Genomic DNA, 57,550 nt, shown 5'->3' on the forward strand with positions numbered 1-57,550 from the left:
TACCGCGCCGGCAAACTGGCTATCAAACACCCAAAGAGCTTTTCTCTGCTGCTTCCGCCGGTTAAGTTAAATCCATAAAATATGAATATTAATGAAAATACTGATTTAATAGGATTTATCGTGTGGCTAATTTGTTCTTGCAATTTGGGTTATTTTTAGAATATAGCAGTGACTTGTGTTGTGATAATCACTCACACCTGATTTCATTGAACGATCATGACCCAAAACCAAACGCGGAGGTGGTTACCATGCAACGTTATGATCGACAAATGCGCGTCAAGCAAATTGGTGCCGCCGGCCAAGCCAAAATTAGTGCTAGCACGATTTTGATCGTCGGCTGTGGCGCATTAGGAACTTACGCCGCTGAACAATTGGTACGTGCGGGTGTCGGCACCCTTTATTTGGTTGATCCCGATACGGTCAGTGAAACTAATTTGCAACGGCAAAGTTTATTCACTGAAGCTGACGCCGCTAATGAACTATTTAAAGTCGACGCCGCGGCGGCCAAATTACGCCAGATCAATCATGAAGTTCATATTGACGTCTTTCCTGTGGAACTGCGGCCCGAGCTACTCGCCCAAATGGATCCATTAACATTGGTACTGGATTGTAGCGATAATTTTAGTGTCCGCGACCTACTGAACCGGCTAGCGCTTAATCGACGTTTTCCCTTTATTTTTGCAGCTTGTGCCGGCGTTTCTGGGCAACTAATGCTCCTGAACCCCAGTCAGGGACCGTGCCTTAATTGCGTCTTTCCCGAATTAACTAAATTAAAAGAGCGCGACTGCGACATTCTTGGTGTGGCAACGCCATTGATTCCGCTAGTCTCCAGCCTACAAGTGTCCCTGGCTATGCGCTACATTGTTAGCGCTGCTGGCGCGTTGGACCAATTAACTACGGTCAGTTGCTGGCCGCCAGCGCAACAAAACTTTAAAGTCAAAAAGCGACCAGATTGTCCCGTTTGTCAGCATGAGCAAGTGTCAATTACGCTAGATGCTAAAACTATTCTCCGGCGCTTATGCGGCAGTGACGCTTGGTCAGTTTATTTGCCGCAAACGCGGAGTATTACTGAGGTAACCGCAATTCTTGACGCTAACCGAGTTGCTTATCAGGTTGCACCAAGTATGGTGACGTTCAATTGGCATCATGCGTCGGCCAGTTATTTTAAAACTGGTAAAGTTCAACTTTATCAACTTGATGAGCACCAAGCCCAACAACATTTCCGGGCACTGTGGCAATTATTCAAAGCACCGATCCAGAAAGAAGGTCAACCGCAATGACGACGGCAGCAATTTTAACTATTAGCGATACGCGTAACTTAGATAACGACAAAAGTGGCCAAACGATTGCCACTGCGCTAGCTACCGCCGACGTTGACGTCAGCCAGCGACTAGTTGTACCGGACGACATTGTGGCGATCCAAAGCGCCTTTCTCAAGCTCGAACAAACTGCGCCGGACTTGATCATCACCAATGGTGGAACGGGTATTGCCCGCCGTGATGTGACGTTCACCGCGTTAGAACCACTATTACCAGTGACGATCCCTGGCTTTGGCGAACAATTTCGGCAAATCAGCTTTACGGAAATTGGTACCCACGCTTTAGCATCACGCGCGCTGGCTGGCTTTAATGTTCGCGAACAACTTTGTTTCGTACTTCCTGGCTCGACCAACGCCTGTCAGACTGCCTTGCAACAACTGATTTTACCCGAACTAAATCATCTATTATTTGAAAGACGAAAGTAGGCCCTTTTTATGTTAGAACGGCGTAAACCGATCACCATTGAAGAAGCGCAAGCTAAATTAGCTGCGCTAGATATCCCGCAACAAATCGAAACGATTTCACTCACTGCCGCTAACCATCGCATTTTGGCAGTAGATGCTTTAGCCGCATATGACTATCCTAATTTTCGGCGTTCTGGCTACGACGGCTACGCTATTCGTGACGCTGATGACCATGATTTTCCAAAAGAATTTCACGTGGTCGGCGAAATTCAAGCCGGCGCTACCTTCGACCATGAATTAGGCGAAAATGAAACGGCACGGATCATGACTGGCGCCTTTGTTCCTGATAATGCCGCTAAAGTGATCATGTTGGAGCAAACCCGCAGCGTTCCCGACCAGCCAGAACAAGTTAAAATCATGGTCAGCGCTAATCGTGACAACATCACACCGGCTGGCGCTGAATTTAAAACTGGCGATTTATTGATCGCCGCCGGTACCGAATTAAACCCTGGTGGCCTTGGCCTGTTAACGGCCTTTGGCGCAACTGAAGTCCAAGTTTATCGGCAACCACGCGTCGCGATCATCACCACTGGCACTGAATTATTGCACCCTGGCGATACACCACAACCAGGGAAAATTTTCAATAGTAATGGCCCGTTGATCGCCAACTTAGTGGCTGAAAATGGCGCTATTGTCACTGAAACCGTTCAATTAGTGGATGATTACCAATTACTGCAAGCTAATCTGGAGCGTTTAAAGGCAACTAACGATTTAGTCATTACTGACGGCGGCGTTTCGGTGGGCGACTTCGATTATTTAGCCACCACGGCACGCGATTCCGATCAACTATTATTTAACAAGCTGAAAATGCGGCCCGGCAGTGTGACCACTGCTTTTGTCGATCAAGGTACGCTGATCATCGCCTTGTCCGGTAACCCTGGTGCATGCTACACTGGTTTTTATCTCTTTGCCGAACCAATTTTGCGTCGCTTCGTTGGTCAAACATCGCGCTGCCAAAAAGTTAACGCAACTTTGACCCGCATTTACCCTAAAACTAACGGCTACGATAAAATTCTACGTGGCACCTATCAACTTATCGACGGCCAATATCAAGTTCAACTGAATGGTAGCGACGTTTCTGGCGATCTAGGCAATTTGCAATCGACAACTTGCTTATTCAAGATTCCGCACAGCCATGATCCGTTGCCATTAAACGCCGAGGTGGAAACATGGTTGCTCCCTTACAAGTAGTCGGCTTTAAAAAAAGTGGTAAAACCACGACGATCAATGATTTTCTAACGATTTTAAAGCAATTAAACGTCCCCGTTTGCGTTTTAAAACATGATGCGCACCGAGCCCAAATGGATCAGCCGGGTACCGATACGGCGACATTTGCCACCAGCGGCGCTCAAACCGTTTTATTAGCCACCAATCAAGCCGTTATGGTGCGCCAGCAAGTGCCACAGCTACCTAATGCGGCGCAGCTGATCGCAACCTATGCTAAGCCAGAACAATTTTGCTTGCTGGAAGGCTTTAAAACCGCCGCTTATCCAAAACTAGTGCTGGTTCATTCCGGCGAACGGCCTAGTAATTTTGCCAAGCTCACTCAAGTTGTGGCCTACGCCAGTCTGACCCCGCCAGAATTCAGCGGTTGCTTGGACTTCAGTACTGCCGCACTACGTCAAGCTTGGTTCACAGCTTATTTACAGAAAGCAGGGATCTAATGGCTGAACTAACTCATTTTAATGACCAAAATCGTGCAAAAATGGTGGATGTGACCGCCAAAGAAGTTACCGCACGTACTGCGAAAGCAACGGGCCAGATCACAATGCACCCCGAAACACTGACCCGGATCCATGCTGGCACTATGAAAAAAGGTGACGTATTGGCAGTTGCCCAAGTTGCTGGTATTATGGCGGCTAAACAAACCAGTAATCTCATTCCGATGTGCCATTTGATTCCGCTGACTGGCGTCGATATTCACTTTAGCGACAATGATCACGACACGATCACCGCCGTGGTCACCGTTAAAACTAAGCACGTCACCGGTGTGGAGATCGAAGCGCTGACTGCTTGCCAAATTAGCCTGTTGACGATCTACGATATGTGCAAAGCGATCGATCGGGGCATGGTGATCAACGCTGTTCATTTATTGGAAAAAGATGGCGGTAAAAGCGGCCACTTCACCTATAATGCCGCAGAATAAGCCACTAGGTATTGTGTTAGCTGGTGGCCGTTCACGGCGCTTTGGCCATGATAAAGCCTTGACAATCTTACCGCAGCAAACACAACCCAACGTTGTCTTAGCCGTCCAAAAATTATTGCCGCTGACCGCTAAAGTCTTTATCGCCGCTAACCGTGATAATGTAAATGCACTGCGCAAATTATTTGCTGAAACGCCACAAGTTCAAGTGTGTGTCGATCAACCAGAATTTCTTGATTGCGGTCCGTTAGGTGGCTTATTTGCAGTCACCGCGCAGCATCCAATGTGCCGGAGTTATTTGATGTTAGCAACTGATTATCCTTACTTGCCGGTGGCGGTGCTCGAACAGTTAGCCGAAAAAACACGCCGCTTTATTCAAACGCCGGTTCAGGCGCATTATACATTGGCCCATTTTTACATTGACCACGCCACCGTGCGCCACTTTTTAACGAGTGGCCAACGACGCTTACAAACTTTTATCATTAACCAAGCCGATTGCCAACCCTTACTGGTTCCCGATAGCGCCGGCCTGATAAATTTAAATCAAAATCCAGAACAATAATTGTCACCTATTTTTGACGCCATAAGTGACCAGTAATGCCATTTTATGAAATAGAGGAAATGAACCCATGCTTAGTAAAGACGATATGTCGCCAGCTGATTTTCAAAAACTGCTTAACATTGCATTGATGGATCTACGGATTCACCGGACCCTTTTAGAAAATGAAATCGCCAGTCAACGCGCGGATCTCCGGACGCTGGAACAGGATGAAGCAATTGAAGAACTAGAACAACAAATTCAGCCTGTCCGCGAAGATTACGACCATTACAAACAATTTTTAGAAACTGAAAAATAACATATTTTATAAATTTAAACCGTCTTTTTCAACATCTATGTGATTAAAATCTAATTCTAGCGTAAAAACACGACCTGATTATGCTATACTCAGAGAGGAGTGACACTGATATGGGTGACGAAAAGCTCGCCAAAAATATCGCTTATCATGATTTAGTGCGGATGATCTATCAGCAAGAAGATTTCGATTTTGTTGGCGTTGCGTTGCAGGATGACACTAGTTGGCGTAAAATCCATTGGCGTTATGCCGCAGGTAACACGAGCCAGCGCTTTCGCAAAATAATTTTGCGTAGCGGAATCGGTATCGCCGGCCTAGTAATTCGTACCGGCGAGCCTTTTGCTGAAAATGATTTAGCCCACCATCAATACGCCGGTTATATGTCACAACCGATCACCATGATCGAACATTTAACCAGTGCAGTTGCGATTCCGATTTTTGATCAAAATCAGCTTGTCATTGGGGTTTTACTTGCCGGTTATCGGCACCAACAAACCATCACTGCTCACTCCGGTCACGTGTTGCAGGAATATTTACAACGATTCCAGTAAATCACGATTCATCACGTGACAAGGATTTCCTTGTCACTTTTTTTGTACAATTTTATCTGTATATTTAATTAGGCTCAGGTTGAAATACCTGAAAGCGCTTCTTAATTCTGCTATTATAGTAACTAATAAAGTTTATTAGCGCATTAGACTAATAAACGACCTTATTTGTGAAGTAGAGGTGATCACCCTTGTTAGAATCTGTTAGTTGGGTCGAAAAAAATTTTAATGAAACGCCAGATGCGATTTTCATTTTTCGCGATGATCAGCTACTAGTAAGCAACCACGCAGCCCAAACGCTGCAAGCCGACTACGAACTGAGTACCGCTTATATTACTAAATTAATGAACAGTGTCGTTAGGCAGCAACATTCCGATACTAACGATTGTTTTAATTGTGTCGTTTTAGACATGGCCAAAACGGCAATACCGTTCACTTTACCAGTCAAAAATGGGCACCCGTTATCATTTTTCCTAGTTTATTCTGAGTTGGATACGGCACAAAATGTTTACTCGTTAACTTTGAAAAGCAACGATTTAATGCAACGAGTCGATCAGTTAGCCCAACAACGCAAGCTCGTCCAATACGTCAACCGTGCCCATGAGGAAGAACGTAAACGTCTGTCCCAAGATTTGCACGATAGCATTGCCCAAGGTGTTTATTCATCGATCATGGGTGTTCGCCATTTGGAAACAACAGTTAGCCAAGCTGATCCAGAAGCCTTTGCCCGGCAAACTAAATTGATCGAAAGCCAGCTTTACGCCACCTTGCAAGAAATCAAAGGTATGGCGCTGGATATCCGACCATCGGTACTCGATAGTTTTGGCCTGTCAGCAGCGCTAAAAGCGTTAGCCAAGCGGCTAGAGGAAAATACTGGTATTGATATTACGGTAGTCGCCCGCGATACGGCGGAGCTTAAATTATCCGAAGATGTGCAGACCGTGCTTTACCGAATCGCGCAAGAAGCGATGACTAACGCAATCAAACATGCCGAAGCTAATGAAATCAATTTATTCCTAGTGGCACATGAACATGAGATCAGCCTAGAAGTGATCGACGATGGTAGTGGCTTTGACGTTAAGCAGCACGTCAGCTTCAATGGCCATTCATTGGGCTTGCTGAATATGAATGAACGCGTTAAATCCCTACATGGCACCTTCCAAATCAAATCAGAAAAAGGCAGCGGCACCACTGTCACTGCCACCTTTCCGATTGCTTAACTCATTACAAATTATTGAACGGATGTCCAACTTTCGCGTAATCAGCCTGATAGAAAGTCGCATCCGTCAGGGAAAATAGCAGTTTCAACCTTGAAACTGTACCTTATTATTGAACAGGAGGGACCGCGCTTGTATAAAGTATTGATCGCCGATGATCATGCCATCGTGCGCAGTGGCCTGTCATTTCTCATCAACCAGCAACCAAATTTTCAAGTCGTTGCTCAAGCAGCTAGTGGTAATGAAGCTTACTTGGAAGTAGAACGTGCTGGAGTTGATTTGATCGTACTTGATTTAAATATGCCACCAGGCGAAAATGGTTTGATCACCACACAACGGATCCATGATCGTTTTCCAAAAGTCAGGATCGTCATTCTTTCAATGCACGAAGAACAAGATTACATTGATCGCGCCATGCAAAATGGTGCTGATTCTTATGTGCTGAAAAGTTCACCGGACACTGAACTATTGAGTGCGTTAAAAGCCGTTGTCAATCACCAAACTTATGTTGATCAAAATATCATTTTAACCAAAACTGATGTAGCAGAAATTAATTCCAAAGACAACGACGTCAACCTTAAAATTGAGGGATATTCAGACCTTTCTAGCCGTGAGCGTGAAGTTTTGCCTTTGATCGCGTTAGGCTATTCAAATAAAGAGATTGCAAAAAAATTATATATTTCAATTAAAACCGTCGAGGCGCATAAAGCCAGCATCAACCGCAAGCTTGGCTTCAAAAATCGTGTCGATCTAGTTCATTATGCGTTACATCATGGCTTGATCGACTTCTAGCTGATTTTTTGGGTAAAACCCTAATGGCATCTAACCACCAGAATTATTATGATAGAAGTTATTGACTATATGCTGCGGTATATAGATTTTTACATAATTTAGGCGCTCTACCAAAATGTAAAGTGCAAGGAGGAAATAGTTACTGTGAAAGTTTTAGGGATCTTAGGTGCGCATAAAAAAGACGGCCTGACTGCACAATATTTAGCCGCCACCGCCAAGGGTCTACCGCAAGCCGCCGAATATGAGTTGCTTTACTTAGCTGATTATACGATCAAACCAGATACCGGCCAGCCCAATCCTGTTTTAGATCAATTAGAAAAGAAACTACAAGAAAATGACATCTGGATCATCGCTGCACCAACTTATTGGGGTAGCCTATCTGGAGTTATGAAGAATTTCTTAGATTGTATGCGTCCACGTATGGTCCGCATGACTAAAGCGGCTGATACCCTCCCAGCACAATTCAAAGATAAGCATTATTTGTCGATCACGACTTGTTTTCAATCGAGTTTAGAAAACTTTTTTGTTGGTATCACTGATGATACGTTCAAAATAATTGATCGCGCAATGACCGGCGCTGGACTAATTAAAGTCACCGAAATTGTTGGTACTGGAACTTGGAAACAAAAACAGCCTGATCCAAACAAGCTCGCTCTTTGTGAACATTGGGGTGCCAAACTCGCAACTAAACAAAAAAAGGATGACAATACTGTGAAACGATACATACAATTATTCTGCATGATCGCCGTAATGGCACTAGTAACAATGGGATTACAGCAATTGATTTTTGGCGTATTTGCCGGCGGACAATTCTGGATCATCTACGCTACCTTTGTTCTGATTTTCTATATTCTACTTGCCAGTTTGCTGCACTTCTTCACTTTCCTACGCCACCGTCGCCGTTGATCAAAAAAATCGCTAATTATAGAAAGTAGGTCCCTTTATGGCTCATAATGTCAGTCGCACCGAAGAATTGATCGGTATTTTAACCGATGTCTCGCACCACCGTTTTCGCGAAGCCCGCAGTATCAACCCGGAATCAATGCTTTATCAAACGACGCATTATGCGGTACAAGAAAAACTATTGGCGGATGCTTTCGTTGAGGATAGTACTAATAAGCCCGTTGCCAGTATTGATCTACGTAACGCCAGTTTAACCGCTGCCGGTGAAGAATTTTTGACGGCGCACCAATCGCAAGCGTAAAATAATCTAAGTTGCTGACCAGCGCATTGGTTGGTAACCTACAGAAGGACTGATCAGATGGATATTCAAGCAAAATTAAACGCAAAATATGAAAATACACCGATTTACACTTCAGGCTTTTATGCTGATCCAGAAGACCCATTGAAAAATCGTTCAACCTTATTAACGACTTTGAAATCATTCACGCAAAATCAAGATGCAGCCACACCTTTTGCTTTGCAAATGATGGCGACTAATTCCGAATTAACCGTTGCACCACTTGGTTTGCTCGATCTACAAGAATTACGCGACTACACCGCAAAGCAGCGACAAACTGAGGGCGTAATTGCAGGTGATGATACCTTTGCGCTACCATTAGTGGTACAATTTGAAGCGCACACCGAAAAAGCAACTGTTGAACGCGAGCTAGTCACCACAACGGATGAGCTTTTCAATGATTTTACCGGCGCATTTGATAAGATCTGGGCGCAGGTTAAGATTTATTTGGCTAAAAATCAAGCGCTACTAGAAGAAATGGTTGCCGACTTGATCACCGATAGCCAGAAAATCGCGCCTAAGTTCGTCGGTCAATTAACTGAAATGTCAGCCGCAGAGCGCGAAAAAACAGTCGGTTTCAAGTTGCCGGATGCTGAATTAGAACAATTTAGTCGTTATTTATCCGACAATCATGAAGTAAAAGCCGTGATTTCTTCGGCTGCAGCTTTTGCTACTAACGAGATCGTTGGTGAGCAATTATTCGGTCAAGTCATGAATGATCGTATTTTACGGAATACTTTCTTCTGGGATCTGGACAACACTTTCCACGAGATTTTCTATTATTTTCTGCGTAAATATACGACAGACGGTTCAAAACTAGCCAAACATTTAAATCACATTAAAGGTGGCTTATTAGCAACGATGCGCAAGGACGCTTGGGAAAAATCCGGCGAACTAGCCACCGATACTAAAACCACCCAAAAAGATCTCGAGCGGATGTTCAGCGCGGTTTTCATGCCGCTAGCTGAGCAATTCACTGGCGAGATCGCCAAATTCAATCACTAGAACAAGAGGTAGCCTATGACGCTTCATATTTGGGATGACTTCCCCCACATTCAAGAAAAACTAACTCCGCTGACGCCTTATTTACTTGAGGCTGCCCAAATCAAGCAACCCGCCGTTAATCAGCGTGTGCAGGCTTTGATTCAAAATGGGGGTAAATTAGTCCGCGCTGGGCTTTTTTATCTGTTTAGCGAATTTGGTGCAACACCCGATCCAGCACGCTTAAAAGCTGGCGCGGCAGCCATTGAGCTCTTACATCTCGCCACATTGATCCATGATGATGTGATCGATCAAGCAACTGAACGCCGCCATACGCCAACTTTACAAACTGGCCTTGGCAATCGCAACGCCGTTTATGCTGGCGACTTGCTGTTTACGCTCTATTTTGACCAAGTCTTGCGTTCAGCAGAAAGCTTCGAAGATATCGACACTAACGTTAAAGCAATGCACGGTATTTTATCTGGCGAACTTGATCAGTATAATCTGAATTATCAGCTAAATGAAACCGTCGCTCAGTATTTGCAGGAAATCGAAGGTAAAACCGCTAAATTATTCGCCTTAGCTTGTGCACAAGGTGCTAAATTAGCTCACGCCGACGAAATCATCGTTGAAACCGGTGAACAAATTGGTCGCTCGCTCGGTTTAGCTTACCAAATCTTGGATGATATTTTGGATTACACCGGCACTCAAGATGCCATTCGTAAACCAATTTTACAGGATATTCAGCAAGGTATTTATACACTACCGCTATTATTCACGCTAGAAACACAACCCAAAGCCGCTAAAGCCTTCCTCAGTAAGCAGGAGCGCTTGACTGCCGCCGAATTGCAGGAGCTGCAACAATTAGTCGTCGATAGCGGCGGCGTCGCTCAAGCGCAAACTATGGCCAATGAGCTCACTGACCAAGCACTATTAGATATTCAAACTTTACCTGATACACGCGCCCGTGTTGATTTGGAAAAATTAACGCGCCGATTACTTAAACGACAAAAATAAAGCTGTTCGCAATAAAATGGTTCTTTCCGAAGCATGGCTGTCATATTAACTCGTAAACAGATTTAGTTTAGTGCCATTCCGGCGCTGGCGTATGGAACGCGTGCGACTTGAACTTGGCGGTTTCCGCCTTAGTTCAATCGACAACGGGAAGCAGGCTCTATTTAGTGAATAAGTACTAGTTCTGATACTTGTTAATTTAGTTGTTAGAAATGGGCGACAGTGATACGCCAGCGCCTCCATTTCACCTTGGCAATGTTAGAACACTATTTAATTGTCTTAGCTAGTTCAATTAGGATTAATCGGCAGTGATTAGTGATTCGAAGTTTTAAAGTAGGTTATATGTGCATAAAAATGCCGGCAAAACAGCCTTTAAACTGTTTTGCCGGCATTTTACGTTCTAACTGCCACTAAACTTTGCTGCTTAAATAATCAATAACCGAACGTTCAACCATTGCCTGCTGGAATGGAGGCGCCAGTGGACCAGATGTGTCGATAGTTCTTGATGGCGATTTGTGCCATTTAGAACTATGCGTGGCTGGCGAGATCCATTTTTCCATCCGCTTTTGGTTTTATCCAGGAAAAATTAGCTCGCCAACACGCCACTCGTTCCGTCCACTGGCGACGGAATGGAAGCTAACTAGCTCTGCTTATAGTCAGACTTTAGAAAGAACCAATAAAATGCGAACAGCTTTTTTTGATTACAATCGTTTTTCATCCGTTAATTGCTGAATTTCAGTGATATCTTGTGAAACCTCTAAACAGCCTAAGTATTCACCTTTCGGACTGCGCACAGCAAAATAACGAATATAAACTTTTTTAGTTCCGTGCAGATTGATCCAGAAATCGGCGTGATCTTGCGCACCACTACGGAAATCGTCCAGAATAACTTGGACCTTACCCATACTCTTCGGTGGATGGCAATTGACTACGGCGCGGCCAATAACTGCACGCGTCCGTGGGAAAATACGATCGCCATTATCGGAGAACCAACGGACAATATCGTTAGCATCGACAAAGGTAATATCGACTGGTAAAACGCCAAACAGTGCGGTTAATTGACTTAAATCTAAATCACCGGTTGGCATCACGATCGTGGCGTGATTATCCGCCCCAATTTCTAAATGCGATTCGGTGATTCGTGGCCGCCGTTGATGAGCTGGTTTAGCGGCTTCATCAGCTAACATTTGCTTAACAAATTCAGGCATTTCTTTTTTCTCTGCTGGTGGCTGGCTAATATTAACGTTGATCTGCGCTCGCGCATCTTCTTTAGCCGGCTTTTCTGCCTTGACTTGACCCATTTCTGCTCGTAAGTGCAACGGTAACGCAGCTAATGCAGCAGGATCGTCCTGCTTAGCCTTAAGATCATCGGGGATCAGCGATTCAGCATCTTCCGTAGCAGTGGCTGGTGTTGTCGGCCGTGCCCGCGCCTTTAAATCTTGTTCATCAGCCATCGATTGCGCCATTGCATTTAACTCCTGCGCCATTTTAGATGGTTTACGTTTAGCCGCTTCTGCATAATCACGTTCAGAAGGCTGCCATGGTAATGGCTCCGGAATCAGCGTGTACCCAATATCAGCACTTTCGCTTTGGATCAACGCCCAATCATCGGGGGTGAAGACTTCTGCCACCATAGGCAACAAAATCTGTTCTTCCTTGAAAATCATTTCTTCGATATCTTTTTTGGCCTTCTCAATGGCGGTTTCAATATCATATTTAGCCGGGGTCGGTTCTGCATTCACTAAACGAATAGCATCCTTGATCCAGCCACGAATATCATCATCCACGCCCCACATAACCTTAGGCGGTGCGGTGATCCCGTAACGATCCATAATTGGGAACAACAGATTTTCTTTACGGGCATAATGCTTATCGATGGTCCGCAAATCAGCCAGTGCCGTTTTCATTCGCTGCAAATATTCTTGATCACGCGGTGATGGTGTCGCGTCATCACTAGATTGTTGCCACTTCTTCAAGACTGGCACCAATTCGTCATCTAGTAATGATGTGATGACCGTATTTTCTAGCTTGATCACGGCAACTGGATGCCCAGGGACTTCCTCGACGCTGTCGCCAGAACCAGGATTGATTGAACCTTTAAACACCGCAGCATGGACATTACAAAGCCGTTGAATTTCCATTGGGTTCAAGCCGCTCCCAATTAATTCACGCTCAGCCGAAGTGATCTCAGAAACATCCACACTGGAAAATGTGCTGTCAAAAATCTGCTTAGCTTCATCAAAGCTACCACCAGCATGTAACATTTTCAAAATTTCGACAATTTTTTTCTGACGATAAACGCTATTATGTTCATTATCCGGCATCATTGATCACCTCAAATCCTCTAGCTTCCAACTTGGCCACGATTTGCGCCAATGGGACTTTTTTCATCGCTGCCCCTTTGGGGATCGTCATAAAGCGGCCCATCGTGTTGAGGATCGCTGGATTCTGAATATCTTTCAAACCAATTTCATATAAAACCTCGGCCACTTCTGGGTGTGCCGTTACTAATTCGTAAACTGTTTGTTGCAAATCAAGTGTCGCCATGGTCAAGCTCCCTTCACAAACATCAAAATTAGCTTTATTATACCAGTTAAAGTAGCCATTGAGAACGGTTCTCAATAATAATTAGGGTCAGCCCTAAGTAAGCTCTGACCGAAAAAAAGGCGTTGTTTAAATGTGATCCGTTACTTTCCAAAATCTGCCTTGAACCCCCAAAACTTTTTGCCTTTGAACGTTTGTTGCTTTAAAGATCCAGTGGCAGTATACGTCTTGCCGTACTTACTGGTGGCATTAAAGGAGATCACATCGCCATGCAGCAAGCTGCGGATCTCTTCTGCACTAAATTTATGGCCACTCCAGGTTGAATTAAATTCAACGGTCGAACCGTCTTGATATTGTCCTTGCGCTTTGGGTTTAGGCTTATATTTTTTAGTGGTGCGCGCCGCTGACTGCTTGCCCACAAACTGTGCAAGTTTCTGGCTGTTATTTAAGATCAGCGGTAAATCGTGTGCAATTACTTTAGTTGCTGAATCGATCACGACCGCTGGCGCTTCATTTAACTTACCAACCGCATCCATGTGATCAAAAAGCTGTTTGGTGATGCTAGGCGAGCCGATCCAAGTATTCCGGACGAGCACCGCCGCAATCGTACCTGGTTGCGTTAATGTATAAAAGCCACGTTTTTCATTGATAAAGGCATTTTTGCCGCTGATCAACTGCGCTTGCACGCTAAGTCGCGTGGCCCCAGTCCCGATATTATGCTTTTCTAAGAACTTACCGATCCAATCAGCACTTGGCCGCGTCGGTTTAGGGTTGGCCCCTTGATACATAAACGGTGCAGCATCGGGCCCAACAACTGCACTAGGTGATTTAACTTCGGTTGCTACCTGCTCAGTATCATCAAAAATAGCTCGATAATTCAATTTAACCGGCACATTAAAGCCCGTTTTAAAATCAGGATATAATTGTAGTTCAGCGGTAATTCGATCAAATTCATAGTCTTCACCTAAAATTGCTAAATAATTCGCCGCTAACGTTTTGTAGATGGCTTGGGCGCTAGGACCATATTTAGCTAGTTCGGCCATCGATTTGGGGACTTTGATGCCTGGTCGGTTGGCACCATGGGCCGCCGAACTAGCGCGGTGCTTGCTGCGTAACACGCGGTGCGTCAACAACTGCGGATCGACCCCAACAACAGTGGCGATCGTATCCACCACTGGCAAAAGTTCATTGTACTGCTCTTGAGTAATTTTGCGGTCTTCGGTCCGCGGATAGGAAACAATTTCCGCCTCGTACATTTTTTGATAAGTCGCCAGCACTTCTTTAGAATTAAAGCCTTGTTGCGCTAAAAGTGAGCCTAACTTAGCTAGATCAAGTAATGCTCCCGGTGCCTGCGTTTTGTGTTCCCGTTTGATATTGGTCACTGGACTTTTTGTGTACTGTGCCACATCAGCCTGGCCACTTGTTTCGTCGGCAAAGCGGGCCGCTTGTTTTTGCGCATCATCCTTAAGCTTACGCGCAAAAATATGGCCCGCCGGATCTTTAAATTTAGCTTCAAAATAAGGGGTTTTAATATAATTATCGATCAATTGTTGCTGCTGCCAGATTTTCAAAACAATGACTGATTTCAAGCGGCCTTGATTGATCACTTTGACCCGGTAACCGGCTTGGCGTGCGGCATAGGTTGAAATACGCGTCAGTTGCATCGACAAAAAATCCCACTTGCTGCGGGCATCCGATTTGAGATATTCGCCTTGCTTAAATTGATCCGTGATCTCAACCATCTGCTGCATGGCCTTATTCAGCGATTTAGGGGTTTCATCAGCAAAGCGAATGCGGTAAACTGGCTTTTGCCACTTGATTGCGTTAACAATTTCCCAGCCCAGCAAATCACCTTCACCAGAAGGATCATTATCAGTAGCAATTAAAATCGCCTGCGCATTAGCCGCTTCTGCTTTGATCGCGGCAACATCTGCTCGGGTCGACTTTGATTTTTTTGTGTAAGCATTGTAAGCCTTCGTATAGGTTTTAGCCCAGGAAAAATCAGCTTGGTTCCAAGGCATCGTCTGCATATCCGTCCATGAACTGTAACGCTGTTTATCCGCTTCCGTGGCCACCATTTTTTCAGGTTCTTTAAATTCCATTAAGTGACCGTGAGCGTGCACAATTTTATACGTCTTGCCGCCAACGTTGCCGGTCGTGCCCCCAAACGCTTTAGCCATATGCTTGGCGGCGCTGGCTTTTTCAGCTAAAATCAACATATCGATCATTGGGTTACCATCCTTTATATCCACTATTCGATCATATTTTCCATTATCTGATTCAATTAATTCTATACCACTTGCGCCAATAAAAAAACATCAAGACAATAGGCACGATTTCCATTGTTGTTACGTTACCAACAACGAAAAGTGCTTATCTTGATGTAAAGTTCAGCTCGCGCAGGAACTTATCTATTGAACAATATGTGAGCCACCGCGAATAAATTCACGCCACAGGATATACCAACAAATAACCGCGAAAACGGCCAAAAGCCAGAAGCCCCAAGTGTAGCTACCAGTCATTTGTTTTAAGCTACCCAACAGAATTGGTGGGAAGAAACCGCCAAGTCCGCCGATGGCACCAACAAAACCAGTAACAGCGCCGGTATTGCCTTTAGAAACGTAGGGTACCATTTTGAAAATGATCCCGTTACCTAAACCAGCGATCACACCGATCAGTACCAAACCAATAACAAACGGTGACATCCCGCTTAAGGTCAGGCCCATTTCGATTGCAAAAATACCGATGCCGATCAAAACCCACTGCAATAATTGCATTGGCCGTAAATGATCAGACAAAACACCACCAACTGGGCGTACAACGGTACACAAGGCACCAAATGCAGCGGCCCACATCCCAGCGTTAACTGGATTCATATGGAATAAACCATCCAACAAGGTTGGGGTTAAGTTACTAAACGACATGAAAAGCCCAAATGTTAACGCGTAGAACAAGGATAAGTACCAGGTATTAGGATCTTTTGCCACCGCCAAAGAATCCTTCAGCGATTTCGTCTTATCGACTGGCATTTCCTTACATAACACAATGAACAACACAATCAGCACTAGTAAAACGCCGATCAGGACATTGTATACCATTGAGAAATCCCATTTAGCAGCGATCCGTGGTAAAGTCAGTGCGGCAATTGCGTTACCGATATTACCAAGACTGGCAACACCCAAGACTAAGCCTTGCCGTTCTGGTGGAAACCAGACGGACACGTAGGAGATCCCAACGGCAAACGAAGTCCCGCTCATGCCTAATAATAAAGCGACAAATAATAGCATGCCAAACGAATGCACCCGTGGTACTAGAAATAGCGGAATCAAGACAAAGATCATCAAGGCAATGTAAACTTTTTTACCGCCGTAACGATCACTTAAGATACCGACAGGAATGCGCATGATCGAACCTAAGAGCACAGGTGTCGCTAACAATAATGTCCGTTGTGACACGGATAACCCAAAGGTCTCTGTGATCTGTGCTGCTAATGGTGCAAAGCTTGACCAGGCCATGAAACAGCCAGCCATCGCTAGCGTCCCCATGACCAAAGCGATCACGGCGCTAGATTTGGAACTTGCTTCTTTCTGCATAGCTTTTAACCTCCAATTTGACTCATGTGACGCCATGTTGGGGCCTTGTTGACAACCTTATCAGCGTCCGCCATTGCCATTTCGTGGTTTAGCGGTTTGCTATCCAATACTTTCTGGATCAAACGCTGAAATTCCTCCTTATCCGGAATAGCTTGGCGAATATTGATTTCTTCGTCCCAGTATAGGCAAGCTTTTAAATAACCATCCGGCGTGATCCGCAGCCGATTGCAGGTCTCGCAAAATTTATTACTAATAGGGTGAATCAAACCAAAACTCCCTACAGCGTCCTTAATTTTGAAGTTCTCTGACGGACCGTTACCCGTCAAGTCAATTGGATCATAAGCCAACCCATTTTCAGCACAAACATCGAACACGCTCTTTAAGCCAACGTATTCCTTTTGCCACGTCTTTAATGGGTTGCCAATTGGCATGAACTCGATGAAACGAATATTAACGTTATGCGTGCGGGTATAATTCAAAAAATCGAGGATCTCGTCATCATTTTGGCCTTTAATAACGACCACATTTAACTTGATCATGAAACCGAGGTCACTGGCAATTTGAATCCCTTTCAGCACTTGCTTAATGTTACCACCGCGGGTGATTTTTTTGTAGCGTTCCGCATCGAAGGTATCCAAACTAATGTTAAGCCGCTGCAAACCAGCCTCCTTCAAGGCTGCTGCTTTGCGCGGTAAATACAAACCATTAGTGGTGGCGGAAATATCGTCGATCCCAGGAATCTCGTGCACACGCTGCACAATTTCAGCCACATCACTACGCAACAGTGGTTCGCCACCAGTAAAGCGGACTTTAGAAACGCCCATTTCAGCAAAATTTTCCACCATTTGGACGATCTCATCCTGCGACAAAACACGTTCACTTGGGAAAAAAGGTAAACCTTCCTTAGGCATACAATAAACGCAACGTAGCGGACAGCGATCAGTAATCGAGATCCGAACATAATTATGCAAGCGATCATAGCGATCGTATAATTGTTTCATGAAAAAGCCTCCTAAATCAGTTGACGTACTCACGCGTGTTTAAACCAATGCTTTTCAAACACGTTCCGACATTTATGTTAACCACCACTTACCGGTGGAATTAGAGCGATCTCAGTAACTTCGCTAGGGGCAAACTGCTCCTCGCTGACAAACGTTTGGTTGATTGCAACTAGACAGTCGGCTAAAACACTGGCAGTTTGCGGATATTGCGCCCGCAATGCTGTCTTAACTGCGGCGGCCGTAATTGGTGCGGTAAGCGTCAATTGAACTTCGCTATGGCCAATTTGTTCAGCTAAAATAGCGAATAGCTTAACGTTAAACATCATTCAAGCCTCCCCAACGAATCTTGTCGGTGTCAAATTCTTTCTTCCAAATCGGCACTTGTTTTTTGACCGTATCGATCAGGTATTCACACCACTTAAAGGCTTCACCACGGTGTGCGGCAGCAACGCCTACAAAAACGGCCTCGTCGGTTAGCTCAAGCTGGCCGACGCGATGAACGATCACCACGTTGGCCCCTTTTGCTTCAATTGCGACAGCTAACTTAGTCATTTCTTTCAGCGCCATTTCGGTGTACGCCGTATATTCAAGTGACTGGGTTTCGATTTCATCAGTCCATTGACGAACGGTTCCCACAAAGGTAACGATTCCGCCAAATTCTGGCGCTTTTAGTTTTTCATACAGCGCTTGGACATCTAGTGGTTGCGCTGCGATGGCAACATAATGCACGGCGTTTACCTCACTTTTACCATTCAAACAAGAATGTGCAGATTTTATCATTTGATATTGTCAGTATGGCAGAGGTTGTGCGCGATTTAAATTAGTCAATTCCCTAATAAGCATCGAGTTTTTTAACTGTTACACTTAGTTTAAGGTAAATTTATAAGAAAAGAAGGTCAAAATTATTCAAAAAAAAGCGCTAAAAATTAATCAGCATTTATTAGGCCTGAGCATCATGCTATTAATTTTTGTCGCGCTGGCCGCATTAGGTGTTGGGCGCTACCCAGTTGCACCCAGCACTATTCTGCAATTTGTGCTGCATCCACTACATTTAGCTGCCGCAGTCGATCCAACCGATCAGCAAGTTTTACTTGAATTACGCTTGCCGCGGATCATTGCCGCCGCCATCATTGGGGCCGCGTTAGCAATTTCTGGGACTGCCTTTCAGGCTATTTTTCATAACCCACTAGTTTCGCCTGATCTGTTAGGCGTTTCTAATGGCGCTGCAGCTGGGGCCGCATTCGCAATTATTTTAGGTTATCACTCAGCGGGCATTCAAGTCAGTGCGTTTATCGGCGGCTTATTGGCAGTGAGCGCCGCCATCACGATCCAACACCTGCTCCACACTCGTGGTAGTCTGACCCTTGTTCTGGCCGGCATTATTATCAGTGGTTTTATGCAAGCAATCATTGGCCTATTGAAATACCTGGCTGATCCCGACCAGCAGCTACCGAGCATTACTTATTGGCAATTAGGCAGTCTAGAAAAAGTTACCCTCACAAATCTAGGTTTAAACTTACCTACCTTATTAATTGCTGGGATCGTCCTCTATGCTTTACGCTGGCGGCTTAATTTACTTAGCTTGAACCAATTAGAAGCCACTACCCTAGGCGCTAACCTGCGTTTAGAACAAGGTGTTGTTATTTTATGCGCCACGGTGCTGACAGCCAGCGCGGTCTGCCTCAGCGGCACGATCGGCTGGATCGGCTTAGTGATTCCCCACGCTGCCCGCCTAGTAAACGGTCAGAATAATGCTAAATCATTACCCTTAGCCGCCGTGTTCGGTGCAATTTTCTTGTTGCTACTAGATAGTCTTGCGCGAACCGTCAGCGCCGGCGAAATTCCATTAGGGATCTTAACTGGCTTTATCGGCACGCCGCTGTTTGTCTGGTTATTATTGAAGAAACGGGTGACCTTATCATGACCGAGCTAACTGCTAAAGGACTAAGTTTTGGATATGCAAAAACACCGCTATTTAGCGATATTGATTTCCAATTACATAGCGGTCAAATCCATTGCATCCTCGGTCCCAATGGCGTCGGTAAATCGACCTTATTGAATTGTTTAGCCGGTGTTTATCGGCCAACAAGTGGCGCCATCATGCTCGATGATCAACCGTTAGCCAAAGTCACCCCCGCTGCTCGGGCCCGTAAAATTGCCTACGTCCCGCAAATGAGTAGCGAACGCACGCCAGTCTCCTTTAGCTTGCGCGACTATGTTTTATTAGGCCGTGCGCCTTATCTGGGCTTGTTAGCCGCACCTAGTCAGCGTGATATTGCTCAAGCCGATAAGTTGCTACAGCGCTTTGGCTTAGCCGCACGGGCTGAAAATAGTTATTCAGCCGTTAGCGGTGGTCAGCAGCAACTGGCCAGTATTGTCCGTGCCTTGCTACAGGAACCAGCACTGATTATTTTTGATGAGCCAACTTCTGCTTTAGATGTGGCCAATCAGGTGCGCGTCTTGCAATTGATCCGCCAGTTAGCGCACGATGGTTATGGGATCGTACTAACCACGCACGATCCCAACCAAGCCCTTCTACTAAATGATCAGGTCAGTACGTTAGCCCAAGACGGCCGATGGCATAGTGGTGCCGCCGCAAATATCTTGACCAGTGAAAATCTCAGTCAAGTTTACCAGCTGCCCCTGCAAGTCATCGAACTGCCTGATAGTCATCAAAAGACTTGTATCGTTGATCAAGCCGCATTTAGGAGCCTGCAGGGTGACTAGATTTGGTTTGATCTGCTTTTTTAGTACGTTTAGTGCTACACCACTCTAAGCTAAGCAAAGGAGATCCGCATGAAAATTTGGAAAAAATACGCCGTCGTTATTGGTTTACTTTTAACAACGACGCTGGCAACGGCTGCACCGGCTCAAGCGGCCAGCACGCACAGCGTCACTGACCTCACCGGCACCGCGATCAAGCTCCCCAAAAACGTCGATCGAGTAGCCGATCTATGGCACGCCAATAATCAAGTCGTTTTATTGTTAAATGGTCAAAAAAAGTTGGTGGCAACCACTGATACAATCAAAAAAATGCCTTGGTTCACCAAAGTCTTTCCCGCCATCAAAAGCGTCACTTCCCCTTTCAGCGGCGATGATCTACAAACTGAGGAATTATTGAAGTTAAAACCTGACGTTGTCCTAACTGCTGATGCCGCCCAAGCAGAACAAGCCACTAAAGCTGGCATCCCGGCGGTGAACCTAATGTATCAAGATTTCGCTGGACTTAAGAAGTCAGTTAAAGTCACGGCGCAAGTCCTTGGTGGTACGGCGCCAAGTATCGCTAAAACTTATACTAAGGAATTAAATGGCAATATTAGTTATGTTGCTCAGCAACTCAAAAATAGCACGACCAAGCCTAAAGTCTTGCACATTGTCAATTCGCAAGATTTATTAAAAGTCGATGGTCGTGATACGATCGTTGATGAATGGATCAAGTTAAGCGGTGGCCGAAACGCCTTGACCACTAAAGGTAATATGATCGAAGTGACAGCCGAACAAGTTGTCGCCGCTAATCCTGATGTGATCATTATCGGCAGCACAACCAGTAAAGCTGCCCTGAAAACATTGCGCGCTGATTCTCGTTTTGCTAGCTTAAAAGCAGTCAAAGCCGGGCACGTTTATGGCAATCCACAAGGAACATTTGCTTGGGATCGCTATAGCGCTGAAGAATCCCTGCAAGTTTTGTGGGCGGCTAAAAAGTTGCACCCCGCACAATTCAAGCAACTTGATATGACTGAAAAGACGCAACAATTCTATCAAAAGTATTATCACTACAATTTAAGTCAAGCCGATGCCAAGCGCATCTTAGCTGGCGAGAATCCAACAGCAAAATAAAAAGCCATGCTTAAGTTAGTTTTTCCCCTAACTTAAGCATGGTTTTTTTAATGGATTTTCACAAAATCATCGATCAAATGTGCAATTGCTAATTGGCCGGCATCATTCGGATGGAGCGTATCTAAACTGTACCGTTCCGCCAAAGATGGTGTCGCAAAATTCAGCCAGCTGTGATACAAACTTAAATGTGGTACCGCATAGGCCGCCGTTACTTGTGCGATCGCCTGCTCGTAATCGGCTTGCTGAAGTCCAAACTGATTGGTGGCTGGAAAAAAATCAGTACCGATCCGCACATGGGAAATGAAATAAACAGCAGTTTGCGGATGCTCCCGCGATATACTCCGTAATAGCTGATCGAGCGCACCATAAAATGTCGTGTTCAAAGTGTCACCAAAACGCCCCAGCGGCTGGCTACGGCCAAAGTCATTGATGCCACCATAAATCGTTAGCAGATCACAATCATCTGGAATCATGCGACTGCGCGCTGCCATTGAATCAAATTCTGCGCAGACCGTTGAACCAGAAACTGCCAACAAACTTGTTTTAGCTGGTTGCCACCATTCGACAAGCCAATCCTGATACCATTTACTCACTAACTGATTACGTCGATCGGTGATACTGTCACCTAATGCGCAATAATGTTGAATCTGCACCAAACTCACCTCCAATCAAAAAAAAGGCGCTAGCACTAGGCTAACGGCTTCAATCGTTACTTACAGTTCGCCTTCACCGATCTGATCTAAAACTGTTTTTGATGGGACAAAGAACAACGCTCCAGTAATTGGCGTGCTGAAGTCCAGTAGTCGATCACTATTGGTTAGCATGCTGGTCAGCATCCGCTTAGTAATTGCCCATTCACGCGCGTAAGCAATAAAATAAGTTCCGGTGACGCCTTGGTCCGAATAAGGAACGTTCATGCGCACAATTTTATGCTCAACGCCATTTTCATTATCTTGGGAAACCACATTATGGGCATTTTTAGCTTTTTCATCATCGGCTAATTCTAAATCAGAATATTTTTTACGGCCGATCGCTTTTTCTTGCTCTTCGGTTTTTAAAGCCTTCCAAGCTTCCATATTGTGGATATATTTTTGCGCAAAAGCGTATGAACCATTGATGAATTCAGGATCTTCATCGCCGATCAGTGCATAATCTGCGCCTTCAACTTCTGCTGGATTTTCAGTGCCGTCAACGAAACCAATGATCGCGCGGCCTTCAAAATAACGGAAACCGTGCGTTTCATCAAGGACGGTCGTTGCCGCCTGAATGAAGCTGCCAAATTGATCCATCACTTCATAAGTAATTGCTTCATTATGTGCGCGGACATGAAAGAAAAGATCGCCGCCAGTTGCCGGCGCCGTATATTTCGGCCCTTCGATCGTTGTGAATTCTTCCAGTTCTTTTGGTCGTGGCGCATTGGGGAATAAGTAAGTCCACGCTGCAGCGCTTAAGCCAAAGGTTACACTTAAACGGCCTTCGGGGTACCGAATATTCATACTATTGATCACAGACTGCATATTAGTAGCTAAAGCTTGCACTGCCGCTAATTCTTGCGCCTGATCGGCACGTTTCAACAGTAATGTTTCAAAAATAATACTTTCGCCAACATCTTTATAAACTGCTTGGGCATCACGAACGTTAATTGGCATTGATGATCCTTCTTCCTGTCAATAATTATTATCTAATTAGATTGATTCTAATATGGATTATACGCAATTTTGCCTAATTTGTAAAAAAATTGTACCAAAAAAGTTGTGCCAGCCATTTTGACCAGCACAACTTTTTTAGCGATCCATAATTAGCGCGGCGGTTTCTTCCACCGAACGCTCAGTCGTGTCGATCGGCGTAATTTGTAACTGTGCAAAAATCTCCGTCGCATAAGCGAGCTCTTTTTCAATCGCAGCCACATCTGTATAGTAGTTATCCGCGCTTAATCCTAGCGCAGTCATACGCGTCTGACGGACTTTTTGCAGCCGCTGCGGACTAATGATCAAGCCGACTAACTTTTCCTTAGGCAATTGATAAACTGCTGGATCTAACGGATTATTCGGCAATAACGGAATATTAGCTACCTTCAAGCGCTGTTCCGCCAGGTAGAGACTGACCGGCGTTTTAGACGTCCGTGAAACGCCGAGGATCACTAAATCGGCCTTGGCTAACGTTTGTAATCCTTGACCATCATCATGAGCCACCGCAAAGTCCAACGCAGCGACCTTTTTGAAATAATCCGTATTGATCGTATGCAGCATCCCTGGCTGCGCCAATGGTGCCATGTTCGTTTGTGCTGTGAGCACTTGCATCAAAGGCGACATATAATCGATCAATGGCAAGTCATGCGCAGTGGTAAACTTTTGGGCTGCGGCTGCTAATTCAGGCGCAACAAAAGTAATGGCTACAACAGCTTGTTCAGCCGCCGCATCTTGCATAATTGGCGTCAACTCAGCCTCTGTGGTCACAAACGAATAGGTTCGAATCACTGGCTTAAGTTGCGGATATTGTAATAAAGTCGCCTGCACAATACGCTGAGCTGTTTCCCCAACTGCATCCGAAATAATATAAATAATCACGACGTCACTTCCTACTTCATAAATATGGTTGCTCATTGGCCCCAGCCATTAATAAACGTAGCTGATACAACGCTTGGTCAGGTGTATAAACACAAGCCCATTTCAACATTCAGCGACACTTTCAAGACACTTAGATTCGCTCTTGTTCGATGGCTAGGCCCTGTTCAACAAAATACGCCATCAATCGTGTTTTAGTGATTTTTCCAACCACTTTTTGCGTGTCTGCGGCTAACACCGGTAATGAATCGACCTGGTGCTCCTTTAATAAATAGCCGGCATCTAAAATGCGCACGTTAGGCGTGGTGGTCACAACATTTGGCATCCGGGTCATGATCAATGACGCATAATTTTGCTGCAAATCACCGCCGCTGACCGTGCTACGCAATAAGTCCTTACGCGAGATCACGCCTAGCAATTGTTGTTGCTCATCAGCCACATACAGCGACCCAACATCATTCATGAACAAACTCGTAATGGCGTCTTGCACTGTAGTTGTTGGCTTGATCAGCACTGGCGCTAACATGATTGTCGCGACTGGTGCGGCGTACAACACTTCAAACGATAAATTAGTCACATGCTGACCAGCGTAGAAATAGCCAACTTTGGGTTTCGCATCCAGCATGCCAGTCATGGTTAAAATCGACAGATCATTACGTAAAGTCGGCCGCGTTAAATTTAAGTGAGCTGCAATATTAGCCCCACTGATTGGTTGTTCGCGTTTAACGATCGCAATAATTTCTCGTTGTCGCTTAGTAAATTCCACGGCCAGCGCCATCCTTCACATTAATAATTAGCGTGCGGTTTAACCAACATACACGAGTCAGTTTATTCCACAGACACTGCTTAGTATAGCTGATTTTTATGATGGTTGCACGGCGACTTTACTAGCTTGGTAATCACGTTTTATCGCCGCTTGGGCGCAAGCCAATATAGCGCTAGGCACACGGAATGGCGAAACCGAAACATAATCGATGCCGATTTCAGCAAAATACTGAATTGAAGCAGGATCACCACCTAATTCGCCGCAGACACCGATCGGCAACGAACGCCGCTGGTAACGGCCCTTATCGACAGCCATTTTCATCAACTTACCAACACCTTCAACATCCAGTGTCTTAAACGGATCCTCTTTTAAAATACCTTGTTCTAAATAAGTCGGTAAGAAACTACCGATATCATCGCGTGAGTAGCCGAAGGTCAACTGGGTCAAATCATTAGTCCCAAAGCTAAAGAAATCAGCTTCAGTCGCTAATTCATCGGCAACCATGCATGCCCGTGGCATTTCCACCATGATCCCAATTTGATAATGTAATGACGTCCGTGCATGCGCCAACAAATCATTTATTTTAGCCACTAAACGTGCTTTTACCCATTGTAATTCTGGTAACGTATCGATCAGTGGTAACATAATATGCGGTTTAACCGGCACACCAGCCTGCTTCAAACGCAGAGCTGCATTGATGATCGCCGTCACCTGCATTTCGTAAATATCAGGGTAAGTGACTGCCAGCCGGCTTCCACGATGGCCGAGCATTGGGTTAGCTTCATGCAACACCGCGACCCGCTTTTCCAGCGCGCTAACTGACATATTAAGCGCGCTAGCCACTTGTGCAAGTTCTTTAGCATCGTGGGGCAAAAATTCATTTAACGGTGGATCCAGTAAACGAATCGTTACTGTTTTACCCTGCGCCAAGCTGTAAAGCTGGTAAAAGTCTTCTGTTTGTAATTCTTCTAATTCAGCTAATGGGGCAACTCGGTCCGATACCGTCCCGGCAATGATCAGGCGGCGCATTTTCAATAGCCGGTCCGCCTTAAAAAACATGTGCTCCGTCCGCGTCAAGCCGATTCCGTTAGCGCCAAAATCCAGCGCTTGAGCAAAGTCGCTTGGTGTGTCAGCGTTAGCGTAAACGTCCATTTGACCAACGGCTTGGGCCCAGCTCAATATGGTTTGTAAATTTTCATCTTGTGTTGCTTGCGTTGCTTCTAACAGACCTTGATAGATTTGTCCTGAAGCGCCGTCGACTGATAATTCACTGCCTTCAGGAAAAACGGTGCCGTTAATGGTAACTTGCTGTTTTTCTTGATCAACAACTAAATGGGCACAACCAACAACACCACATTTGCCCATCCCCCGTGCGACCACTGCGGCGTGGGAAGTCATACCGCCACGTGAAGTGACGATGGCTTCACTCACCACCATACCCGCAATATCTTCGGGTGAGGTATCTTGTCGGACCAAAATAACTTTTTCGCCGGCTTCATGGGCTGCTTTTGCGCTAGCCGCAGTGAAATAAATCTTACCACTAGCCGCACCAGGACTAGCTGGTAAGCCTTTCGTGAGTGGTGTCTGCGCTGCTAAAGTTGCTGCCGCAAATTCTGGGTGCAATAAATTACTGATCTGTTCAGGATCGACGCGCAATAAAGCGGCGTTGCGTTCGATCAAGCCTTCATTAACTTGATCGACTGCGATCTTAACTGCGGCCTTAGCGGTACGCTTACCACTACGCGTTTGTAAGAAATAAAGCTTGCCGTGCTCTAAAGTAAATTCTACATCTTGCATATCATGGTAATGCTGTTCCAACTTAGCGACAGCAGTCAAAAACTGTTGGTAGGCCTGTGGTGACATTGCTTCCATCGCTGACAATCCTTGCGGCGTCCGCACACCGGAAACCACATCTTCACCTTGGGCGTTCTGCAAAAATTCACCAAAGACTTTCTTTTCACCAGTTACTGGATCACGGGTGAAGGCCACACCAGTCCCACTATCAGCGCCACTATTGCCGAAAACCATCGCCTGGACGTTGACTGCCGTGCCGATGTTGCCGTCAATATGATGCAACTGACGATAAACTTTTGCCCGCGAATTCTGCCATGAGGTAAAGACTGCCGCTACCGCTAAGCTCAGTTGTTCTTCCGGCGCTTGTGGAAAGGCGCCATGTTCAGATTCTAAATATAATTCTTGAAAACGACCAACGATCGCTTTTAAGTCGGCCGCAGTTAAGTCCAAATCGGTGCGGTAACCATTGCGGCGTTTAAAATCTGCTAATACGCTTTCAAAATTTTGCTCAGGCATTCCATAAACCACGTTACCAAACATTTGCAACAGCCGCCGGTAACAATCCCAGGCGAAACGTTCATTGTGCGTTTGCTCAGCTAATCCGATCACTGTTTGATCATTTAAGCCTAGATTTAAAATAGTATCCATCATCCCAGGCATTGAAATGGCTGCCCCACTACGAACAGAGACCAATAACGGCGTCTGGACCGAATTAAATTTTTTATCTGTGATTGCTTCTAAACGTTCTAATGATTGAACAATTTCCGCCTGTAATGCAGTCGGCAATTGATTTTGATTTTTCTCGTATTCGTGACATGCAACTGTCGAAATCGTAAATCCTTGCGGTACTGGTAAGCCTAAATGCGTCATTTCAGCTAAATTGGCCCCTTTACTGCCAAGCAATGAACGCATATCCCGCCGACCTTCGTTGAAGAAATAAATTTGTTGCATACTGATAGCCACCTTTTTTATTTATTAGTACGTCATTAAATATATATGACATACTAATAAAATGCAAGCCTTTTCTTAAATTGTTAAGGTGCCGTTTATCATTTATACTTGGACAAGCTTCTAAAACTAAGCTAGTATAAATGTGCAAAAAAGCGTTCATTCTATATACCTACATTTTTGTGCACACGAAAAAATCGGAGGTCGATTCAATTTATGCAACCTTACTTCAATAAAATGACGCAAAATGGTTACGACCAGATCAGCACCGAAATCGAGCAACTGCAACAAGAAAAACCGCAGCGGATCAAAGTCTTACAGGCCGCCCGCGCATTAGGCGATTTATCAGAAAATGCCGAGTATAGTTCGGCCAAACGCGACTTGCGCCACTTAGAAAGTCGCTTGCGCTATTTGAACAAACAACTCCAATACGCACAAATAATAACGCCCAAAACCGATGGCAGCGTGGATATCGGCAATACAGTAACACTGGAATTTCTCGATGATCACGAACAAGTCACCTATCAGCTTGTCGGCAAGGAAGAAGTCGACGTCGGTGCCGGTAAAATTTCTACCGCTTCACCTTTAGGCCAAGCGATCCGCGGTCAACGTACGCCGGCAGTGATCACCGTCACTGCGCCAGCAGCCACCTACCAAGTTAAACTTTTACAAGTTAAATAGAACTTGGCAGCATTGATCTCAGATCAACTGCGAGTTAGAAATTCAAATTCAATCATAAAAAAGTTATGCCGCTAAATCAGCGTGCTCAAACGTATATATAAAGGAACAAATAAGGTTAAAGGCTGTTCTGTCGGTGTTTATATGCGCATATAATCTACTTAAAACTACAAGTCTCTAACAACTGCCGGTTAATCCTAATTGAACCAGCTAAGACGATTAACCTAACTAATTAAATAGTGTTCTAAAACTGCCAAGGTGAAATGGAGGCGCCGGAATGGCACCAAATTAACTCTGCCTACGAGTTAATCCAGCCAAAGTTCAGAAAGAACCAAAAGATCATCAAAAACTTTTTTGATAAACTTGTTAAAACTTGACCTTTGTCAATTCGCACACTTAGCTTAGCGCTTATAGTTAAGTCATCAAGTTGAGTGATATGGAACAAGAGCTGATTCGACTCACTGCTACAGTACGGAAGGAGCCGCGCGTCACTTTAGTAAAATACACTCAACCACATCGAAAAGGAGTGCGGAAAAATGAAATTTCAAAATTGGATCCAGACACACAACAATCAAATCACGTTACTAACCGCTATTTTAATCGTCCTCGGCTATGCAGGTAAATTCGCCGGTAGCTTGCTAACTTACAACATTGTGTTGGCGTTAGCATCGATCATTGCCGCGATCCCGATCATGCTTCACGCCTTTCAAGCCTTACGCGTTAAGGTGATCAGTATTGAGTTGTTAGTCAGCATCGCCGTTATCGGGGCGTTCATTATTGGTGAATATAATGAATCAGCGATCGTCACTTTCTTGTTCTTATTCGGGAGTTATTTAGAAGAACGGACCTTATCCAAAACACGTCAGTCGATCAAGTCCCTAACCGAAATGGCGCCAACAACGGCCACTTTGGTCCATGATGACGACACTACAGAAGAAGTCGATGTTGATGACGTTGAAGAAGACGATATCGTCCTAGTTAAAACTGGTGCGGCGATCCCCGTTGACGGTGTGATCGTTGACGGTCATGGTTATACCGACGAGTCAGCAGTCACTGGTGAATCACGTGAGATCACCAAACAAGTTGACGATGATGTTTTCTCAGGCACTATGCTTAGTGATGGCTATTTGAAAGTTCGCGCCACTAAAGTCGGTGACGATACGACTTTCGCCAAGATCATTGAATTAGTTGAAGATGCGCAGGACACCAAGTCTCACGCGGAAAAATTTATCGATCGTTTCGCCCAATATTACACGCCAGCCGTTTTGATCATCGCGCTATTGGTCTTCATTTTCTCCCGTGATTTCAAACTGGCGATCACGGTCTTAGTGCTCGGTTGCCCTGGTGCCTTGGTTATCGGCGCCCCTGTTTCTAACGTGGCCGGCATCGGTAACGGCGCCAAACGTGGTATCTTGATCAAAGGCGGCGACGCCATGGATACTTTCGCCAAAGTTGATACCTTCGTCTTCGACAAAACCGGCACTCTGACTAAAGGTAATACCTCCGTTGCTAAAGTCAACAGCTATGAGCTACCACTAGAACAAGCTTTTGCTTTAACTGCGAAAATCGAAAGTTTATCCGATCATCCTTTAGGCCGCGCTGTGGTTAATTACGCTGAACAAAAAGATTACAGTTATCAAGCACTAAACATTACCGCCAATCAAACCATTAAAGGGCAAGGCTTGTCGGCTACCATCGACGGTCATGCGGTTTTAGCCGGTAATCATAAGTTGCTTGCCACTAACGGTGTTCATTTAAGCGCCAGCCAACAAGAAGACTTAGCCAACTTGAAAACGACTGGCAGCTCGATCGTCCTAGTCGCCGTTGACAGTAAATTAGTCTTGATGCTGGGTATCGCCGATATCATTCGGCCTGAAGTCGCCGCTGAATTACAGCAGTTACGGGAAAAAGGCGCTAAGCATCTGGTTATGCTGACTGGTGACAACCAAGCTACCGCTGATTACGTCGCTAAAGAAGTCGGCATCGACGAAGTTCACGCCGAATTAATGCCCGAGCAAAAAGTTGAATTCGTTAAACAGTTCCAGCAAGATGGCCGCATCGTAGCCTTTGTTGGTGATGGTATCAACGATAGCCCATCTCTAGCTACAGCTGACATTGGTATCGCCATGGGTAGCGGCACCGACGTCGCCATTGAAACTTCCGACGTAGTCTTGATGCAATCCAGCTTTCACGCTTTAGTCCATGCTTACGGCCTAGCCAAGAAAACCGTACTCAATACTAAAGAAAACATCGCCATCGCCATTGGTGTCGTAGCTTTCTTACTGATCGGTTTAGTCGCCGGCTTTATCTACATGGCCAGTGGGATGTTCGTCCACGAAGCCAGCATTCTAGTCGTGATCTTCAACGCAATGCGCTTGATCAACTACGGCCATGAAAAAGCCGAGCCAGCTGCGGAATTAAGGACTGCTAAATAAGCTAAATAAACCATTTAAAATAACACTGACCAACTAATTTAATTCAGTAAAACTTGACCGATATCAATTTCCAACTGCCACCACGGCGGTATACTATAGTCATCAAGTAAGGATAAACAAAGCGGCCCGCCCGACTTGCCAGCTTAACTGGCGGAGCAAAGAAAGCTAGCCCGCTTGAAAATCCAACTATTAATTCAAAAGGAGTTGCATTCGATATGACAAAAAAAGCAGTATTACAATTAGGCGCACTAACTTGCCCATCATGCATGCAGAAAATCGAAAATGCCGTTAAAAACCACAACGGTGTTGAAAATGTTAAAGTTCTATTCAACGCCGCAAAAGTTAAAGCCGACTTCAACGACGAAGAAACTAGTGCCGAAGATTTAGCCGACGTAGTGACCAAATTAGGTTACACGGTTGAGAAAATCAAAGTTAAAGCTTAAATAATAAATAGCAGATAATGTTGAATTTAGAACACATTTGGAAATCATTGGAGGAACAAAACATGAGCGAAGAAGCAATCGAAGCACGTTATCAAGCCGAAGTAAAACAAGCAGACACCGATCACCACACACCAACTGCCGGCGCCATGACTGGTCATATTTTGGCCAATCTTCAGGTCAACAATGTTAAATTACACCAGGCAAGTTGGTTCCTTGATGGTTTTGCTGCTGAAGCACTCCAACCACTTTACACCGAATTGATCAGTGCTGGTCGCAAGAACTTCGACGCTTTAGCCAAAGTCTTGCTCGACGAAAATGAATTACCACCCTCAACTTCAGCTGAATACGGCAGCTACGCTATGTTAGAGGAAGATGGTCGTAATAAATATCGCGGCAACACCGAATTAGTCGATATCACAGCTCATGACTACGCAACACAGAATATGTTCATCGATCGCGCCATCGCATTAGCCGATAAAGAAAATCGTCCGGCAATGGCTGCCTTTCTGACTGATCTCCGTGGACAAAACAACCAAGCTATTCGCCGCCTACAAGCTGTTCTAGGCAAAACGGCTTGGGAAGGTTTAGTCGAAGAAGACGATGATGATGACGAAGACTAGCATGTAGCCTTAATAGTAATTAAAAAAGTTTAACTGGCACATGCCAGTTAAACTTTTTTTGCGTTAAATTAAATTATAATGCTGCAAGCCCTTAACGATACCGTTATCCATATTACTAGCCGTGACCCAAGCCGCTTTAGCTTTCATTTCAGGGACCGCGTTACCCATGGCGATCGGCGTTTTGACCACCTCGAACATCGGTAGATCATTGTAGAAGTCGCCGAAACCATATGTGGGTAAAGCTTCTAGATCCATGTGGTTCAACAAATACTCGATCCCTGAACGCTTCGACACGCCTGCTTTGACCACATCTAGACCGCGCATATTATTGCGATAAAAACTAAATGTACCTTTGTAGCGCTCGCGATAAACATCATCTTGCTTATCCGTTTCCTGACTAAAGACAAACAACATGTTGACCTTAGTCGTCAGATAAGCTTCCGGCGCGACTGTCACCCGCTCCTGTAACTCTTGGTAGTTTGCGCGCACCAATTTATTTTCATGACTGACCACAAATCCATTAGAATTATAGTAAGAAACGGCTAAATCATTTTGCTGTGCGTATTCGGTAATGGCCGTGATATCGGCTGTTTTTAAGTACTCGGTTTTCAATGCTCGGCCAGCGACTTGAATATAGCTGCCATCCGCGCAGACACAAGAATCAATTCCGGCCTGTTCTAGCGTACCCGTGATTTCAAACAGGCTGCGACCAGTGGCGATCACCGGTAATATATTGTTCGCCTTGAGTTGCGCAATCGCCTTAACACTAGCGGCAGTCACCTGCTTGTCATTATCAAATAAAGTCCCATCTAAATCGAAAAAAACGACAGCTTTATACATTCAAAAGTCCCTTCCCTTACAAAATAAAAGTGTGCTCAAAACGATACTAATACTAAATTAAGTATCTATTTTCATTATACTACACGACTTTGGGAATGCATTAATTCTGCAATAAAGCCGCTAATTTCAACGTCGTATTGCGATTTCGGATCGTGACCGCCGGATACAAGTCTAGCGGCAATAACTTTGCGTACAGGCTACGCGAATAATTTTGCTTAGCGGGGGCAGTCCAAAATAGCGCGTGCTGCCCGTAATGAATTTGGTCGTAAATTAATTCTTGCTGCCGCAACGGCACTAACATTTCTGGCGTAAACGTTGGCAGGAAAAATAATGTATTGTGGCGCAGATCGCCTTCAGCACCCCACCAATCTGGTGCTTGCGCTAGTTCCGCCAAATAGACGTCTTTTTCGATCACCAGCGCTGCTACCGGAAAATCGTATTGCGTCGCCAACAGCGTGGTCACCACGGCTTGAGCTTCAACTAAGGGTAACGAACTATCAATTATCAAATTACCACTATTGATGTACGAGCGCACTTGATCAAATCCCAGTTCCGTCAGCTGCTGGCGTAACTCGGCCATGACCACTCGATGATTGCCACCAACATTAACGCCGCGCAGTAAAATTAAATAACGCATCTTCTGCTCACCTTTCCATAACGGTCGCAATGACCTAAATAACTTTGCTTTAATTCTACCAAATTAATTGGAAAAATTCGCTGATCAGTTTTACCGCGTACAAAATAATGATCACGCCACAAATACGATTCAGTAGTAGCAAAAATTTAGTCGTGAAACGATCACGCAGCCAAGAAATCAGTAACGTTAGCCCAGTGAACCACACCACTGAAGCCGTCATAACGCCAACAATAAAAAAGTTAGCGGCTAACGGTGCCAATGAAGCCCGAAACGCACCTAATAATAGCGTGCCATCCAAAAGCGCCTGCGAATTCAGCCAAGCGATCGCAAAAGCGGCCATCGTCGCCCGCCAATAACTAAACTGCGTCGGCGCACTTTTTTGCAATTGTGGTGCTTGGGCGCGCATTAAACTGATGCCGATATAAAGTACGATCAAGCTACCAACGCCGAGTACGACTAACTTTAGCCATGGTAGCCAGGTCAATAATTTACCGACGCCGTAAAAAGTTGCCAGCGCCAAGCTAATATCAAAAAACGTTACGATTGCGGCCACCCGTAGTGCACGTCGCCGCGGTTGCGCCAGTGCCGTGTTGATCACAAATAAATTCTGTAAACCAATCGGGGCAATATAGGCGATGCCAAATAATAAACCTTGTAAATAATGAGTCATCCCAACCAACCTTCTCTAGTCATTCTTTTATTTTCGCTGTTAATTGGTTATTATAGAGATAAATTTAGCGGCTGCACCCAACCAAATCTAAAATATTGACCCAACCATTGCAAAGGAGCCATCATGGAAATTACCTGGCAGCCTGATCCACAATCGACAGTCCCATTATATCAACAAATCAGCGCCTATTGTCGCCAACAAATTCAACAAGGTAACTGGTTGGTTGGCGACAAGTTACCGGCTCAACGACTGCTGGCACAGCAATTTGGTGTTAATCTCAGCACCATCATCACGGCATTAAACAATTTACAAGCGGACGGTATTTTGACCAGTGCTTACGGTGACGGAACCCGCGTTGCCAGCAATACTTGGTCGTTAGCGTTAGACTGGCAGCCCTATTTAGATGGCCAATTTAACGCCAACTTACCGACGATCCAAACCATTAATCGATTGGAAAACAAGCATTATTTACGCCTTAGTACCGGCGAATTAGCGCCAGAATTATTTCCACGGCGGTTAGTTCAAACAACATTACAAACGATCACCCCACAAGTCACCCAACTGAATTATTTAGAGCCACTTGGCGCGCTGAACTTACGGCAAGCGCTGGCCAAGCGACTACAATGCTGGCAGATCAACGCGCAACCAGAAAACATTTTGATCACCTCTGGCTCATTGCAAGCGCTGGAGCTTATTTCCGTGGCGCTGCTCAAACCCGGCGCGACCATTTATACTGAAGCGGCTACCTACCTAAACTCACTGCAGGTGTTCCAATCAGCCGCAGCTACCTTGAAAGGGGTTGCCCAAGATGATGCCGGCTTGTGCTACTGGCAGATTCCGCCAAGCGCGACCACGCAGCAATTACTTTACACAATCCCCAGTTTTCAAAACCCTACTGGAAGTGTGATGACGCGCCAACGACGCCAACAATTATTACAATTTGCGCAAAAGCATCAATTACCGATCATCGAAGATACCGCCTATCAAGATTTATGGTTGGAAACCCCGCCACCCCTGCCACTAAAAGCGCTCGATCAGGCCAACAACGTTCTATATTTAGGTACGATCTCGAAAACATTGGCCCCTGGCTTACGCCTAGGTTGGATCGTCGGCCCAACTGCCGTTATTCGCCGGCTAAGTGATGTGAAAATGCAAACCGATTATGGCGCAAGTTCACTGGCGCAACAACTGTTGGCGACGTTACTGGCTGATTCTGCTTACGACAGCTATCTAACTGAATTACGCCAACAACTGCGGCAACGACGTGATGCCGCGCTAGCTAGTTTGACCAACCATTTAGCCGCCGTAGCCACTTGGCAAGTACCGCGTGGTGGCTTTTATATTTGGCTAAAATTAAATCCAGTAATCAATATTGAGCGGTTATTTCAAGCGGCGCTTAAACAACATATTCTGTTTAACCCCGGCAGTATTTATGGTGAGCAGCAGGCGATTCGCCTGTCTTTTGCCTATATAACACCGGCCGAATTTGAACGTGGTATTAAGGAACTTGCGCAACTGATCAAGCGCGCTTGAACGCAAAAAAGACATCTGTAAGATGTCTTTTTTAGTCCGCTTAATTCTTAAATGAATGAATTGGCGCTGGAATGTGCCCACCGCGAGCGATTAAAGCGGCGGAAGAGGCGGTGTTCACCGGCATTACTGGTGAACGGCCCAGTAAACCGCCAAACTCAACACTATCACCGACTTTGGCGCCCACCGCTGGTATTACCCGCACAGCTGTCGTTTTGTTATTGATCATGCCGATGGCAGCTTCATCGGCGATCATGGCTGCAATCGTGGTGGCTGGCGTATCGCCGGGAATGGCGATCATATCCAAGCCCACTGAACAAACTGCCGTCATAGCTTCTAATTTCTCTAAATTCAGCGCGCCACTGGTAGCCGCAGCAATCATTCCCTCATCTTCAGAAACAGGAATAAAGGCGCCGGATAAGCCACCAACTTGATTACACGCCATAACGCCACCTTTTTTAACGGCGTCATTTAACATGGCTAGCGCGGCAGTAGTCCCATGTGTGCCGACGGTTTCTAAGCCGATTTCTTCGAGGATCCGCGCTACCGAGTCCCCAACTTTTGGCGTTGGTGCCAGTGATAAATCAACGATCCCAAATGGCACGTCCAATCGTTCCGCTGCAATATGGCCGACTAATTGACCGACGCGCGTGATTTTGAAGGCCGTTTTCTTGATGGTTTCCGCCACCACGTCAAAGGGTTGGCCTTTAACCTTTTCCAGTGCCCGCTTAACGACGCCAGGGCCACTAACGCCAACGTTGATCACAACATCAGCTTCGCCGACACCATGGAAAGCGCCGGCCATAAATGGATTATCCTCAACAGCATTAGCGAAGACGACTAACTTTGCTGGTGCTAGTGGCGAAAGCGCGGCGGCAGCCTTCACAACCTCACCCATATCGCGAACAGCATCCATATTGATACCCGACTTGCTGGAACCAACATTGACTGAGCCACAAACAAATTCGGTTTGGCTCAAAGCTTTGGGAATTGAGTGAATTAAAATCTCATCACCTTTTTGGTAACCTTTTTGAACTAACGCAGAAAAACCACCGATAAAGTTTACGCCAACTTTTTTTGCGGCACGATCCAAAGCTTGAGCAAAGGGCAGATAGTCCGTTGCGCTTGTGGCTGCGCCAATAATGCTGATCGGCGTTACCGCAATTCGTTTATGAATGATTGGGACACCATATTCAGCTTCAATAGCAGCCGCAACTTCAACTAAATGCGCTGCCTTGGTCGTGATTTTTTGATAAATTTTATCGCAAGCACGTTCAATATCGGGATCGATACAATCAAGTAGCGAAATACCCATGGTGATCGTACGAATGTCCAGATTTTCCTCATCGATCATGCGAATAGTCTCTAATATTTGGCTAGTTTCCAATCTGCGGCACCTCCGTTAAATTTTGTGCATTGCGTCAAAAATTTCTTCTCGCTGAATACGAATTTGCACACCTAAGCGACTGCCGAGCTCATTCAAGCGCGCGCGAACTTGTTCAAAGTCCACCTTGTTTTGCGGCATTTCACACATTAACATCATCGTAAAATTCTGTTGCATAATGGTTTGGCTCATGTCAACGATATTAAAATTTAATTCCGCCAACGTCGCACTTACACCAGCCACGATTCCTACTTTGTCTTGTCCAATTACGGTTAATACTGCACGCATAAAATGACCACCTCTTTATATTTGATAGACTTAATTCTAATCTTTAACTCATTAAATTGCCATTTTATTTCAAAATAAAAAAGCAGCAAGCCAAAAATTTGGCTTACTACCTTAATTAATCTTCATTTTCATCGGCAATTGTATGAAATAGTTCATCGATCGGTTGATCGTTGTGGATCAATTTAATTGCCTGACCGATCAATTCGCCAACAGAGACAACCGCTAACTTAGCAAATTGTTTTTCCGGTGGAATCGCAATTGAATCGGTGACCACCACTTGCTCCACCGCAGAGGCCTGCAATTTAGCCGTTGCGTTGTCAGAGAAAACAGCGTGCGTGCCGGTAGCGTAAACTTTAGTTGCGCCGGCTCGCTTCAAAGCATCCACCGAACTAATAATACGGTGGCCAGTATCGATCATATCATCGACCACGATCGCCTTTTTACCAGCAACGTCACCGATAATACTTAAGTTTTCACCAGATGTCGCTGTTTGACGGCGGTCAATAATGGCGATTGGCGCGCCACCTAGTAAGGTAGCCATTTGCCGTGAACGTGCGACACTACTGTGATCAGGTGAAACCACCACCACGTCAGTTAAACCGCAGGCCTTAAAGTAATTAGCCAATAATGGTGCGGCCTGTAAATGATCAACGGGAATATCGAAGAAACCTTGGAGCTGTGCTGCATGTAGATCTAAGGCAATCACACGAGTTGCGCCATCCATTTGCAATAGATTAGCGATCAACTTCGCTGTAATGGGTTCCCGTGAGCGCGCTTTGCGATCTTGCCGCGAATAACCGTAATAAGGAATGACCACGTTAATAAATTTAGCACTAGCGCGGCGTAGCGCATCGATCATGATCATGAGTTCCATCAAACTTTGGTTGATCGGATCAGAAATTGCCTGAATGACGAACACTTCATCGCCCCGAATACTTTCTTCAAGGTTGATCTGAATCTCACCATCACTAAATTGTTTAACCGATGTCTTCGCCAGCTGCACACCAGCCGCCGCGGCAATCTTATCCGCTAATGGCCGATTAGCGTTTAGTGCGATCAGCCTGAGCTGCGGGTCCAAATTATGTTCTGCCATGCTTGCCCTCCGTTTTTAAGGAATTACCTATCAAGAAAATAGTAGCATTTTACCCACTAAAAGCAAGTGGTTTTGGTAATATTTGATTGTAAAAAAGGCGCCTTAGCAACCCTATTCTTCTATTATGTCGGGGTAAAAACAGTTTTGCAAGTCTAGCTCAACTATTTTACGATTCATTTTAAACTAAAATAAAGACTACCAACAAAAATTCTGTCAGTAGTCCACTTGATATTTATTTAGCTGGCTTCAAATAAATCACTGATGAGTTTGGTACTCGAATCAGTGTGAAACGCATGGCTGTGCGGCCAGCGCGTAACCCTAATCCGTTGATCACCGTTGATTTATAGGTGGCGTGCATGGTCGCCGCATAAGTTTGTTCATACTTCTTATCCTGCTGCGCCAATTCTTTACGTGACCATGGATAATTGGTGGCGGTAACGTTGAGCGGTTTTGGCCCCGCCACAACCGTTGCATTGCTGCTGGTTATCTGGTAGCGTGCGCCCTTTACCCAGTAAGTGTAATGCTGCAGCGGCTGCTTGCCATTACCATTTTCAACCTTAACATCATAAAATTTACCGCCGATCGGTGTCATGACTAGCGGCTCATAGTCGTATTTTAGTGCGACCGCTGAGTTATCTTCCAAATCGACATCACGGAAAAAGGTTAAATAACTGGCGATTCCCAGTAATAAAACCGCGATGAGCACTAATACCGTGGATATGGTGAAGTCTTTACCGCTAAATTGATGTTGTTTTTTGACTAAACGCCGCAGACGACGGCTACGAATATTGTGCAACGTAAACCAGATCACGCCCAACACGACTAGCCATAAGACAATACCAAATATATTCACTAATGCCACGTTGTTCCCCCCTATGCTGTAGATCATCTAACTTCGCTACTGCTTGCTTCAATTTTACAACATTCGCTTCGTTTTACCAACTAAAGTCGTATTGATTTTAAGCAGTAGCTGTCCCTTTGATTATACCGGCAGATGTGGGGAATGACCACCAGAAATATTGCGCAGCGAAAACTAATGACAGTACTATTCATGTAGTTCCAGTGGCAAGCCATCTGGATCAAAGAAAAAGGTCATCGCAGCACCATTTTCAGTGTCATAACGAATGGGCTCGGTGGCGATACCAAGTTGCTGTAATTCAGCGACCGTTGCGGCCACATCAGCAACTTTAAAGGCCACGTGGCGCAGGCCTTGTGCTTCGGGATAACTGACGCGTTGCGGTGCGTTGGCTTTAATAAACAGCTCTAATTGCAGCGCGCCATTACTAACATCAAGTTTAATATCTGCTTGTTCAGCGCGCTTAACTTCATGTAGCGGCTGAAAACCAAGTAAATCGCAGTAGAAATGTTTGCTTGCCGTGTAATCGGAACAAATGATTGCGATGTGGTGTAACTGATTTAATTGCATAAAGTAGCCGCCTTTTTTGCTTTTATTTTACCATAGCTACTTATGATGATGCTGCAGTCGTGCCATTTGCCCTTTAAATTCAGCGCGATAGTTGCGAAAATCACGATCATTTTTGACCAAATAATCCACGCTTTCGCCGTGTTCACCCTGATCCAAACCTAGATCTTCTTCGGCGGCAGCGACTCGCATCGGCACCACTAACCGTAACAGGCTGATCAAAACAACACACATCACGGCAACAAAAATAATTGTTAGCACCGTGCCCAATAGCTGCATTCCAAGTAATTTGAAACCACCGCCATAAAACAGCCCATTTTCGGGAATTTTAGCGTTAACTGATTTAGTGGCAAAAAGCCCCGTAACGATGCTGCCCATAATACCACTAACGCCGTGACAGCCAAAAGCGTCTAAAGCGTCGTCCACACCAATGCGCGGCTTCAATACTGTAATAAAGGTATAGCTGGCGGCGACGGCTAAAATACCGATCCAAAAAGCCCCGGTCAGCGTTACGTAGCCCGCCGCAGGAGTAATGCCGACCAAACCACACAGCGTGCCTGTGCAGACGCCAACCAAAGTGGGTCTACCTAACATAAAAATATCCACGGTCATCCAGGCGATCATCCCAGTAGCGGTAGCAACTGTAGTGGTCAGCGCCGCCTGCAGCGCCACTGAATTAATTGCCAGCGCGCTACCAGCATTAAACCCATACCAACCGATCCACAAAATCGTCGTCCCTAGTAGCACCCACGGCAAATTATAATGCTGGATCGCTTGCCCATAATTATGACGGCGGCCTAAAAAGGCTGACAAAACAAATGCCGTGATCCCAGCATTGATATGCACCACCGTCCCGCCAGCAAAATCAATGATACCTAAATTTGCCAGTAACCCGTTGGCACTCCACACCATGTGGACCATGGGATAATAAACCAAGATCGACCACAAAATAATGAACCATAGCAAGAATTTAAAGCGAATTCGACCCACTACAGCACCAACGAACAACGCTGGTGTAATGATGGCAAACATCATCTGAAACAACAGATAAACACCAGTGGGTAAGCCGTTCGCCAGTGTTTTATCCAACTTCACCTGAGCCAAGAAAAAGTGCTGCACCGTACCAATAAAGCCGCCGATATCGCTATGAAAGGATAGCTCGTAACCGACTGCGACCCACATTAAAATGGCGATCCCGCAGATGAAGAACACCGACAACATCGTATTGACTACGTTACGCCGCGAAACCAAGCCGCCGTAGAAAAAAGCTAATCCTGGCGTCATAAATAAGACTAAAATACTCGCTATCAGAATAAAAGCTGTGTTTGCTGTGTTCATCGAACCACGCCTTTCAACATTAACTTAATGTTAGAAATTATAACAGTAAATTTAGTCTTAAAACGTGTTTTTCTAATTTCAGAACAAATTTTTATGTGGAAACGTTTTTTTGATGTCGGCTAATTTATCCGTAATTGCCTACAGCTGCTTGAAATCACCGGTTTAGTCTAGTCCCAGCTAAATGTTATATTTAGTCACGCAAAAAAAGAATCGCACTTAATTACAGTACGATTCTTATGAATCATCAGTTATAATGCCACGTCGTTATGGCCTAAGCGCATCACATCGCGGGCAATCATCAATTCTTCATTAGTCGGTATCAATAAGGCGGTCACCTTTGAATCGGTGGTACTGATTTGACATTCTTTACCGCGAACATGATTCTGTTCAGGATCTAGTTCGACACCGAAATAATGCAGCTGTGCCACAATATTTTCGCGTAGTTCAATGCCATTTTCACCACTGCCCGCCGTAAATACTAACGCGTCCAAGCCGTTCATCGTTGCTGCATAGGAACCGATGTATTTAACAACACGGTTAACGAAAATATCCAAGGCTTGTTGCGCTAGCTTATTTTCCGGCGCAGCATCTTCTAGATCGCGCTGATCTGGCGATAATTGAGACAAGCCCAGCAAGCCGGATTTATTGTTTAAAATGTCGATCATCGCCGCCATATCAGTGATGTGCAATTTACGCATCAAATACGGTAACAATGAAACGTCAATGTCACCTGCACGTGTCGCCATGGTGATCCCTGCCAGCGGCGTGAATCCCATTGAGGTATCAACGGCGCGACCCCGATCAAAAGCAGTGATCGATGAACCACTGCCTAAATGTAACGTGATCAATTTCAACTCACTTAGTGGCTTGCCTAACAATTCAGCGGCACGGGCGGCCACGTAGCGGTGGCTAGTACCGTGCGCACCATATTTGCGGGCACCATATTTTTGATAATATTCGTACGGAATGCTGTACAAGAAATTTTCCTGCGGCATTTCGGTAAATAGTGAAGTGTCAAAAACGGCGACTTGGATCACCCGCGGCAATAGTTTTTGGAACACCCGAATGTAGTAGGCCTGCGTTGGATTATGTAGCGGTGCATATTCGGCCAGCGCTTCGATTCGGCCCAGCGTTTGTTCCGTAATGACCACTGAATCCTTGAAGTCTTCGCCACCAGCCACCACGCGATGGCCGATCCCAGTGATTTCTTCAAAATGGTCAATGATGCCTAAATCTTTTAATTCTTCTAATAATAAGGTGGCAGCTAGATCATGGGTTTTGATATCGCGGGTCACTTTAAATTTCTTCCCGTCGCCATATTTAGCGGTAAAAATTGAATCCGCCAACCCTAATCGATCGATCAGCCCTTCAGCCACAACTGTTTCAGCCGGCATATCAAATAACTTCCACTTAAGTGTTGAGCTGCCGGCGTTGATTGCCAATACTTTTGCCATACGAATTTCCTCCGTCTTTGTTAACTTACCACGCGCGTGTCTGCGCGAACTATACGCCTAATTCTAATCGAGTTCCAGCTATTTTTCAAGCGCTTACAAATATGCGCGTAAAAAAACTAGCTAGACGCTTGCAGGTCTAGCTAGCTCGGTAACTTTTTACAAGTTCTTATCGATATTAAAAGTCAGCTTGGACAAATCTAAACCGTCGATAATTAATTCGCCGATGAAGTCCATCGTCCGCTGGCGCATGTCAGCGACCATCGCGTAATTTTGCTTCGTTAAATAATCGGTCAAGGCGTCACCGCTTAATTTAGCAGCTGCAGCGTCAGTTGCATCGATCAAGCGCCGTTGTTGTTCACGAGCATCCTTCATGTATGCATTATTGGCTTCGATAAACTTGCTGTGATGGCTTTCAACCAAGACAGAAGTTGCCCGATACATCCAATAAGCACTCTTGAAATCAAATTTCAGCGGTGTTTCGCTGTAACTTGGATCAGTGTCGGTGCTGTTACCATAAAACGGCACGTACGGTGTGAACGCCGGATAACCAAAGGACATCCACATGATTGCTGCCTGCTCGATCGGCACGTCGTTGCGAATTTGCAAGACGTGAGAATTTTGCGTGCGGTTCAAACCAATTGGGCGGTAACGGTATTTATCAGCATCGCTACCATGGCCCAATGGATCAAATTCCGTTTCATTGTAATGTGATCCAAGAATATATTCAATATCTTCAACACTAATTTTATGTTCAGTATGGCAGATAAATGGTAATTCTGAGCTTTCAGGCGTTTGTTCGATTTCTGGATTAAAGAAACGTTGGGCAAACCAAACCCGTGGTGTGTTGTAATGGCGATCTTTTTCCGTATCGGTACCGAAAATATGGCGGAAATTCCAGCCAGTTTTATCAGGATTCAAATGATGCGTTTCGACAAACTCTTGAATGCCGTCAGCCCACATAAAGTTAGCTGGATCATTGAAATCGACTTGTTGGATCGCGACTTGGTTAGCAGCAACTGCATAAGCATCATCCGGGATCCGTTGGGCGACCCATAAATGACCAGTGACGATCTCCATGTACCAGACGTCATTTTTATCGCTAAAGAGCACGCTGTTGCCTGCTGGTGAGCCGTATTGCTTGATCAATTCGCCTAAACGCTTAACGCCGTCAATTGCGGAATCAATGTATGGCAAGACCATGGTCTGCATCGTATCTTCGTCCATACCATCGACTTCCAATGGATCGTAAGCCAATGTCCGTTCGTTACCGTAAGTACTTTCAGTTGCACTCATAGCGACGTTCTTTTCGTTAAAGCCGTTTTCGTCGTACACGCCTTCTTTTTCCAAGTCAACGTTAGGTACGGCCTGGTAGCGATAAGCGTCAGCTGGTAATTCAGCCTTGAAACCATTTAAATAAGAAGTTAGCGTCTTTTTTTGACCCTTAACTGCAGGACGGACCAAGAAACGTTGCGGTGTGTTTGGCAAAAAAGTATCGTCGTTACGCGCGATCAGTGTCGAGCCATCCAAGCTAGCGTTCTTACCAACTAAAATCGAGGTACACGCCCGTTCATGTCGTTCCATTTAAATTATCCCCCATCTATATTGTGTTAACATTTACATCTTAACGCTTTTAGTCAGGGGTATCAAAGTGGACTCGATGAGAAATTGGTGAGTGTCGCATACAAAAAAGTCCCTTATTCAAGGGACTTTATCTGTATTTCATGGTGCCTGTGCTTGTGGTTCATTTTGCTGCCGAATGGTTTTTGAAATATCTTCCTGCAAAATATATTGCCGGATGATATTAACGATCTGCTGATTTTCGGGCAAATCAGAATGATTCGTATTCGCGCCAGTCACAATGATCTCTGTGTAACTGGCAACTTGATCTTGAAAAATATATTTACCACTATCAACACTGATAAAAGGAACAATTCCGTCATCCTCATAATTTTCGGTGCCAGCAATTGAATACACGCGCATTTTTTTCGGCAAGCTCGACTTGTGGGCAATCAAATCTTTCAGCAATGCTGTTCTTTTGGTCGTCTCTTTTTCCAAATTAAATGGTGAGGCAATGGCCATTAACCGATCGATCGTATTATTTTTAGGCAAATATTTCTCCGCAAAAATGGTTAAGACTAGGCCACCGTTGGAATGCCCTAATGCCGAAAAATGGTTGAAATGATAGGTTTTAGCCAATTTAGCATACGCGATGCTAAACCACTTTGCTTGGCGTTTAATATTGGCATAGCCATCCTGATTATTCTCAAAGCCAACCACGATCAGCGGATGCTTATCCCCCGGCTTGAGATGGCCACTAAATTTCAAACTATCATCAGTTTGAACTGTTACTTTTAAAAGACTGCGTTTCAAACTGCTTTTATTTAACAAGGTCACCAGTGAGTCAAACCGATTTTGATTCGCCGAGCTGCCAGGAATTAAGAAAATTGGATCCATTGGTGAACGGAATTGCATTTGCTGTAAATCGATTGATCGTTTTTGCCATTGGTAGCCTGACCAGCCAAGGATCACCGTTAATAATAAAATGAGTGCACTAAGCCAAAACTTTTTTTTATTCATCAGCGTTCGCCAGCTTTACTAACTAAGTTATATTGATCATTTAACGTTACAAATGGCAAATATATCAGGGTGGCCAGCCCCAGATTAAGCACGCTGACCAATAAGGCGACCCAATTGCCGCCAGTTGCTAAAAAGCCTTTCAGAATTCCCGGCGTTGTTACCGGTACCGGATAAACTGCGGTTGGCATCCAGTGTAAACTAACGAATAGCCAGGCTACTAAACAGGCTACAAGCGGCGCCACCACAAATGGGATCACTAGTAATGGATTGAATAAAACCGGCATACCAATCAAAATCGGTGAATTCAAATTGAAAAAAGTCGGTAAAAAACTAATTGCGGCAGTATGCTGCGTGTGTTGATCGTGAGTACGCCACAAAATCGCAATTAACAACGCTAGTAACATCCCGCTGCCGCCAACAAACGCATACGTATCATAGAGTGCATGCAGATTAACTGGATAAGGAACGTTGGCTAAATGATGGTGCTGCAGCGCATAATTTAAATTCTGCAACGAAAAAATTGCATCATTACTGCCATCAGCCAGATTAAGCGATCCGGGAATACCAAGGATCAGCAAGAAATTACTGATCAAACCGAGCACTAGCAGCAGCACAATATTTTTACCCCAGTTAGCCGTCACTTGAGCAAACCACGCCACCAGCACCCCCACCAAGCTATTCGGGCTAAATGTCTGCAATCCTGCGGCAATAGCAGCTACTACTAAAATTAGTAGCGTTATGGTTAGTAGCTGATGTCGGGTATAGCGGCCTAAAAACCAACTAACGCAGAATCCCAGCACAATCGCTTCAAAAATACCGTGGATCGTCAAACCATTAAAACTCAGCGTTAGTTGCAGCATGCCGTTCTTGAGTGGTTCAGTGAACAGTGATTGATTACATAGCCATAAAAGTGTACTGCTGACAATACCAGCAAGCCAGGCGTTTTGCCGCTTCGACTTAGCAGTATTAGCGGCCACTAAAAAAGTCAGCCACACAACGACTAAATTATTGAGCAAAACGGACACACTGGCCCAAAAATTACCAACTTGCATATAAAACGGCAACCATTTGCTAACGTGGTAAAGCTGCTCAAAAAAACCAGTTGGTATAAAAATTGTTTTATCGATCAACGCAGCAAACGCACCGACAGCAGCAATAGGAAAAACGGCTGTCAATGACGTTAGCATGATTTGGTAAAATTTGCGGTTGTTTAATTGCCGACTAACAGCAACTAAATTATTTTCCAAATGCTGTTTTAATTGTGTCAAATTAGCCTCCTATAACGCGTTTTTTATGCCGCTTTAATTAAACAATAGATAATCGAACTTCTGCGCCAAACTTTTGGTTTTAAACAGTGGCGCTTGATAGTTGCTGAGGAGAATTAGCGCATCCTTACCATTAGGACTGATGTGGATAGATGATTCAAAGCCATAGCCAGCGCCATTAGCTGATTTAACATTAGGTTGCACGTAGAAACCAGCTGCGTATTTGGAATATGAAGCATCTTGATAAAGTTGTTTCAGTGCCGCTAGCGGAACAACTTTACCAGCTAAAATTGCGCTTTCGACGTGGTAAAGATCACCCGCACTCATATACACCTGGCCGCTACCTAATTCATTTCGTTCCAGTGCTTGATTTCTTGTGCTGGGCTTAGTGTAAATCGCATCTTTAGGGGTCGTGATCAGCCCAGTATAGCCAGTAGCATTTGCGACACTAGTTGGTAACGTATAAGCAAACTCCGTGTACTTCAAATGTAGCTTTTGAATAATTTGGGTCGTGAATAGTTGCTGATAGCTTTGCTGCGTTATTTTTTCCAAAATGCCGCATAACAAATTAAAATTAACTCCTTGATAATTCCAGTGACCATGCATGATCGCCAAATAATGAACTCGTGAAATATCACTTTGAATGATTTGAGTGTCGGATTCAGCTATCGGCGGACCAACTGGACCAGTTAGTACCAAACCAGAAGTCATGTTCAACATTTGTCGAATGGTAATGTCTTTACTGCCAGGGACACTAGGATAAAACTGGCTTAAATGGTCGGTTAACGCTAACTTATGCTGCGCCACTTGCTGCATCACTAGTACAGCCGTGATCGATTTTTGAATCGAATCGATCTCATACATTGTATTGCGCTGATTTTTATTGTCGCTTAGGTAGTCAGCGTAGCCAGCATAATAGCTAGCGACCAGCCGACCATTCTTGTACATCATGGCGGTGCCAGAATAATTATCGTTATTTAATATTTGCACCAGTTTATTTTGAAATTTAGGATCGGCACCATTCTTAACTGCAACAACTTTAGGTGGCGCAACTGCCTGATCCTGCTGATTAGTAATGTGTTTTAGTAAGGCTCCGCCCAACACAATAACGACACTCACCACCAATATTTCGCTTACCCAAGATTTCTTTAACAATGTGCGCCACCCCTTTTATTCAATATGGGTGCTTGTTTGCCACTTTTTCGCAAAGAATTTATTTTGGATCTTATAACTAGGTGCTGGTTGTTGCTTGGTTAAAAACGGATCAATGGTTTGATCGGCCTTTAACCAGCCACGCCAGCCCAGATGGATCGTATCTTCCATAAAATACTTTTCATTACCATCGTTAGTTAAGTCTAAAACATGCGTAAATCCTTGCTGCTGTAGCTGATATTTAATTTTCTGATCGGTTTGACGAATCATTGGCATTGATAACCCTGTGTAATTGGCCCAACGATCATTGACTGGCGGAATAATAAACTGAACATTAACGTGCCACTTTGAAAACTGCGTTAAGAGTAACTGAAAGTCACTATATTCCGGTGACTGGCGATAATCAAAGCTAGTTTGCGAATTCTGCAACACTTTCATCCGATGACCACTTAAACGTGATTTATAAAATGAATTTTTGATGTCCAGTTGATTATTGCTGGTTTCCCGGCGACCAACTTCGGCGGCCAACTGGTTTAGCTGTGGCGCCGAATAATGAGCCGGCAAAACTTTTTCACTCTTTTCGACTCTAGCTAAATTTTTATTGGCTTGAAAGTGCGAAAATAAGGCATCTTCATTTAACAACATGGTTTCCTTAGCACGTAAAACAGTTGTTTGAAATTTAGAAATTGGCTGACCGTTGGCAATATTTTCCAACGCGGCGGCCGTGGTTTGACTAGCCCGTCCGGATGGCATTTGCAGCAAACGCTTAGCAGCATAACGATCAGCCGTATTATTTTTAGCGTGGATGATCCAATCCGTTGTTTGCAGTGGTGAGTAATAAAAGCCAAACGCATCAGGTCGTTGCCCCTGTTTGGTGAACCATTGCGGTGAAATAATGAAAACGACCTTTTTGCCTCTAAGCTGCGATCCCAGATTTTGCATAATGAAATAATGGGTCAATGATTGCGAGCCAGCGGCGCCTAACAAAAATGGCCGGTACGAACGCTGATATTTGGCGGCTAAAACCGCGGGATGGAATGCATCTAGCCGCGATAATTCTGACGATCCAAAAAAAGGGACATAATTATTTTCTAATGCTTGCTGTTTGATTTTGCGGCCGCGAAAAACTTTTGGTGATAATGAGACTGCCGCCTGTCTTTCAGTTCGATCACTAAAATGGCCCCAGCCAAGTGGTAATGAAAACAATAAAATCAATGACCCCGCAGCGATGATCACTGGTCCAAATATCAACCATAATTTCCCTTTAGCTTTCATGCCAGCGATTCCACCTTCGCAATGATTTTATTGGGCGTCTCCCATTCACTGCGGTCAAATTCAGACACGGGGACGTCGATCCCAAATTTTGCTTGTAATTCTAGCAGTAGCTCAACTGTGGCCATAGAATCGAGGACGCCTGAAGTAAACAAATTTTCATCTAAGTTATTGCTAATATCGGTTCCGGTCAAATCTTCTAAAAGCTCAATGACAGCTTGTTGTGTGTTCATATTGATTACCCCTTAATTTTATATAGTTAATGTGCTTGAAACCAAAGTGTGTTTAAAAAGCCTGAGAAGATCAAGAAACTAAAGCAGACGACGTTAAAAGTAATAAAAATTGCGAGGCCCTCGGTCCAGCGATTATGCGGCAACTGCGGATTTTTCTTCTTGTAAGCTAGCCAATAATCGTTGATGATAATTGCTCCGGCATGGAAAAGACCGTAAACGATATAATACCAAGTCACACCGTGCCAGAAGCCCATAATTAGGAAGTTAATGAGATAAGCAGCCTGAGGAATTCGCGTCCGTTTTTTGATCAAATGATGCTTCATAATAAAGAAAGTCAGCCGCATGAAAATAAAATCACGGAACCAAAATGATAACGTCATGTGCCACCGATTCCAAAAATCCTTAATATTATGCGCTTTGAATGGCTGATTGAAATTCATTGGTGTCTCAATGCCCATTAAATAGCTGGCGGCAACGGCAAATAAGCTATAACCGGCAAAGTCGAAGAAGAGATACATGCTGTACGTATACATATAGCCGACTAAGGCCAGCGAGATCCCGCTATGAAAGAATGCCGCGCGCTGCATGATCGCAATGTGGGCTAGTCGTGGCAGCATCACAGTGCCAAACAAATAGCCTAAAATAAATTTATATAAAAAACCTAGAAAGAGATAGTGTACTGCTTTTTCGATCATTTGCAGATAGTGTTCCCGCGTTGGTACTTGTAAATAATCCTGCTGAAAACGACGATAGCGATCGATCGGCCCTGATGAAACGGTTGGGAAAAATAGTAAGAAACGGACAAACATCACCGGCGAGAATTCTTTGATCGTACCGTCACGTGTCTCCATGATCATTTGCACTGATTTAAAGGTTAAATAGCTGATCCCTAAAAAACCAAGCCATGATTGCCGACCTACCTCAATTGCTGGGACAACCTTAACAATGACTAAGGGGACAATACTTAACAGCACAGCACTAACAAAGGCCCAAGTCTGGTTGGCGTGCTTTTTATAAGCCGCATAACCACCGACGACAAGCAACTGGAAAATAATATAACCGATCAGCGCTAGTCCTTGCTGCCACTTTGGACCGCCGAAAATCAATAGTAGGAAAATTCCAGAAATAATCGTTTGGTAAACAACCAAGCGCTTGCCAAAATATAGCCCGATCATCAGCGGTAATAAGGCGACCGCTAGCCAAACGAAGTACATTGGATTACTGTATGGTTGTAAATTAATCATTGGCGTTAGCCTCTTTAATCAGCGCTTTGATATCAACTTTGCCATTAACCGTCAGTGGCAATGCGGAACGATACACAAAGCGCTGGGGAATCATATAGGCCATCATTTCTTGCTGTAACTGTTGTTTTAACTGCTTTGTGACTTCAAATGCAGGCCGATCATCACTAGTTTTTAGGACAACGTAAGCGAGTAATGCGGTCACTTTATGCTGGCGATTATATTTAGGCACCGCCACCGCTTGTTTGATCAAATCTTGTTGGTTGAGATAATGATTGACCTCTTCCAATTCGATTCGGTAACCATTTAGTTTAATTTGAAAGTCGGTACGACCCTTATAAAAAATCAAACCTGTTGCGTCGATCGTCGCTAAGTCCCCACTGCGATAAGCCCGCTGACTCGCGGTCGAGAAAACTTGGGCGGTTTTTTCCGGTGAATTCAGGTAACCGCGGGAAACGCTAGGCCCGCTGATAATCAGCTCGCCAACCTGATTTTCAGCATTTACTTGGTCAAGCTGAATCGTCGTATCGGCCTTGGCGTAACCAATTGGCAGGCGCTGATAATCATTCAGGATCGCTGGCGTGATTTTTACAGCGGTCACGGCAACCGTCGCTTCGGTTGGTCCATAAGTGTTGAAAACTTGTGCAGCTGGGAAACGGCGGTTTAGTTCAGCCGCGGTTTGATGGGTCAATTCTTCACCACAAAATATAAAATGAGTCAGTTCAGGATACTTATCCTGCTTAAAACTAGGTTCAAGCAGAATAATATCGATCAACGATGGCGTCGATACCCAGACATTTAAAGCTAAACTAGGCAAAGTGGCGAATAAAGTTTTAAAATTGTCGGTGACTTTTTTTGGTAAAACTTGCAACTCGCCGCCCATAACTAAGGTCGGATATAGATCCATCACCGATAAATCAAATGAATACGGCGCCTGTGCCAAGCTGATCGGCCGCTGCGGCAAATCAAAATCAGTGACCATCCAATCGACAAAACTAATTAAATTCTGGTGGCTGATCTGAACACCTTTTGGCTGGCCAGTCGTTCCTGAGGTAAAAATAATATAGAAATTGTCGTCGTTTTTAACGGCATGAGTCAATTGATAAGGGCTAGCTTGCTGAAAAACAGTTTGTAACTGCGCTGCATCTAATATATCAGTTTCTGGTAATTCAACCGGTAACGTTTTCACTGCAATGACTAGCTGTGGTTGGGCAATTTCCTGAATCATCAATAACCGTTCATTGGGTGAATGTTGATCCACCGGAATGTACGCATGACCTGACTTAACACAGGCTAAAAAAGTGGCGATCATGGCAAAAGTTTGATCACCATAAACCATGATCGGCGATCCAGTAGCCAAATTTAGCCCATCAATATAATTGGCTAGTGCATCCGAGTCCTGTTTCAGCTCGGCATACGTATTCGTTTGGCCTAAATAATTATAGGCAACTGCATTGGGTGTTTTAGTGGCAACCGCATCGATTGCCTTAATAATATCTACTGTCATTATTTCCCGACCTCCAAATCATGCTGTTTAAAATTCATTGTAGATAAATTTACTATTGTTGATCCCGCTATAGCTATATAAATAAACCAGCGCTAACAAAACTAAAAAATAAAAAATCGTTCGCAACATAAATTTAACTCCTGGTCGCGCCAGCAATGTTTTTAAACGTGCCATAGCCATGCCTCCTTTTACGACGAAAAAGACCCCAATTCAATATTCGATTACAACTTAATTGTAATTAATATCGAATTGGGGTCTATTTATAATTTCTGAATAAATTCTTAAAAATTCTCAGAATCAAGGTTTAGTCTTATTTAGGCTGACAATGAAGCAACTGCCACGCGGAACGTTATCCTGCACGGTAATTTGGCCATGGTTCAAATCTACCAAGCGAGCAGCGATCGCAAGCCCCAGACCAGAGCCGATAATTTTCTGCGAACGTGATTGATCAGCGCGATAAAAACGATCAAAAACATGTGGCTTGTCTTGATCACTGATACCGATACCTTGATCGAGCACTTTAAGCTGGATGCAATCACCCGCGTTAGCGACTTCAAACGTGATCGTCGATTCAGCCGGCGAATATTTGTGTGCATTATCTAATAACGCGGTGATGATCTGTTCCACGCTATCTTGATTGGCATAAACACGGGTGTCGCTTAGCTGATCCCGCACCAGTTGCTGCGGAATTTGTTGCTGATAGCGGGTTATAATTTTATCCAACAAGTCACTTAAATTAAAATACGTCAACGCCAGATCAACATGATCCATCCGCGATAAGCGCAACAAACTTTCAATCAAGCGTTGCATTCGTAGCGATTCCGCATCAATATAATCTAGCGATGTGGGCACGATATCCCGATGCTCCTGGCCGTGGCGCCGAATCAAGTTAATGTGCCCACGCACGCCGGCCAATGGCGTACGCAATTCATGGGAAGCGTCGGCTACAAATTGGTGCTCGCGCAGCACCTGATTATTAAGCGAACGTAACAGTCGATTGAATTCAATACTCAGATCATGCACTTCCTGTGGATCGCTCGAAATGGGCAACGACTCATGGTGCGTGATATTTTCCGCATTATTGATCTTGTGAGTTGCAGTGGTTAAATCGACTAATGGCTGGTTCAGACGACGGGCTAGCCGCGCAATAAACCACAGGCCAATTAAAAAACTGAATATAACGATCAAACCGATTGTTTCTAGAATGATTTTAAACAGCCGCACCACATTATTTAAACTTAACCAAATCTCATATTTAACCGCTGATCCTTTATTGGCTCCTTGACTGAGCCGGCCATGCGCAACAATATGATAATAAAACCCTTGCTCAGAACGATACTGCACATCTTTGATCAGTGACCACGAACGGAACTTTTCATTTAAAAAAGCTTTAGTCCGCGGAGAATAGGATATTTTGGCAGCCTGATCAGTCGAATTAGTTGCCACCCGCACAAACGTATTGCTGGTATCCAGCGTACTTTCACGACGCCAGCGAACCCAATCTGGGTCATCCCCCACCATCGAATCCTTCAAAACGCGCATCAGTGACTGCGCTTCGGCGTGCTTATTGGCAACTAGGCGATAGCCCACCACGGTGATGATCGAACTACTCATCAGCAACGTGATCAAAATTAAAATACCAGCGTACGCCTTAGTGATCTGGGCGGCGCTGGTCGTCGTCTTATTCTGTTTTTTCCACATTAGCATCATCGTCCCTCAGCGTATAACCCACGCCGCGAACGGTATGGATCAGCGGTTTACTTTCAAAATCAATTTTCTTCCGCAAATAACGAATGTAGACATCCACGATATTAAGTTGACCCACAAAATCAATGCCCCAAACCAGATCCAACAACTCATCCCGCGTCAGCGCTTCTCCGCGATGTTTGAGCAAGGTCAATAATAAGTTATATTCGCGTTGCGTCAGCTGGATTATTTGCCCAGCGCGATGTACTTGGCGCGCCTTGGTATCTAGCGACAGATCCGCAACTTGATAATTGGTTTGCGGTGGATCGGCTTGCTTTTTCCCACGTCTGATAATAACTCGGATGCGCGCTAATAGTTCCTCAATTTCAAACGGCTTAGTGATGTAATCGTCAGCACCATTATCGAGGCCAGCGACTTTATCGCCAATGTAATCGCGAGCGGTCATCATAATGATTGGGATATCATCATTTTTACGAATACGCCGCATGACTTCCAACCCATCAAGCTTCGGCAGCATCCAATCCAGTATGATCAGATCAATTTGCTGTCGAGCGTCCGTATAGCGTGCCAATGCTTCCTTGCCATCACGGGCAACGATCACTGTATAGTCTTCAAACTTCAACTCAGTTTTTAAAAAGGAAATTAAACTTTCTTCATCTTCAACCAGTAAAATTGTTTGCCCCATTTTTAATTTTCTCCTCGATGCCACAACAGTGACTAACCAACTTATTCTTTATTATAAATCTAATGCCGCTTGATTCAGCTAACCGCATCGTACCTTAAACAAACTTTCCTGGCAAGGTTTTAAAACTCAGAACACAAAAAACGTTCAGCCACGACTTTTCGTCGGACTAAACGCTTTTTATTGACTATTCGTTGCTAACAACTGCCACACGAGCGCGGCGGTGTTGCCAGATTATTGCTGTACTTAAAGCCACAATAACCATGATCTGAATACCAAACAATAGTAACCAGAAATCAGATAACCCGTTTAAAGCGGGTAAACGATCGCCAGATTTTTGATTGATCCATGAACCGACACCCATGCGTTGAGCGCCAGTGCCACTTTGGCCGCGAGCCGAGCGCGTAGCCAAGTTGCTTGGCGTCGCTTGACTGCCGGTGCTGGTTTGTTGGCCAGTACCCGCCGTGTCGCCACCGCCGGAACCACCAGTACCGCCAGTACCGCCACCAGAGCCAGTATCGTCATAGATTTCAAAGATGTTATGGCTGTCCATTGATGTGGCTGCACCAACTGGCTGGGTCGCGAATACCGCGAGCCCAAACAGCGCACAGACTGCTAATATGAAGTGTTTCATGACTGATCCACCTCCTGCATCTCGATTGAGTCGGTCAGCGTCCAAGTTACGTGCGCCGAGTATTGCCCAGCAAGTGTATTATCACTTTGTTGTGGGATGATCAGCCGCCCGTGGTCAACGTCGCGAGTAAACGCCTGTCGTGCATCAGTACCAGCTGGTTTATTTTGCCAAACAGGTGATGCTTGCTCATTGATGATTGCTGAGCCACCATTTCCCGAAAAATTCATCAACATCTCCACATTATCCAATTCATGATCGCCATCAGTTAACGCCACCACATTTAGCTGCGCGTTAACCTGCCACCCGCTAGTATCCCGTGCTTCCGCCGTCCGTTCATCAGCCACCACTAAATGACCGCGGTTATCCGCGACCACTGATTCCACCACTGTATGCGGCGTGTGAATCGTGGTTGGGTCGGTGATAGTACTCAACGCCACGCGCTCAAATTCGAATTGCGGCACTGATTCCAAGCGTAACGTTGCAAGATCACCACGAGTAAGTTGAAATTGCGCCGTTGAATCGCCATTGGTGGCCGCCGCTTGGGTGGGACTGCCATGAATAAAGCTAGCCCCTAGCGCTAAAACGCCTAAACTCAGCGCCACTTTAGGGAATTTCATACCAACAAACCTCCTTTCATAATCAGATTGTGTCTCAATATTATTTTAGGTTTTAATATCGACTTAATTTACGGAACGTGTCTAAAAAAGCAACTGCTTCCGCCTAGCTACGATTGCCAAATCATCTATTGCGTGAATAATTCGTCAACCTATGCTAGTGCTCAGAAGTTAAGCACCTTGTTAGGCACTCTTGTTTTTCCGTTTGCCCAAGTAAAAGGCCAAGCCAGCAATAATGACGATCAGCGCCACGCCGCCGGCAACGTATGCCCAAGTATAATCGGGTTGTACCACACCAGCCGCTAAACCATTTAGCTTAGTTGTCTGCCGCGTTACCTTGAAGTCGCGGGTGAAATTCCAAGTTTTACCAGCAGCCTTAGCCGTCATTTTCAACGTGTAAGTGCCAGTTTTGAAACCTTGTTCGTCAATATTGATCGCGTAATTGAAGTTAGAGTTTGGCGCCATTTGCATTTTGTCTTTTTTACGTTCGTAAAGGACTTTGCTGTCACCTTTTTTGGTCACCTTAGCGTCGACCGTCATACCACCAAAAGCAACGGGCTCCGTGTTTTGCAAGTTAGCTAAAACAACTGGTTGCTTATTTTGTAAGGTAGGCTTAACTTTATTCAACTTCAGGTCCGGCATGGCGGTGCCTTTACCGTGCAAATGAACACCGACTAACATCGCAAATTTATTGTTGATCTGCATGCCACCAGAAGATTCCTCGGCGGCCGATTTTTCTTCGACTGGGGTCACATAGAAGCCGCCAAGCATGCTGCCACGGAAGCCATTTTTCGGTACCTTTAATTCAAAGGTCAGCGTCTTTTTCTCGCCGGCCGCTAATTTCACTGTCTGCGTTTTGCTCATTAATTCGCGGAAAGTATATTTGGCTGACGAATCTTTTTTCAGCTTCGCTTTACTGTACTCAATGACACCGTTGCTGTTGGTAAAGGCGGTGTTCGGTTGTACCTTCAACGTCTTTGCCTTTTGCTCCAAGTTATTGACCTCAACTTGTAGCTCCTGCGTCTTGCCCGGTTCGACATTCAGATCAAAATAAGAAACGCTTTTGTTGGCTTGGTTGTCCGGTAGAACGGCCTTGACCGTGAAACCAGCACCGTCCCCACTCGCTGCCTGTGCCGAATCGGCATGTCCACCAATACTTAAAAATAAACCACCAACCAGCATGACCAAACTCATGAGTAGATGTTGTTTTTTCACAATAAAGCCCTTCTTTCTGTTTTACTTGAGCGAGTGGTTAAAAAGGCGATTAGTTTCTGCGCACTAGCCCTACTGTTCCGCAAGAAATACAGCATGTGCAGGAAGCTGCCTTTTTAACCACGTTTACACTAATACGGTTATACGCTAAGTGTTAGCTTAGCTTCGAAAAAAGCGAACGATGCTGATAAACACCATTCGCTGGATATAGATTAAATTGGTTTAGAATGAGAGTGAATCTTCCAAAGTCCAAGTTAAGTCAGATGTAAACGTCTCACCAATTGCATCAGTTGATAAGTTATCATCACGATCTAAGTTTACTGTTGTACCCGTTGTTAGTTCGAAGTCTTGTTCTTGATCATCGCTGCCTGAACTCTGTAAGATACTGCTCACATCTTTATTGATTGTACCTGTTACATCACCTGCTAGCTGGATTCCACTAGTAGTAATCGGGCCACCAATACCAGTGAAATCTGTCATTACTGCTGTTAAGTTCCATGTACGAGCTGATTCACGTGTATCAGTAATTTCAATTGTATTAGTATCATTAGGTACCGCCTCAGTAACTCTACCAGCTGCAGCTTGTAAATTTGCTGATGGAGCAGTATTAGATTTGATTGTATTATATTCAATAGTTCCAAAGTTCATGTTTGGTACGCTATCAAGTGTCAAAGCTTTTTCTACGTTTGTAATATTAAATGTACCTTTAGTCATACCAGAGCTTGCAGTTTCTGCTGCTCCAACTGATGTCATTGGCGCTAAAGCTCCGACTGTGATTGCGCTCATTGCTGCAAGTGAGATTAATTTAGTTTTTAACATATTTGTTTCCTCCTTAGGATTTTAAATGAATAAATTAGCCGAGTTTACAATTGAAGTGCAACACCCAATGAACTAGACCAACTATAGACAAAAAGGCCATGAAGACCTATTCTTATAATCGCCAAGAAAATAAGAGAGTAGGTGCCTTCATGACCCAATCCCAGAGTACCATGTCTAGCCATT

Annotated in this window: 59 protein-coding genes; 22 read left to right on the top strand and 37 right to left on the bottom strand. The window is 44.8% G+C overall.

The genetic code is table 11. The annotated features are described in order from the left end of the window. Positions 1-248: 248 nt before the first annotated feature. From EKM76_RS03815 to EKM76_RS03880, 14 genes are all read left to right on the top strand, one after another. On the top strand, positions 249-1,280 hold the full coding sequence (locus EKM76_RS03815) for a HesA/MoeB/ThiF family protein (protein WP_125549372.1): 1,032 nt from the start codon (positions 249-251) through the stop codon (positions 1,278-1,280). Beyond that, positions 1,277-1,744, top strand: a complete 468-nt coding sequence (locus tag EKM76_RS03820; protein WP_125549373.1) for a MogA/MoaB family molybdenum cofactor biosynthesis protein — start codon at positions 1,277-1,279, stop codon at positions 1,742-1,744. The genes EKM76_RS03815 and EKM76_RS03820 overlap by 4 nt, the downstream gene beginning before the upstream one ends. Before the next feature lie 9 nt (positions 1,745-1,753). Continuing rightward, the gene (locus EKM76_RS03825) at positions 1,754-2,974 is read left to right on the top strand and encodes a molybdopterin molybdotransferase MoeA (RefSeq protein WP_125549374.1); all 1,221 of its coding nucleotides are present in this window, start codon (positions 1,754-1,756) and stop codon (positions 2,972-2,974) included. Further along, a complete protein-coding gene (gene mobB / locus EKM76_RS03830) occupies positions 2,953-3,447 on the top strand; it encodes a molybdopterin-guanine dinucleotide biosynthesis protein B (protein WP_125549375.1) in 495 nt (164 codons plus the stop codon). The genes EKM76_RS03825 and mobB overlap by 22 nt, the downstream gene beginning before the upstream one ends. After that, positions 3,447-3,929 carry a cyclic pyranopterin monophosphate synthase MoaC gene (gene moaC, locus EKM76_RS03835; RefSeq protein WP_125549376.1) on the top strand — a complete coding sequence of 161 codons (483 nt, stop codon included), beginning with the start codon at positions 3,447-3,449 and terminating at the stop codon, positions 3,927-3,929. The genes mobB and moaC overlap by 1 nt, the downstream gene beginning before the upstream one ends. Beyond that, the gene (locus tag EKM76_RS03840; RefSeq protein ID WP_125549377.1) at positions 3,916-4,488 is read left to right on the top strand and encodes an NTP transferase domain-containing protein; all 573 of its coding nucleotides are present in this window, start codon (positions 3,916-3,918) and stop codon (positions 4,486-4,488) included. The genes moaC and EKM76_RS03840 overlap by 14 nt, the downstream gene beginning before the upstream one ends. A 67-nt stretch (positions 4,489-4,555) precedes the next feature. Beyond that, positions 4,556-4,783, top strand: a complete 228-nt coding sequence (locus EKM76_RS03845; RefSeq protein ID WP_125549378.1) for a hypothetical protein — start codon at positions 4,556-4,558, stop codon at positions 4,781-4,783. Between the two features lie 110 nt (positions 4,784-4,893). Then, the gene (locus EKM76_RS03850) at positions 4,894-5,331 is read left to right on the top strand and encodes a GAF domain-containing protein (RefSeq protein WP_125549379.1); all 438 of its coding nucleotides are present in this window, start codon (positions 4,894-4,896) and stop codon (positions 5,329-5,331) included. Between the two features lie 188 nt (positions 5,332-5,519). Next, positions 5,520-6,548 carry a sensor histidine kinase gene (locus EKM76_RS03855; RefSeq protein WP_125549380.1) on the top strand — a complete coding sequence of 343 codons (1,029 nt, stop codon included), beginning with the start codon at positions 5,520-5,522 and terminating at the stop codon, positions 6,546-6,548. A 129-nt stretch (positions 6,549-6,677) separates the two neighbouring features. Further along, positions 6,678-7,337: a response regulator gene (locus tag EKM76_RS03860; protein ID WP_125549381.1), complete on the top strand. Its 660-nt coding sequence runs from the start codon at positions 6,678-6,680 to the stop codon at positions 7,335-7,337. A 144-nt stretch (positions 7,338-7,481) separates the two neighbouring features. Next, positions 7,482-8,243: a flavodoxin family protein gene (locus tag EKM76_RS03865; protein ID WP_125549382.1), complete on the top strand. Its 762-nt coding sequence runs from the start codon at positions 7,482-7,484 to the stop codon at positions 8,241-8,243. 37 nt (positions 8,244-8,280) lie between these two features. Beyond that, positions 8,281-8,541 carry a hypothetical protein gene (locus EKM76_RS03870; RefSeq protein ID WP_125549383.1) on the top strand — a complete coding sequence of 87 codons (261 nt, stop codon included), beginning with the start codon at positions 8,281-8,283 and terminating at the stop codon, positions 8,539-8,541. Positions 8,542-8,598: 57 nt separating this feature from the next. Beyond that, positions 8,599-9,582, top strand: coding sequence for a hypothetical protein (locus tag EKM76_RS03875; protein WP_125549384.1), 984 nt, complete (start codon positions 8,599-8,601; stop codon positions 9,580-9,582). 15 nt (positions 9,583-9,597) lie between these two features. Next, positions 9,598-10,575, top strand: a complete 978-nt coding sequence (locus EKM76_RS03880) for a polyprenyl synthetase family protein (protein WP_125549385.1) — start codon at positions 9,598-9,600, stop codon at positions 10,573-10,575. A gap of 698 nt (positions 10,576-11,273) precedes the next feature. Here EKM76_RS03880 and EKM76_RS03885 read toward each other — a convergent pair. The 7 genes from EKM76_RS03885 to EKM76_RS03915 form a co-directional block, all read right to left on the bottom strand. Continuing rightward, positions 11,274-12,896, bottom strand: a complete 1,623-nt coding sequence (locus EKM76_RS03885) for a DUF438 domain-containing protein (RefSeq protein WP_125549427.1) — start codon at positions 12,894-12,896, stop codon at positions 11,274-11,276. Then, positions 12,886-13,119 (bottom strand): DUF1858 domain-containing protein, encoded by a 234-nt coding sequence (locus tag EKM76_RS03890; protein ID WP_125549386.1) that lies wholly within the window; start codon positions 13,117-13,119, stop codon positions 12,886-12,888. Before EKM76_RS03890 ends, EKM76_RS03885 begins: the two co-directional genes overlap by 11 nt. Positions 13,120-13,259: 140 nt before the next feature. Continuing rightward, a complete protein-coding gene (locus EKM76_RS03895; protein ID WP_125549387.1) occupies positions 13,260-15,344 on the bottom strand; it encodes a DNA topoisomerase in 2,085 nt (694 codons plus the stop codon). Positions 15,345-15,527: 183 nt separating this feature from the next. Continuing rightward, positions 15,528-16,709 carry a nitrate/nitrite transporter gene (locus EKM76_RS03900; RefSeq protein WP_125549388.1) on the bottom strand — a complete coding sequence of 394 codons (1,182 nt, stop codon included), beginning with the start codon at positions 16,707-16,709 and terminating at the stop codon, positions 15,528-15,530. Positions 16,710-16,714: 5 nt separating this feature from the next. Then, a complete protein-coding gene (gene moaA, locus EKM76_RS03905) occupies positions 16,715-17,710 on the bottom strand; it encodes a GTP 3',8-cyclase MoaA (RefSeq protein ID WP_125549389.1) in 996 nt (331 codons plus the stop codon). A gap of 77 nt (positions 17,711-17,787) precedes the next feature. Then, positions 17,788-18,033, bottom strand: coding sequence for a MoaD/ThiS family protein (locus EKM76_RS03910; protein ID WP_125549390.1), 246 nt, complete (start codon positions 18,031-18,033; stop codon positions 17,788-17,790). Continuing rightward, positions 18,026-18,439 carry a molybdenum cofactor biosynthesis protein MoaE gene (locus EKM76_RS03915; protein WP_125549428.1) on the bottom strand — a complete coding sequence of 138 codons (414 nt, stop codon included), beginning with the start codon at positions 18,437-18,439 and terminating at the stop codon, positions 18,026-18,028. Before EKM76_RS03915 ends, EKM76_RS03910 begins: the two co-directional genes overlap by 8 nt. A 226-nt stretch (positions 18,440-18,665) precedes the next feature. On the opposite strand from EKM76_RS03915, the gene EKM76_RS03920 reads away from it, so the two are divergent. The 3 genes from EKM76_RS03920 (at position 18,666) to EKM76_RS03930 (ending at position 21,547) form a co-directional block, all read left to right on the top strand. Further along, on the top strand, positions 18,666-19,634 hold the full coding sequence (locus EKM76_RS03920) for a FecCD family ABC transporter permease (protein WP_125549391.1): 969 nt from the start codon (positions 18,666-18,668) through the stop codon (positions 19,632-19,634). Then, on the top strand, positions 19,631-20,437 hold the full coding sequence (locus EKM76_RS03925; RefSeq protein WP_125549392.1) for an ABC transporter ATP-binding protein: 807 nt from the start codon (positions 19,631-19,633) through the stop codon (positions 20,435-20,437). Before EKM76_RS03920 ends, EKM76_RS03925 begins: the two co-directional genes overlap by 4 nt. A gap of 69 nt (positions 20,438-20,506) precedes the next feature. Continuing rightward, positions 20,507-21,547 carry an ABC transporter substrate-binding protein gene (locus EKM76_RS03930; protein ID WP_125549393.1) on the top strand — a complete coding sequence of 347 codons (1,041 nt, stop codon included), beginning with the start codon at positions 20,507-20,509 and terminating at the stop codon, positions 21,545-21,547. 47 nt (positions 21,548-21,594) lie between these two features. Here EKM76_RS03930 and EKM76_RS03935 read toward each other — a convergent pair whose 3' ends face one another. The 5 genes from EKM76_RS03935 to ppdK all read right to left on the bottom strand — a co-directional run bounded on the left by EKM76_RS03935 (position 21,595) and on the right by ppdK (position 27,622). After that, entirely contained in the window at positions 21,595-22,200 is a 606-nt protein-coding gene (locus EKM76_RS03935) for an SGNH/GDSL hydrolase family protein (RefSeq protein ID WP_125549394.1), read from the bottom strand. Between the two features lie 60 nt (positions 22,201-22,260). Further along, positions 22,261-23,196, bottom strand: coding sequence for a Dyp-type peroxidase (locus tag EKM76_RS03940; protein WP_125549395.1), 936 nt, complete (start codon positions 23,194-23,196; stop codon positions 22,261-22,263). 135 nt (positions 23,197-23,331) lie between these two features. Continuing rightward, positions 23,332-24,114, bottom strand: coding sequence for a pyruvate, water dikinase regulatory protein (locus EKM76_RS03945; protein ID WP_125549396.1), 783 nt, complete (start codon positions 24,112-24,114; stop codon positions 23,332-23,334). A 130-nt stretch (positions 24,115-24,244) separates the two neighbouring features. Then, on the bottom strand, positions 24,245-24,877 hold the full coding sequence (locus EKM76_RS03950) for a helix-turn-helix transcriptional regulator (RefSeq protein WP_225417868.1): 633 nt from the start codon (positions 24,875-24,877) through the stop codon (positions 24,245-24,247). 96 nt (positions 24,878-24,973) lie between these two features. After that, positions 24,974-27,622: a pyruvate, phosphate dikinase gene (ppdK, locus tag EKM76_RS03955; RefSeq protein ID WP_125549398.1), complete on the bottom strand. Its 2,649-nt coding sequence runs from the start codon at positions 27,620-27,622 to the stop codon at positions 24,974-24,976. Between the two features lie 213 nt (positions 27,623-27,835). On the opposite strand from ppdK, the gene greA reads away from it, so the two are divergent. From greA to EKM76_RS03975, 4 genes are all read left to right on the top strand, one after another. Continuing rightward, positions 27,836-28,300, top strand: a complete 465-nt coding sequence (gene greA, locus EKM76_RS03960; RefSeq protein ID WP_125549399.1) for a transcription elongation factor GreA — start codon at positions 27,836-27,838, stop codon at positions 28,298-28,300. 533 nt (positions 28,301-28,833) lie between these two features. After that, entirely contained in the window at positions 28,834-30,732 is a 1,899-nt protein-coding gene (locus EKM76_RS03965) for a heavy metal translocating P-type ATPase (protein WP_125549400.1), read from the top strand. A 215-nt stretch (positions 30,733-30,947) separates the two neighbouring features. Then, positions 30,948-31,175 carry a heavy-metal-associated domain-containing protein gene (locus EKM76_RS03970; RefSeq protein WP_125549401.1) on the top strand — a complete coding sequence of 76 codons (228 nt, stop codon included), beginning with the start codon at positions 30,948-30,950 and terminating at the stop codon, positions 31,173-31,175. A gap of 62 nt (positions 31,176-31,237) precedes the next feature. Then, positions 31,238-31,795, top strand: coding sequence for a ferritin-like domain-containing protein (locus EKM76_RS03975; protein ID WP_125549402.1), 558 nt, complete (start codon positions 31,238-31,240; stop codon positions 31,793-31,795). Positions 31,796-31,858: 63 nt separating this feature from the next. Here EKM76_RS03975 and EKM76_RS03980 read toward each other — a convergent pair whose 3' ends face one another. The 3 genes from EKM76_RS03980 to EKM76_RS03990 form a co-directional block, all read right to left on the bottom strand. Beyond that, positions 31,859-32,635, bottom strand: coding sequence for a Cof-type HAD-IIB family hydrolase (locus EKM76_RS03980; RefSeq protein WP_125549403.1), 777 nt, complete (start codon positions 32,633-32,635; stop codon positions 31,859-31,861). Positions 32,636-32,735: 100 nt separating this feature from the next. After that, positions 32,736-33,272 carry a DUF1697 domain-containing protein gene (locus EKM76_RS03985; protein ID WP_125549404.1) on the bottom strand — a complete coding sequence of 179 codons (537 nt, stop codon included), beginning with the start codon at positions 33,270-33,272 and terminating at the stop codon, positions 32,736-32,738. Positions 33,273-33,327: 55 nt separating this feature from the next. Next, a complete protein-coding gene (locus EKM76_RS03990) occupies positions 33,328-33,942 on the bottom strand; it encodes a LysE/ArgO family amino acid transporter (protein WP_125549405.1) in 615 nt (204 codons plus the stop codon). Positions 33,943-34,065: 123 nt separating this feature from the next. Between EKM76_RS03990 and EKM76_RS03995 the strand changes: the two genes are divergently transcribed. Further along, complete coding sequence (locus EKM76_RS03995) at positions 34,066-35,475, top strand: aminotransferase-like domain-containing protein (RefSeq protein WP_125549406.1); 1,410 nt, start codon at positions 34,066-34,068, stop codon at positions 35,473-35,475. 40 nt (positions 35,476-35,515) lie between these two features. Here EKM76_RS03995 and EKM76_RS04000 read toward each other — a convergent pair whose 3' ends face one another. The 22 genes from EKM76_RS04000 to EKM76_RS04105 form a co-directional block, all read right to left on the bottom strand. After that, positions 35,516-36,859: a PFL family protein gene (locus EKM76_RS04000; RefSeq protein ID WP_125549407.1), complete on the bottom strand. Its 1,344-nt coding sequence runs from the start codon at positions 36,857-36,859 to the stop codon at positions 35,516-35,518. A gap of 15 nt (positions 36,860-36,874) precedes the next feature. After that, a complete protein-coding gene (locus tag EKM76_RS04005) occupies positions 36,875-37,144 on the bottom strand; it encodes an ACT domain-containing protein (protein WP_125549408.1) in 270 nt (89 codons plus the stop codon). 115 nt (positions 37,145-37,259) lie between these two features. Continuing rightward, the gene (locus EKM76_RS04010; protein WP_125549409.1) at positions 37,260-38,237 is read right to left on the bottom strand and encodes a ribose-phosphate diphosphokinase; all 978 of its coding nucleotides are present in this window, start codon (positions 38,235-38,237) and stop codon (positions 37,260-37,262) included. 232 nt (positions 38,238-38,469) lie between these two features. Further along, positions 38,470-39,099 (bottom strand): LVIS_2131 family protein, encoded by a 630-nt coding sequence (locus EKM76_RS04015; RefSeq protein WP_125549410.1) that lies wholly within the window; start codon positions 39,097-39,099, stop codon positions 38,470-38,472. 183 nt (positions 39,100-39,282) lie between these two features. Further along, positions 39,283-39,663 carry an SMU1112c/YaeR family gloxylase I-like metalloprotein gene (gene gloA2 / locus EKM76_RS04020; protein WP_125549411.1) on the bottom strand — a complete coding sequence of 127 codons (381 nt, stop codon included), beginning with the start codon at positions 39,661-39,663 and terminating at the stop codon, positions 39,283-39,285. 36 nt (positions 39,664-39,699) lie between these two features. Further along, positions 39,700-40,998 (bottom strand): ammonium transporter, encoded by a 1,299-nt coding sequence (locus EKM76_RS04025; RefSeq protein WP_125549412.1) that lies wholly within the window; start codon positions 40,996-40,998, stop codon positions 39,700-39,702. 248 nt (positions 40,999-41,246) lie between these two features. After that, positions 41,247-42,452, bottom strand: coding sequence for an acetate/propionate family kinase (locus EKM76_RS04030; protein ID WP_125549413.1), 1,206 nt, complete (start codon positions 42,450-42,452; stop codon positions 41,247-41,249). A 156-nt stretch (positions 42,453-42,608) separates the two neighbouring features. Then, positions 42,609-44,033 carry a C69 family dipeptidase gene (locus EKM76_RS04035; RefSeq protein WP_125549414.1) on the bottom strand — a complete coding sequence of 475 codons (1,425 nt, stop codon included), beginning with the start codon at positions 44,031-44,033 and terminating at the stop codon, positions 42,609-42,611. Positions 44,034-44,171: 138 nt separating this feature from the next. Beyond that, positions 44,172-45,029 carry an alpha/beta hydrolase gene (locus EKM76_RS04040; protein WP_125549415.1) on the bottom strand — a complete coding sequence of 286 codons (858 nt, stop codon included), beginning with the start codon at positions 45,027-45,029 and terminating at the stop codon, positions 44,172-44,174. Continuing rightward, a complete protein-coding gene (locus tag EKM76_RS04045; RefSeq protein ID WP_225417869.1) occupies positions 45,029-46,297 on the bottom strand; it encodes a PTS transporter subunit EIIC in 1,269 nt (422 codons plus the stop codon). The genes EKM76_RS04040 and EKM76_RS04045 overlap by 1 nt, the downstream gene beginning before the upstream one ends. Before the next feature lie 33 nt (positions 46,298-46,330). Then, positions 46,331-47,449, bottom strand: a complete 1,119-nt coding sequence (locus EKM76_RS04050; protein ID WP_225417870.1) for a serine hydrolase domain-containing protein — start codon at positions 47,447-47,449, stop codon at positions 46,331-46,333. A gap of 15 nt (positions 47,450-47,464) precedes the next feature. Continuing rightward, a complete protein-coding gene (gene dltD, locus EKM76_RS04055; RefSeq protein ID WP_125549416.1) occupies positions 47,465-48,721 on the bottom strand; it encodes a D-alanyl-lipoteichoic acid biosynthesis protein DltD in 1,257 nt (418 codons plus the stop codon). Next, positions 48,718-48,951 carry a D-alanine--poly(phosphoribitol) ligase subunit DltC gene (gene dltC, locus EKM76_RS04060; RefSeq protein ID WP_125549417.1) on the bottom strand — a complete coding sequence of 78 codons (234 nt, stop codon included), beginning with the start codon at positions 48,949-48,951 and terminating at the stop codon, positions 48,718-48,720. Before dltC ends, dltD begins: the two co-directional genes overlap by 4 nt. Before the next feature lie 26 nt (positions 48,952-48,977). Beyond that, a complete protein-coding gene (gene dltB, locus EKM76_RS04065) occupies positions 48,978-50,195 on the bottom strand; it encodes a D-alanyl-lipoteichoic acid biosynthesis protein DltB (protein WP_125549418.1) in 1,218 nt (405 codons plus the stop codon). Continuing rightward, entirely contained in the window at positions 50,188-51,699 is a 1,512-nt protein-coding gene (gene dltA, locus EKM76_RS04070) for a D-alanine--poly(phosphoribitol) ligase subunit DltA (RefSeq protein WP_125549419.1), read from the bottom strand. Before dltA ends, dltB begins: the two co-directional genes overlap by 8 nt. Positions 51,700-51,726: 27 nt before the next feature. Next, positions 51,727-51,873 carry a teichoic acid D-Ala incorporation-associated protein DltX gene (locus EKM76_RS04075; protein WP_125549420.1) on the bottom strand — a complete coding sequence of 49 codons (147 nt, stop codon included), beginning with the start codon at positions 51,871-51,873 and terminating at the stop codon, positions 51,727-51,729. 123 nt (positions 51,874-51,996) lie between these two features. Further along, positions 51,997-53,400 (bottom strand): sensor histidine kinase, encoded by a 1,404-nt coding sequence (locus EKM76_RS04080; protein WP_125549421.1) that lies wholly within the window; start codon positions 53,398-53,400, stop codon positions 51,997-51,999. Continuing rightward, positions 53,381-54,091, bottom strand: coding sequence for a response regulator transcription factor (locus EKM76_RS04085; RefSeq protein ID WP_125549422.1), 711 nt, complete (start codon positions 54,089-54,091; stop codon positions 53,381-53,383). The genes EKM76_RS04080 and EKM76_RS04085 overlap by 20 nt, the downstream gene beginning before the upstream one ends. Positions 54,092-54,275: 184 nt before the next feature. Next, complete coding sequence (locus EKM76_RS04090; RefSeq protein ID WP_125549423.1) at positions 54,276-54,722, bottom strand: hypothetical protein; 447 nt, start codon at positions 54,720-54,722, stop codon at positions 54,276-54,278. Next, complete coding sequence (locus tag EKM76_RS04095; protein ID WP_125549424.1) at positions 54,719-55,339, bottom strand: WxL domain-containing protein; 621 nt, start codon at positions 55,337-55,339, stop codon at positions 54,719-54,721. The genes EKM76_RS04090 and EKM76_RS04095 overlap by 4 nt, the downstream gene beginning before the upstream one ends. A gap of 180 nt (positions 55,340-55,519) precedes the next feature. Further along, complete coding sequence (locus tag EKM76_RS04100; RefSeq protein WP_125549425.1) at positions 55,520-56,551, bottom strand: DUF916 and DUF3324 domain-containing protein; 1,032 nt, start codon at positions 56,549-56,551, stop codon at positions 55,520-55,522. A 219-nt stretch (positions 56,552-56,770) separates the two neighbouring features. After that, the gene (locus tag EKM76_RS04105) at positions 56,771-57,367 is read right to left on the bottom strand and encodes a WxL domain-containing protein (protein WP_125549426.1); all 597 of its coding nucleotides are present in this window, start codon (positions 57,365-57,367) and stop codon (positions 56,771-56,773) included. Positions 57,368-57,550 lie beyond the last annotated feature (183 nt).

It is taken from the genome of Loigolactobacillus zhaoyuanensis (assembly GCF_003946385.1).
GTDB classification, from domain to species: domain Bacteria; phylum Bacillota; class Bacilli; order Lactobacillales; family Lactobacillaceae; genus Loigolactobacillus; species Loigolactobacillus zhaoyuanensis.

What these genes read in the sequence shown, in the direction of transcription:
- EKM76_RS03815 (WP_125549372.1), top strand. Translation starts at nt 249, where the DNA reads ATGCAACGTTATGATCGACAAATGCGCGTCAAGCAAATTGGTGCCGCC.
- EKM76_RS03820 (WP_125549373.1), top strand. Translation starts at nt 1,277, where the DNA reads ATGACGACGGCAGCAATTTTAACTATTAGCGATACGCGTAACTTAGAT.
- EKM76_RS03825 (WP_125549374.1), top strand. Translation starts at nt 1,754, where the DNA reads ATGTTAGAACGGCGTAAACCGATCACCATTGAAGAAGCGCAAGCTAAA.
- mobB (WP_125549375.1), top strand. Translation starts at nt 2,953, where the DNA reads ATGGTTGCTCCCTTACAAGTAGTCGGCTTTAAAAAAAGTGGTAAAACC.
- moaC (WP_125549376.1), top strand. Translation starts at nt 3,447, where the DNA reads ATGGCTGAACTAACTCATTTTAATGACCAAAATCGTGCAAAAATGGTG.
- EKM76_RS03840 (WP_125549377.1), top strand. Translation starts at nt 3,916, where the DNA reads ATGCCGCAGAATAAGCCACTAGGTATTGTGTTAGCTGGTGGCCGTTCA.
- EKM76_RS03845 (WP_125549378.1), top strand. Translation starts at nt 4,556, where the DNA reads ATGCTTAGTAAAGACGATATGTCGCCAGCTGATTTTCAAAAACTGCTT.
- EKM76_RS03850 (WP_125549379.1), top strand. Translation starts at nt 4,894, where the DNA reads ATGGGTGACGAAAAGCTCGCCAAAAATATCGCTTATCATGATTTAGTG.
- EKM76_RS03870 (WP_125549383.1), top strand. Translation starts at nt 8,281, where the DNA reads ATGGCTCATAATGTCAGTCGCACCGAAGAATTGATCGGTATTTTAACC.
- EKM76_RS03875 (WP_125549384.1), top strand. Translation starts at nt 8,599, where the DNA reads ATGGATATTCAAGCAAAATTAAACGCAAAATATGAAAATACACCGATT.
- EKM76_RS03880 (WP_125549385.1), top strand. Translation starts at nt 9,598, where the DNA reads ATGACGCTTCATATTTGGGATGACTTCCCCCACATTCAAGAAAAACTA.
- EKM76_RS03885 (WP_125549427.1), bottom strand. Translation starts at nt 12,896, where the DNA reads ATGCCGGATAATGAACATAATAGCGTTTATCGTCAGAAAAAAATTGTC.
- EKM76_RS03890 (WP_125549386.1), bottom strand. Translation starts at nt 13,119, where the DNA reads ATGGCGACACTTGATTTGCAACAAACAGTTTACGAATTAGTAACGGCA.
- EKM76_RS03895 (WP_125549387.1), bottom strand. Translation starts at nt 15,344, where the DNA reads ATGATCGATATGTTGATTTTAGCTGAAAAAGCCAGCGCCGCCAAGCAT.
- EKM76_RS03900 (WP_125549388.1), bottom strand. Translation starts at nt 16,709, where the DNA reads ATGCAGAAAGAAGCAAGTTCCAAATCTAGCGCCGTGATCGCTTTGGTC.
- moaA (WP_125549389.1), bottom strand. Translation starts at nt 17,710, where the DNA reads ATGAAACAATTATACGATCGCTATGATCGCTTGCATAATTATGTTCGG.
- EKM76_RS03910 (WP_125549390.1), bottom strand. Translation starts at nt 18,033, where the DNA reads ATGTTTAACGTTAAGCTATTCGCTATTTTAGCTGAACAAATTGGCCAT.
- EKM76_RS03920 (WP_125549391.1), top strand. Translation starts at nt 18,666, where the DNA reads ATGCTATTAATTTTTGTCGCGCTGGCCGCATTAGGTGTTGGGCGCTAC.
- EKM76_RS03925 (WP_125549392.1), top strand. Translation starts at nt 19,631, where the DNA reads ATGACCGAGCTAACTGCTAAAGGACTAAGTTTTGGATATGCAAAAACA.
- EKM76_RS03930 (WP_125549393.1), top strand. Translation starts at nt 20,507, where the DNA reads ATGAAAATTTGGAAAAAATACGCCGTCGTTATTGGTTTACTTTTAACA.
- EKM76_RS03940 (WP_125549395.1), bottom strand. Translation starts at nt 23,196, where the DNA reads ATGCCAATTAACGTTCGTGATGCCCAAGCAGTTTATAAAGATGTTGGC.
- ppdK (WP_125549398.1), bottom strand. Translation starts at nt 27,622, where the DNA reads ATGCAACAAATTTATTTCTTCAACGAAGGTCGGCGGGATATGCGTTCA.
- greA (WP_125549399.1), top strand. Translation starts at nt 27,836, where the DNA reads ATGCAACCTTACTTCAATAAAATGACGCAAAATGGTTACGACCAGATC.
- EKM76_RS03965 (WP_125549400.1), top strand. Translation starts at nt 28,834, where the DNA reads ATGAAATTTCAAAATTGGATCCAGACACACAACAATCAAATCACGTTA.
- EKM76_RS03970 (WP_125549401.1), top strand. Translation starts at nt 30,948, where the DNA reads ATGACAAAAAAAGCAGTATTACAATTAGGCGCACTAACTTGCCCATCA.
- EKM76_RS03975 (WP_125549402.1), top strand. Translation starts at nt 31,238, where the DNA reads ATGAGCGAAGAAGCAATCGAAGCACGTTATCAAGCCGAAGTAAAACAA.
- EKM76_RS03980 (WP_125549403.1), bottom strand. Translation starts at nt 32,635, where the DNA reads ATGTATAAAGCTGTCGTTTTTTTCGATTTAGATGGGACTTTATTTGAT.
- EKM76_RS03985 (WP_125549404.1), bottom strand. Translation starts at nt 33,272, where the DNA reads ATGCGTTATTTAATTTTACTGCGCGGCGTTAATGTTGGTGGCAATCAT.
- EKM76_RS03990 (WP_125549405.1), bottom strand. Translation starts at nt 33,942, where the DNA reads ATGACTCATTATTTACAAGGTTTATTATTTGGCATCGCCTATATTGCC.
- EKM76_RS03995 (WP_125549406.1), top strand. Translation starts at nt 34,066, where the DNA reads ATGGAAATTACCTGGCAGCCTGATCCACAATCGACAGTCCCATTATAT.
- EKM76_RS04005 (WP_125549408.1), bottom strand. Translation starts at nt 37,144, where the DNA reads ATGCGTGCAGTATTAACCGTAATTGGACAAGACAAAGTAGGAATCGTG.
- EKM76_RS04010 (WP_125549409.1), bottom strand. Translation starts at nt 38,237, where the DNA reads ATGGCAGAACATAATTTGGACCCGCAGCTCAGGCTGATCGCACTAAAC.
- gloA2 (WP_125549411.1), bottom strand. Translation starts at nt 39,663, where the DNA reads ATGCAATTAAATCAGTTACACCACATCGCAATCATTTGTTCCGATTAC.
- EKM76_RS04025 (WP_125549412.1), bottom strand. Translation starts at nt 40,998, where the DNA reads ATGAACACAGCAAACACAGCTTTTATTCTGATAGCGAGTATTTTAGTC.
- EKM76_RS04030 (WP_125549413.1), bottom strand. Translation starts at nt 42,452, where the DNA reads ATGGCAAAAGTATTGGCAATCAACGCCGGCAGCTCAACACTTAAGTGG.
- EKM76_RS04035 (WP_125549414.1), bottom strand. Translation starts at nt 44,033, where the DNA reads ATGGAACGACATGAACGGGCGTGTACCTCGATTTTAGTTGGTAAGAAC.
- EKM76_RS04040 (WP_125549415.1), bottom strand. Translation starts at nt 45,029, where the DNA reads ATGAATAAAAAAAAGTTTTGGCTTAGTGCACTCATTTTATTATTAACG.
- dltD (WP_125549416.1), bottom strand. Translation starts at nt 48,721, where the DNA reads ATGAAAGCTAAAGGGAAATTATGGTTGATATTTGGACCAGTGATCATC.
- dltC (WP_125549417.1), bottom strand. Translation starts at nt 48,951, where the DNA reads ATGAACACACAACAAGCTGTCATTGAGCTTTTAGAAGATTTGACCGGA.
- dltB (WP_125549418.1), bottom strand. Translation starts at nt 50,195, where the DNA reads ATGATTAATTTACAACCATACAGTAATCCAATGTACTTCGTTTGGCTA.
- dltA (WP_125549419.1), bottom strand. Translation starts at nt 51,699, where the DNA reads ATGACAGTAGATATTATTAAGGCAATCGATGCGGTTGCCACTAAAACA.
- EKM76_RS04075 (WP_125549420.1), bottom strand. Translation starts at nt 51,873, where the DNA reads ATGGCACGTTTAAAAACATTGCTGGCGCGACCAGGAGTTAAATTTATG.
- EKM76_RS04080 (WP_125549421.1), bottom strand. Translation starts at nt 53,400, where the DNA reads ATGTGGAAAAAACAGAATAAGACGACGACCAGCGCCGCCCAGATCACT.
- EKM76_RS04085 (WP_125549422.1), bottom strand. Translation starts at nt 54,091, where the DNA reads ATGGGGCAAACAATTTTACTGGTTGAAGATGAAGAAAGTTTAATTTCC.
- EKM76_RS04090 (WP_125549423.1), bottom strand. Translation starts at nt 54,722, where the DNA reads ATGAAACACTTCATATTAGCAGTCTGTGCGCTGTTTGGGCTCGCGGTA.
- EKM76_RS04095 (WP_125549424.1), bottom strand. Translation starts at nt 55,339, where the DNA reads ATGAAATTCCCTAAAGTGGCGCTGAGTTTAGGCGTTTTAGCGCTAGGG.
- EKM76_RS04105 (WP_125549426.1), bottom strand. Translation starts at nt 57,367, where the DNA reads ATGTTAAAAACTAAATTAATCTCACTTGCAGCAATGAGCGCAATCACA.